This window comes from Shewanella sp. SG44-6, assembly GCF_014164185.1.
Taxonomy (GTDB): Bacteria; Pseudomonadota; Gammaproteobacteria; order Enterobacterales; family Shewanellaceae; genus Shewanella; species Shewanella vesiculosa.
This window is the reverse complement of sequence record NZ_JACJER010000008.1, coordinates 1-57,671: the sequence shown is the minus strand read 5'-3', so window position 1 is coordinate 57,671 and position 57,671 is coordinate 1. Positions and strand designations below refer to the sequence as shown.

Genomic DNA, 57,671 nt, shown 5'->3' with positions numbered 1-57,671 from the left:
TTCCTTTGGAAAAAAACAGCAAGTCGAAGACATTTATATAGATAAATTATTTTCAAAGAATTTCATTTCAGAGTCCCAAAAGGCACCTGAAACGGCCTGAACTTAAAATTTTGTATGGCATGATCAACTTCTCTTAGATTTTGGAGTATCAGATGTCTGTTGAATCAGTAAGTTTACAGTTGGCTTTAGATACCATTAGCGAATGTTATGAAGAACTTGTGGACCGAGCCCAGTTACTCGTTGATGGTTACTGGTCCGAATGGCGTAAACATAACAAGATGCTTTTTGATTCTGGTTTAAAGCCTGGGCAGAAGGAATACCAAAACACAGGTCGATTAGCACCGCGATTGAAGAGGTCTAAAGTTACACATCGAGTTTATATCGAATGGTTAGATTGGAAAAAAACGACGTACAGGAAATTTCAAAACCCACGTTCTGGTGTGCAAATAAAACCAAATAAACGGGAGGGCTATACGTGGAAATCGATATCAAAAAAAGCGAATGCTTGGGAAAAGAAATTCTTTGATAAGTACGAGCCATTATTTAAAACGTTGAGAAAAGCGTTAGCTGTAATGGCAGATCAAATAACGATGTTGAAATCAACAATTAAACTTTTAAGTTAAGAGGAATTAATTATGGCAACTCAAAAAAATGCAAGCAATAAGAATAGCAATGACCAAACTGTTCGTCGTAAAACTGCGGTTACAAAAATTGAATTAAAATCAGAAGCAGTGTATTTACATATGCGCGGACAATCTGGAGAAGCTATACACAAAGCACTTTATCGTATGGGTGAGCTTTTTAAAATGACTCATCGGTCCTCGGATAAAAAAGTATACAACACAATTAAAGATTGGTTTCAAAAAGAAATCATTGATGTTGCAGAAAAAGACATCGATAAGTTAGTAAATTACTTTGAAGCGCTTCAAAGTGAGTTAGTGCCAGGCTACAGTTTTTTGGATATTAAAAATCCTAAAATGGATTTAGAATTTAGTATAATTCATAAAAGCCATTTGGATATAATAAATTTAATATCAAAGATTGATATTGTTATGGATGATATTGAAGCTATCGCCTTGTCTGGTTCTTTTGATGATGATATTGAAAACAACGCCAGAAATCAGGCTTTATCTATTTTAAATAACATTGCATCAAAAATATTTAAAATTACTAAACCAGGAAAACGTAATGGTGGGCCATTCTCGCCCGGATTTTTCTTGGAGGGTCTGCAAAAAGGTGTATTCACTTTATATCCCGACCCAGACACAAAAGTCGAAAGCAATGTTGTTAACATGGATTCAAAAAATGAATCTGAGTTAATAGCTAAAAAAACTGACACTGAAAATGTTGAGTTAACTGAGGCTGTATAAATGAGTAGTCTTTCAATTCATGCGTTTAAATTTAGAGTGCTATTAAATTCTTTATGGTCACGCATTGATGTTTGGAAATCTGTTAAATCAAAGACCGAACTTGAAGACGAAAGAAAATTAGATGCCGTTTTACATTATCCTTTGAAAACGGCATCGATACCTCTCGTGCAAATCGAAAGTTTATTAAATCGTCATAAAGATAAAATTAGAATTATCGAACGTGATATTGGGTTAATTCATAAAGGGTGTGAATTTAATTTCGTTGATTTGGTTGAAAGTACCATTCGAGCATACATTGGTTACTGCCACCTAATCCCAGCATCAGAAATGGACCATCATCAATATATCGGTGGTCTATTAGAGCATTCATTAGATGTTTCAATCCGATCGTTGCAATTCTCAATGAGTTTTATGCTAGATCAAATGGGTCTTGTAGATGAAGACCAAGCACGCAGGCCTCGTTACGAATTTGCGGCTTGGGTATGCGGGTTATTGCATGATGCTGGGAAAATAATTTCAAATGTACAAGTGATTGGCTCTAACGGTGAAATTTGGCGTCCATTGAATGAGTCAATATTTGATTGGGCTGAAAGAAACCAAATAAAAGAATACACCGTTGTTCATCAAAAAGAGCGGCTACAAAATGACCACGAAACCAATTCCGTTCACTTTTTACCACTTGTGTTAAACGATGTTGCCAAAAATTATCTAATCGGTTCTCACGACGATTTGTATTCAATGATAACGCAAACTTTGGTTCATTATCATTCATACAAAGGATATCTATTCAACGCGGTTAGAAAGGCCGATTCAGAATCGACATACGAAGACTATGCTCGTGTTTGGCTGCATGATTCGTCTAGAAAGAAATCATTAACCATAGGTGTTGTAAATGCCATGCGTTCGCTTTACTCAAATTGGGTGGTGAACAAAATTGGTGGCGATTTATTTGTATTTAATCATCAAGTATTTCTCTCAGCAGATCGCCCTATCAGTGATGTAATAAAAAAATGTATAGATTATGAAATCAAACTACCAACATCGCCAAAGGCGCTAATATCAATTTTACTTGATAAGCGCATTTTATCCAAGGTGAGTGATAAAAGTACCTTTGCCAATTTATACCTAGGTGAATTTACTGAGGAAAATATTCATGAGTTTGCAGAATGCAAAACGGGTCCAATGGCAAGGATATCGCCGATTACCGTAATCCTTGTTGAGTGGGCAAACTTTGTTGTGGGTGATAATCCGTTGCCAAGCGAAGTTCATGGCGCGTTAAGGTACAACACAAGTGCGAATAAGAATGTTCATAAACTCTGCAATAACCAAGGAGTAAGCATCGTTGTTCCTAAAGATAGCGCAGTAGATGAACAACTTGCCGAGCTATCTCCTGAAGAAATGCAGCCTATTCCGACAAATAATGAAAGTGTTAATCCGGAACCCAAGGCTAAACCTAAGCCAAAAGCTAAACCAAAAACGGCAACTAAAAGCCCGTCTAAAAATTCAGCAAACACAGATAAGAGCGATCCTGAAAGTAAAGTGGGGAAAGATCCGATAAGTGCTCCTGCAACGGTATCTAGTACTGAGGCAGTTAGTGAGGGGGGTACTAGTGATAACCAACCTGTCACGGCGAAGAAGCCAATCGTAAGAAACAACACCGAATCGAAACCCAAAAATATTGAACCAAACTCAAGTGCTGTTGAGGAGACTGTTAATAGCGATTATCCATGGATAGTTAAACAGCGTAGACCTAAGCCTGTTGATAAAGCATTAGCGGAATTACTGAAGGCGCCTGATGACAATTTCATTTGGATAGATAACGGGGATGTTTGCGTAAACATGAGCTTTCTGACTGAGAGAACTGATCAATTCTCGGCACAAATTATCAATGCAATGAGTTTTTTAAAGTTATTGAAAAAAAATTGTAAGGGTAAAGAAATCTCAATTTTGGACAAGCCTGATAACAAGGTGATGTATGTATTGCTCAATGACACTCTTAGTAAGTTATTTTTGCCTATTTTATTAGCAAACAAATTGTCTGAACCACCAAAAGATATTGAGTCTTCCGATGTAGAAACCAGCAATCAAGATGGTGAGTCATTACCTGAGCCGCCTAAAGATATTAAGCCTTCCGATGTAGAAACCAGTAATCAAGATGTAAGTGATGATGGAGATGATATTGATGAGCTGACCTCAGAAGCCACATTAATGGAATATAGCCAACTTATTTCGAAGCTAAAAAGTGTATGTCCAACATTAAAGAACAGCGAACTAAGAGATTTCTGTAAAGCTGAGGGTATTGCACCAATCGTTACGGAATCAGGCCAAATTAATATTGAAATAACGTCGGTCCAACTAGATGAATTAAAATGGAAACTGAGGGATAACAATGAATAATCGCAGTAGTTTAACATACAGTGAAACTCTCTTTAGGCCGCTTTATGAATTAAATTCCGCTTACGTATATATCGGGGCGGGTGTCGCTACCGGTTTTATCAGTCAGGTTAGTGAAATTAGTTCTAGTTCACTAAATACGCCAACTATCATCGCTGGTGGGCTCATTGGTGTGGGCTTATACAAAATACTGTGTGCATACCCAAAGATGAGACAACAATTAAAACTTTTCATCAATAAACTGGAATTTATCGATATTGATGTAGTTCGGTATATCAACAAATGGAAATTCAACTCTAAATCAGAAAACTTTAAATACACTGACAAACGAGAAATATATATCGGTAATGGTTTTGAGTGGGGCCCCCAACACGCACAAAGGGCTTATCAAATTATGGATTTATCTGTTGATTTGCGTGAAATGGAAATCCCATTCGCATTAAAGCCGATTGTGCTTAAATACCGGAAGCATACAAAAAACATGGGGGGTAGGACTTGGATACACGCTATAGGCGAGGAAAAACCACAGATAGTCAATGAGGATACCTTTTATGGTCATTCGTTTATTACAGGTGTAGTTGGTAGTGGTAAAACGACCCTATTACGACTACTTGGTACTGGTTTTTTGCATATGGGCAATTCTATAGTAGTCATTGACCCTAAAGATGATAAACACTTAAAAGAAGGGTTGAGAAGTGAGGCTAAGGCATTAGGTATTGGGCATAAATTTTATGAGTTTTGTCCTGCTAGACCAAGTGAGTCTTGTGCAATTGATATTCTGAAAAACTTTGCAATTCCTTCGGAAATTCCCACACGCATAGCTAGTTTATTAAAATCCGGAAGTGGAGCAACAGACAGCTTTATCGAATTTGGTTGGCAAACTATCTCACAAGTAACAGATGGGATGATTTTTTGTTCAGAAAGTCCAAAACTTACTGAGATCTATCGTTATATGCGTTCCGGCAAAACAGAGTTATTAGAAAAAGTACTTAGTAAGTTTTACGAGCTAAGATTTGGCCAACATTGGAAACAATCAAAACTAAGTCAAATGGAAGGGCTTGGTGATTCCACACTTGAAGGTATGCACAACTATTATACGCAAAATATTCCAAGTAAAGAAAAAAATGCGACTGTTGATGATGTAATTCAATTTGTCACGCACAACCATGAACATGCCCAAAAAATGTTAGCTAGCGTATTTCCGTTATTCAAAGTCTTATGCAGTAACCCTCTGGATAAATTACTTTCGCCTACACGTGGACAAGATGACATCGAAATTATCGACATTAAACGGGTCATTATGGACGGTGGGATAATTTACTGTGCACTGAACTCAATGAATGACCCAAGAACTGCCGGCCATTTAGCTAAATTGTTGCTAGCGGATATTTCATCTTGTTTAGGTGACCGATATAACTATGGAACAGGTGAAGAACGTCGAGTATCTATATTGGTTGACGAAGTGCATGCTGCCGTGGCGGGAAATGACAGTCTCATTAACAACCTAGCGCAAGGACGTGCGGCGAAATGTCAATTTGTGTTAAGTACGCAGACAATCCCCGATTTAATTGATATGACAGACCAGGCAACAGCCGATCGATACTTAGGATTATGTAACAATTTTTTTAGCCTTAAAGTCACAGACATTCAAACTCAAGAATATGTAGCTAAACAATTCAGTCAGACTAATATCAGCGATGTTGGTGTTCAGTATTCCATTCAATCAGCCACAGGCCAAGCGTTATCCGAGTTTTCTGGTGGATACAAAGAAAATATCACAAAAACTCGAGAAGATATGTTCCCGACCTCGCTGATAGGCGATCTGCCGAAGCTGCAATATGTTGCGCGACTCTCTAACGGTCAAAAACTCAAATGCAAACTACCAATTATTAGAGGTTAGCCAGAATGGATATTTCTAGAATTACTTCACAGCATGAAGGGGCGTTGGAAATCGTCAATTCATTAGAACGGTTAGTGGGAGGCACCAAATATCTTCTGCTTCACTCAACGCCAATTATCAATATCATTTTGCTCAAGGCTATGCTGGCATGGGAGCGGGAGTCCGAAAAGGGTTTAGAACTCCAGTTTACAAAGTTTGCTGAATCGATTTTGTACGATTTATATAAGGTTACTTATTTTAAAGTCAGCTTAAAAAAAGATGATGAAGAATCAATTCACTGGGATTGTATTTCACAGACTTTTGAAGAGTTTAAGGTTTCGTCTCTAAATGAGAAAAGAAAAAACAAAAAATGTGACTGCTTTGGGGATGATCCAACCAAACCAACTAAATGTCACTGTTTGAAAGTCGAACATATAGATAAACGCTCAACATTATCGAATGAGGCTATCTCGCTATTACTCGCCCGACACGTATTTAATCGCCGAGTGCTTAATTTGCTAGGTCTGCCCTTACCTACTCGACAAAGTGTTTATTCTTTGAGCCATTCACTCACAGAACATTGCTAAGAGGACGCTTATCATGTCAGAGCTAATTAGGGATCATGGAATATCGAAATTGCTTTCATTATTTTTACTGATTTTTACCGTTAGTATTTTAGTGATATTGACCTCAGTTCCCAGCCAGATATTTCAGAGAGAAATGGAAACAGAGGTGAAATCGCTATCGTCATTAATCAATGAGAATCAGTGGTTAGACCTAACGTTACAAGTGAAGAACATTTACACCAATAACTACATCAACAATGGGGTCCAGGAAGCAATAGAAGATGCATTGTTGCCAAAAGGAAACTACAAGGTAAAGGAGATTGTTGAGAAATTTAAAGGAGATTTCATTCTCGAGCGTGTAGTGAATAACATTCATATTTTGTCATACCAAATGGTCTATAGAGTTTCAATGATGAAGTATTGGATATGGGTCATGCTGCCCTTATTCATCGCACTAATTTATGACGGTTATATGATTAGAAAAATCCGGATGTATGAACCTAGGCAGATATCAATCAAAGGGTCACGGATTTGGACTCGCTCGATTGTATACATGCTCGTTTTTACTTTTTGTTATTTATTAATGCCAAACTTTCTTGGACAAAAGGCACCTTGGTATCCAGTAGTGATGTTAATGCTAACGGCTTTGGCATGTAGAAACACCATTTCAAATTATATGAAAGTTGCATAGGAAATTGAATATGCTTAATCCAGCATCAGAACACGAAGCACTCGGTATTTTAAAACAATACTTAACGGTTTATAAGCGCACTAATTATGGGAAGTTATCCCTACTCGGTGGGATTATCTTGTTAGGTTTTTTAGGCAATATTGTCGGCTTCTTTACACCATCGGAATCACATATAGCAGTGATCCAAATCAGTGGTGAAATAGGTGCCGATAGTGACGTAGGGGATGGCCAGAAAATTGCGACTCATCTTTTAGACGCTATGACCAATGATGAATCAAGCTTGATTGTTATCGAAGCGAATTCACCGGGTGGCTCACCAACCGACTCGCAAACTATTAATGAGTTAATAGTTCAGTACAAACAATCAAACGGTCCAATCGACCCTGAAGTAGCTAAAAACATTCTCAGTGTTATTAAAGATCCCACAACTCCATTTAATGAAAATTTTGAGAGTGATATCGACGTGAAAACGCAGCCACGAAAGTTAATCGTAGCGGTTGTCACTAAACAATGCGCTTCCGCCTGTATACAGTCGATCATCAATGCTGATGTCATTATAGGTCAGCGAGCTTCGCTGATTGGAAATATCGGTGTCAGATTAAGCAGTATCAACTGGTCTGAATTAGCAAAGAAAGTCGGAGTGACAAGTACAGTTATTACGTCTGGACCATACAAGGACATGCTTAGCCCTTGGAAAGCCATAGACGAAGAGCAAATTTTAATAGCAAAAGAGACATTAATTGAACCCGTGTTTGAGCAATTTAAGTCCGATGTTATCGCTGCACGAGCAGATAAATTAAAGATAAATTACGACGTGTTGTTCTCAGGTTTGGCGTGGACAGGAGATGACGCTGTAAAGACTGGTCTTATAGATGCAACGAGTAACCCCGTAATAGTAAAATCAGCGCTAGAGAAGATAATTGGAGACGATTATAAAATATATTCTAAGAGTAGTTTTAGCCTTGGTTCCTTTATAAAAAACCCATTTAAATAGATTATTTTTTGAGAAATTCATTTCAGGTGCCGTTTTGGACGCTGAAACGAGGTGGCCTACAAAAAATCAGTAGTACGATAATATCGAAATCACTAAACCTTGAGGAAAAAAAATGGAACATACATTTAACTTACCGACAGTAGCAAGCCAAGACGCATTAAATAAGAAAGGCATTTTAGTCCTCTTAGTTTTATGTGTTCTTTTTATGGTGTTGTCGTTTGATTCAGCAGCGGGTTCTGGCGGTACAGCCTTTACCTCAATTTGGACTGAGTTATCTGGCTGGGCGGACGGTGCTCCTGGTAAGATTATTACCCTGCTCGCATTTTTTGCAGCATTATTTAATGTGTTAAAGCAGAACTACTATATGGCTGTAGGTGCATTTATTGGTGGCATGTTATTAAGCCAATCAGTCGCCATCATCAACATCTTCTTGACCGGTACAATCTAATCCAAATAAATCAAAAAAAGGCGCCATTATTTGCGCCTTTTTTTGATTCAGCGTCCCAAACGGCACCTGAACCGTCGTAAAAACACTGATAACTCATGTAACAATAAACCTAATTCATTATTAATCGGTGAGTGGGGAGAACATGGCAACTTACAGAATTCCTTATCGGGTAAATAAACCACTATTGGTATTGTTTTTTACCTTAGATCAATTTATTCCAATCGCAACAGCCTTTGGGCTTGGCTATACATTTGGTGCAGTATTTGAATCAACCATCTTTGCTGTTATGTATTTCAAAATCACCAGTTACTTTAACGAAAACCATCCCAGAGGCTTTGTTGAGCATGTGCTTTGGTATTGGGGGGTGATGCCTCTCAAACTTGGCTTTACCGTTCCAGATCCACTAAAACGGGAGTTCATTAAATAATGGAAATTCTAAAAAACGCAAATGATGTAAGAAAATCGCTCATAGATGCCATCACCACACGAAACGTGACTCTTTTATCAAATTTATTATTGAGTATTGGGATTTGTATATTTGCATTTAAGTTTGCATTTTTCGAACCGGGCTCAGTCGTATTACCCAATGCGCCTATGACCGAAGTAATAGAAGTACGCGGGGATTGGGCTAACGCATCGTTTAAAAGAGGTCACGCAATCGCCTTTGCAGAATTGATCGGTAATATTAGTAAATCCAATATTAATTTTGTAAAAGAACGCTTTATGTCGGCGGCTACGCCCAATTTAAGAGAACAATTCCAAGATGAGATAGACCGTCAAATTGCCATTATTAGCGCAAGAAAACTCCAGCAACGCTTTACCATTGATGATGTTTATTTTGACGAGCATCAAGATGTGGTTTGGATTTGGGGGTCACGAGAAATCATCTTGCCGGGGCAACCTCCCTTAATTAAAACATGGACATATGAATTTAGAATAGGCGTCGCCAGTGGTATGCCCAAGATTTCCTATTTTAAACAATATCCCGGAAAGCCAAATACGCGACAACGTGTTGTTCCAGCAGCCGATACTATTCCAGAGTTAACAGAAGACATGCGCGCAGGTCTAGAAGAATCAGGTTCAGAAGTTAAGGACGTTAAATAATGAAAAAATACATAAGACTGTCGATTATATTCAGTGCAATGATAAGCCAGTCCGTCTTAAGTGCACCAGAAGGCGCTTCCACTAAAGTGTCATCAGATCCAGTAAATGAATTTTCGCTACCTGTACAAACGTCTAATCAGCGACTGAGTTCTGACTATATCGATCAAAATAGTGCCGATAGTCCTGTTTCATACATTTTTAATTCTCTGAAGTCAGCTGTACCTGATAATGAGCCAGTCAAAGCACCGCAGCAAGTAGACCATTATGGTCGAATTTTGGCCGATGGTGACAAATCAAGCTTTGGACGCGCATTGCAAGCAAGCTATAAACCTGTACAAAATTATTCACTCAAGCCCGGTGAAAATATTGCCGTGGCCATTGCTGCAGGATTAATGAATCGGATTAAAACAAACTTCTCAATGGTGGCGATCCGTACATCAGACGAAGACTCGATAATTGAAGCCTCTAACGGTTACATTTATATCACCACCAATTCTATGACCCCTGTTGGCATTATGGTTTATGAAGAAGGTTTGCCTGAAACGGCAATCTCATTGGTGCTTCAACCAGATAATAACCCACCGGCAATGGTAAATGTGGACGTAAAGTTAACAGGTGAACAGCGATACTTAATGAGCCAACGTAAAAGAGAACGTGAGAGATTAAAAAAAATCGATGATTTGGCCAATATTCATAATGAACAACTCAATACGGCTTCACACGTGTCACGCCTTAAATCGATGTTATTACCGATTGCTCAAAATGGCATCCCAAAGGGTTTTACTGAGTCGGTTGAGATCCCCAACACGTTAAGACAGCCTTGTTCCGTTGCAGTTAGACAAAAAACAGCGCAACGCTATGCTGGTTCACGTGAATATATCGATGTCGTGGTGATGTACAACCAAACGTCATATGCCTATCAAATTAAAGAAGAACAATGCTTAAGTCGTGATGCCTTGGCAGTTGCTTTTATTGACCAATCGATATTGCAGCCAGGTGAGTCAACTGAAGTCTATATCGTGAGAGATAAACTTTATATTGAGAAGATGGAAAAAAGTAACCGTCGTAGACAGATTAGCGCACAAGAGCTGGGCTTGACGCGGGAGGTTAACTAATGTCAAAGATAGCAATTAGAGAGTTTTGGGGAGACCCCAAGAAGCGGCAAATTATTATTTGGGGCGTATCACTAATAAGTTTGTATTTCTTAGTCCCTGTTTTCTTTGCTTCATCGAATGCGCCGGCAAATGTCACCACTACGAATAATGGAACTGAATTATTTTCCGTTGAAGAAGTCTCGCAGATGGAGGAAAAGAAGACCAAGGAGCTATTTGACCAGTTGTCAGCCGATGCTCAAAACCGAGAGGTTGCTGCGTATGCTCAGGAAAATAGACTGAAAGATCGCGAAAAGAAAATTGAAATGGAAATGACTAAGTTCAGAAATGAAATTAATCAGCAAAAATTAGTCATAAGCCAATTAAAAAGTGAAATTTTAAACCGTAAGGACATTCAAGGTGCTGGTAACGGCAATAACCAAGGTGATGGCACCATTATTCGTCATGATCAAAATGGGAATGTTGCACAAATTGTAGAACGTCCACAAACGCAGATAATTACTCGTCAGCCATTGATAAAAGGGAATGTTTTACGCACTGTCACGCAAGGTAAGGTGCGCTCTGTTAAAGAAACGGGTCATATTGAAGAGCAAGACGTTAGCATGGTAACGGTCTCAGAAAATTCTCAAACCGTTAAAAATGATTCTAAGACGGCTAATAGCGCTAAGAATGACAAAGTTGATGATAAAAAAGAAAAATCGACTTGGTTGTCGGCAGGCTCAATATTGACGGGCACATTGATGAATGGTGTTGATGCTCCAACATCAGGTGGCCAACAAAGCAAAATGCCTATGCCAATTCTAATTAGACTTAAGCTAGAAGCGTTAATGCCTAACAATTACACGTTAGATATTCGCGAGTGTATTGTAATTGCTACCAGCATTGGTGACTTAGCTACATCCCGCGCGTTCATTCGAGCTGAGACATTATCTTGCATTACTGAAGATAATGAAGCGATTGAAGTACCGTTGACGGCCTATGCTGTTGGCCGTGACGGTAAGAACGGCATCGATGGCACATTGGTCACTAAATCTGGTGGTTTAATGGGTAACGCGATGGCTGCTGGTTTCTTGTCAGGTTTATCAAAAGCCGCATCACCACAAGCGGTAAACGTGGTCAACACCAGTCCCGGTGAAGAATCATTATTTCAAAGTACAAACTGGGCCAGTATGGGGCAATCTGCTGCGTTAAATGGCGCGAGTACCTCGTTCGATATGATTGCGAAATATTACTTAGAAATGGTTGATGCCAGTTGGCCGGTAGTCGAGGTCCTAGGTGGTCGTGAAGTTGATTTTATTGTTCAAAAAGGTCTTGCCTTAAAAATAGGGAAATAGCCCATGTCTGCTAAAAATATGGAAAACCGCCCATTGTGGCAAACCATAGCGACTATCATGTTATGTATTCTGACGGTGGTAGTCATTGTGAACAGTGTTATCGATTACAAGATGCAACCATTGCTGAATACCATCTCGCAGTTGCAACAAGCCAACGCAAACAAACCTGAAGTCAGGACCATTAATACAAAAGTGATGGCAGAACACTTTGCCTTGGCGGGTTACGATACGCCGACGCAACTTGAATACATTGATATTCTGAAAATCCTACTCGATAAAAGCAATATTATCGCTATCAATGATGAGGCATTACAGTTTAAAGACTCTAAATACGCATTGAAATTGAATAGTATAGAAACATTGCGACAGAGCTTAAATGAGTTGGGTATAGAAAATCCTAGGGTAAAAAATCAAGCGCAGTATGAGGAACGAGAGCGGTTACAGAGATCAATATTGGAACAATTAACGAAGAGTATAACCACTCAATAGAGAATGCCCAGTAAAGAGATTTACTGGGTTTTTTTTAAAGGGAATGGTTGTTGCCTAGTGTTTCAGCCATATTACACAACACCAGACAATCGGCTTGTAATGCTGCTGGTGGTCGTTTCAATGCATACACAAGATTGTACTTGGACAAATGCCCTTTAAGTTTTACTTTTAGTTCTTTTTTAGATTCTACGTCTGCAATAAAACGTCTAAACGAAGACAAATTAATAAAGTAACGCTGCATCACTTTAAGATAGGGGTCTGTTAATACATTTTCCGCTGTTATCAAAACAGGTTCAGTTAACAACTCCACTACTTCACTCATACATACCTCTCAAACCATCCATTTCTACGAAAATGACCACTATTTTAAATGTTTTTCGTTTCAGGTGCCCTTTGGGACACTGAAACGAAAAAGGCAAAAAAAAAAGTAAGACATAATTATCCCGAATTCAATCATTAGGGTTTAGATATGAGACTAGCAAACACAAAAATACTGGCAACTGTTCTATCGGTCGTTATGTCAGCCCCCACAATTGCGGCTGATTTAACGACCACAGAGGCCAAAGCCAAGTTTGAGTTGTTACTACCTTTCAAAATCAATCAGGTTAGCGATTCACCACTGGCAGGTTTTTATCAATTAGAGTCAGAAAAAGGCATTTTTTATGCGTCTCGAGACGGTGAGTATATTTTCTCCGGTTCGCTTCATAGCTTTTCAGATGGGTTACTTAATTTAACCGCGGTAAGGCAACGTGAACTCGCCAATGGGCAAATGGAAGCCATTCAAGATGAACTCATTGTGTTCCCTGCCAAAAATGAAAAATATCGCGTCACAGTGTTCACAGATCCAACATGTGGTTACTGCAGAAAACTACACTCTGAAATCGAACAATACAACGATTTAGGCATAACCATCGCATATGCAGCGTTCCCTCGTGGCGGTATTAACTCCGAAATGGACAAACTGTTAAAGGATGTATGGTGTTCAAAAGACCAAAACAAAGCCCTCTCTGACGCTAAGAATGATATCCCAATAGCTAAAGGCTCTTGCAAAACCCCAGTCGACCAAATGTATCAGATTGGAGAATCGTTAGGCATTAATGGCACTCCCGCCATCATCTTACCAAATGGCGAAATGGTGCCAGGCTATCGACCTGCTCAGCAATTATTACAAACACTGGAGAATGCGGGATGAAGCTAATAACAGGATTGACGCTAGCAATGCTGCTTTGTAGTCCGTCAATAATGGCATTTGATCTTGAAGAAGCGGCCAAATTAAAAGAAGCCCAATCAGATATAAAATCGAGTTTTTCAGAAGATGTGAAAAAAATGATGAGTGAACTGGGTGATGTAGAAAATGTGCGAATGTTGCCGATTAGAAATGTCATGCTGATTCAGCTTAAAGGTAAGCCTCCAATATTCGTTTCATCCAATGGCCGCTTCCTAATAGAAGGTGACATTAAAGATTTATGGTCAATGACGCCTGTGCAAACGGTTGAGCAAGCCGAAGATTCTTGGTTATTACATCTTGATACCTTTGCTAACGGCACGCTAATGGACCAAATGGCGGTTATCCCCTTTGGCAATCCATCATTAAAAAAACAAGCTCGTGTATTTGTTAGCCCAACAGCTAAACAGTCTCAAGAGTTTTTAATGAACATTGACCCGAGCAAAGTAAATTTAGATTTGATTATTATGCCGCATGACAAAGGGTCAATTACGCCATCTATGAAAGCATGGTGTGGGTATTCGACAGTAGATTCACTGCAAGTCTTAATGACGGGCGATGCAGATGATATCGCGCAACGCGAGTGTGATGAAACAGATTTAAAGAAAGTGATGACACCTATGTTGATGGCGACATATTTAGACATCAGCAAGATCCCTTATTTTGTTCGCATTGATGGCAAACGCTTTGCTGGCTTACCAGATAAACCGATTGAATGGTTACAAAACCTGCCCAAAGCCCCGGTGGATGAAACTACTGAAACATCAGCTAAAACAGTGAAAAAAATCCCTGTTGTTAAAAACCCCTCAAATGAAGTGATTGAATCCCCAAGCGAACAAGTTATGGCCGACGCGATGGCCGATGTCACGGAGCAACAATAAATGAATAAATTAGCCCTATTGATCCCTTTCACGTTAAGCATTCTTTCTTCTGGCTGTGCTTTACAGGTAGGTGAGAGTGAATTCGCCTGTCCAAATGATGCAAAGGGTGCGACATGTTCATCAGCGCGTCAAATACACGACCTAACAAACAATCGAAGTAGTCTAGAAGGACTTAATGTGTCGATGGGGAAAATTCAAAGCACTACAGGCGATGATGCTGAAGCTAAACCAGCATCAGGCACGGATTATACTTTTGACTCTGATTCATTAAATCCGATACGAGTAGAAAGTGTACAAGTCGTAAATCAACCTGCTTCATCGTCAAATATAGGAAAAAACAATAAAAATAACGAAGTATATGAGCCTCTTACGCACATAAGGCACGACACATTACCAGAAGCCCAATTAATCGAAGAACCGACAAACAGGACGTTTGGGGCGGTTGAGGGTGTGCAAAATGAACATGGTCAATTAATGGTTCATAGAGAATCACCAATGGCGTTAGCACCTGAACCATTAGCCGTGCTGCAGCAACCCAAAACGATGCGTATTCTTGTGGCGTCTTGGACGGACAGTGATGGAGATTTGCACATGCCAGGATTTGTATATGTCGAAGTTGCACCTAAGAAATGGTTAGTGGGAGAGCAAGCGAATGACCGTCCTGGCCGAATAGTTCCATTACAGATCCAGCAAGTTACCCAAGAAGAGGAACGCCGACAATCTCATTCTAAGCAAGGTTATAACAGCTTGGGTGTAACAGAAAGACAAGGAAAGTAATATGGGTGTTTTTTCGAGTTATTTTAATAAAATTCGCAATCTAGCAGACTATGACAAAGTTGATGAAATGTTTGGTTTCGTTGGTTATGAATCGGATTACTACATCATGGAAGGTGGCGGCATGGCCGTCATGTTCTGTTGTCAGCCAACTCCTGGTTGCAATGAAGAATTAAAAAACTCATTGGATGCCATTTTTAAAAAGGATTATCCAGCTGATACGACTATCCAAGCTCAATTAGTTGCTATACCAGATATAAGTTACTTCATTAATCAATATGAAACGACTCGTGGTAATCGGTTGATGGGTAATGATAATGAACTCACTACATCGATGGCCGAATCGTTAGCTCAAGACCTTGAAAGTAAGGTGCATAAAGACATGCATAATGGTGCACGTCTACGTAATTTTGAGTTTTGGTTTACTGTAAGAGTACCTACGGCAGAACTACTTGCCAATGATCGTGAAGAAAAACGTTTTCGCACGCTCATTTTAGATATTGAAGAAAGTTTAAAAGGGGTTGGGTTCGCACCGAATAAATTAGCACCTAATAATTTGTTATGGCGTCTTCAGATGCTAATGAATACATCAAAAGATGCTATTTGGCGTAATAGCAATGTTAAACCGAATGCTTGTAAGACCTTTTCAGAACAAATTATTGAAGATGGAAATACAGTTCATTTTACCCCCAACGGTATTATCACTGGCAAACCTAAAGAAGTTGAATCCGATGGGCAAGTAAAATTTGAAACAGACAATCAAACACACATAAAAATCATGTCGTTATCGTCTTTACCTGATGAAATTTATTATGGGCAAATGTTTGATTTAGTGGGTGACTGGATGTCAGGTGGGGTTGCTCATGGTGATCCATTCATGATTTCGACGCTAATTCATTATCCTGAGCAAGGGAAAGCAAAAAGCGACATAGCCAATGGTAGGAAATGGTTAATAGGCCAAGCAAAAGGTAAAATTTTAGAGTGGTTCCAAGGGTTAGCGGACCAAAAGCGAGATTATGACCAGCTTTGGACAGAGATAGATCAGCGCGGGGCAAAAATCGCCCACTCTGGTACCCATGTAATTATCTTTTCAGGCTCAGCGGAAAGAAGTGAACGCTCATTAGCAAAAATGAAGCGTTATTTTGAAACGAAACGAATTACATTTACTCCAGAGTCAGTATTAACGGGTCCTCTATTCTTACAAAACATCCCTTGCATGATGGATAAAGGGTATTCAAATTATCGTCGCCACTCGACCTACTCCTCAGAAGCACTAGTTTTTTTGACTCCCCATATGAGTAATTGGAAGGGCAATACAAACTTGCCTATAGTCCCGCTATCTACGCGTAACGGCCAAATCTTCTTTTGGGACTTATTTAAGACTGATGGCGGATATAACTTTTTACTCAGTGCGGCAACCGGCTCAGGTAAGTCGGTATTGGTGAACTACATTGTGAACTGTTATTTAAACTCAGGAGTTAAGCCTGGGGGATCACTGTTACGAAAACCACATCAAAAGCTATATGAATTGCCAGAATTTGATGATGGGGCCCAAGTGTTTATTTTAGACAGTGGCCGCTCATATCAAAATTTAGCAGAAATGTTCACTGACAGTCAGTTTATTTCGTTCGATAACAATTTCAAATATTCGCTCAATCCCTTTCCATCTATTCATCAATGGACAGGCGATATTGGTCAAGGGCCAATGATATTGACCATGTTTAAAGCGATGGCGGCACCAAAACATGGCGTGACAGAAGTCCAACGAGCAGAAATGATGACAATGCTCACGGACATGTGGAATGAATTAGGGCAAAAGTCCACGGTCACTATCTTTGTTGAGCGTTGCTTACAACATCCTGAAGAATACATGCGACAGATCGGCAAACAGTTAATGATATTTGCTGAGGGCGGCGTATATGGGCATTTGTTTTCAGACAAGCGCCCTGCTATTGACTTTGATGGCCGCCTAGTCGTCGTTGAACTAGAAGAACTACAGAATGATTTGCATTTACAGCTGGTGGTCATTCTTGGTGTGATAAATCAAATTCAGCACAAAATATTCCAAGGTGGTACGGCACGCAAAAGTTTATTCTTACTTGAAGAAGCTTGGCAATGGATGGCCGGTGATAAAGATGGCGATAAGGGCGCTCTGATTGAATTCGTCGGTGAGTTTTTGCAAGCCGCTTTCCGTAAGTTTCGTAAGGTACGTGCGTCGGGTGGCGTTATTACACAGAACTTGATGGACGCTACCGGCAATGCCGTGGGTCAAGCTATCTTAGCCAATACTGACTGGAAGTTGTTCCTGGGGCAAGACCCCTCTTCTGTAGATAAGATTAAAAATACTCAATCATTTACAGCTTCTGACGCGCAATTTGAGCAAATGAAAACGGTTCATACTAAAAAGGGCTCATATTCAGAAATCATGATTTTCCACAAGCAAATGAGTGAGATTTGCCGATTGGAGCTTGAGCCTGAAACGTTAATGATTTTCTCAACCGATGCCGATGATCGCGAGTTAATGAAAAAGTACAGGGCAAGAGGTAATGGTGTAAAAGAGGCCGCAAGGTTATCAGTGCTAGAGAAACATAAAATTTAGAATTTAAGATGAGTGAATATTACTGAATACCGGTTAAAGATCACTTTTATGTTGCATTTAGCATGACTATTACTGTTTTTTGGTGCAATTGAACCAATTAATACATTTTTTTGTTGTTGCACACTATTGAGATCTATAACACGGAAATACTTTAAGGTATTTAAATCAGTATCTTAGGTGTTAAATTCAAGAATTCCCGTTACCAATAAAATGATCCTTTGAGTACAAAGGATCACTTTCTTGTTGTTGAAATAAAAAATTTAACTTAAAACACTGTTTTATATGGTTTATTTTCATATCGAGAAATGTAAAGGAATAATATTAAAAATACAAACATGCGGTAAAATATTATTTTTAAATCATATTAATCAGCAGCTTGTGTCATTTTTTTGATTTATTAACAGAACGGTTATCACATCGGTTGAACAGAAATATATAATGAAGATGCCAAGATTATGTAATCTTAACAACAAAAAAATGATCTATTAGTTGCTAGTTTTATGCTTTATGTTTAATTACAACACGTTAACTAAATATATCTTTATGTTTAGTCGCGAGAATAATAATCGGATTTGCGGAAAATGAATGTATATTTATGGGATTTTTATAAGGACTTCATAACTTAAACGCCTTACTAACACATCATATGCGCTATTTTGACAACAAATTCCTGCAATTTTGAATAACAATGTTTAGTAACGAGCGACAACAATATTCAGCGATTAATACAACAGAAAAATGTAACGACATGCAACGTAATCCTGTATTGGTTGACAACAATTTTCTGTCCGTATGAACAACAATAAATTGTTTGCTGATATGACAAATACATGTAATATTGCTAAAGCTTAAATACTTATCAATGGATAGGGTAATAAGGTAAGAAGATGACATCCAACAGTAAAGACAACGCACCAAAACAAAAACATGTAGATTTAGGCTTGCAGGAATCAATGCCAGAAGTATTTAAGAAATCTCATGAATTGATTTTTTCGCGGCAACGTCTCTCTGTCCATGAGCAAAATATTTTTAATCTGATGGTCGCTCACATGAGGGAAGATCATTGGAAATCAAAATCTGGACCATCATATGAATTCCCTGCACAAATCCTTTCGGATTGGTTTGATATTGAATCGAGTCATTTAAGCTCGACATTAAGCCCGGTTGCTGATCGATTAGCGACCCGAACGGTAGGCTTTACTAATAGCGAAACTGACGAATGGGATTACATACCTATTCTTGCTCGTATCAAATATAAAAATGCAAAGCTAATAATCATTCCCAACCCTGAGTTAAAAGAACAATATATCGATTACTCAAAGAAAGGGTATGCGTTAATCAATCGTAAACCTTTGTACAAACTTAAGAAATCATACAGTAAGCGACTTTATGAAATCTTATCTCGATTTAAGCAAGAGGGTTATCAACGACCATTAACAATCGATGAGTTAAAAGGATATTTCGGGCTATTCGACGAAAACGGGAACCTGAGTAAAGGAAACCAAAGCTTAGGCCCTATTGGTGTATTCATAAAACGTTGCATCTCAGATTCATTTCAAGAAATCAACGAAATTTGTAAGCACGAACTAGTTTTATTCAAAAGCGATAAAGGCGAGTTAGGTTATAGCCTAATAAAAAAAGGTAGAGTCACAATCGGCATAAAGTTTCACTATAAATGGATTGATCATAAAGTTTCAATGAGCGAAGACACAGCTAAAGATACTATTAGGGAGCTTGAAACGAAGTTAAATCTTAAGAATGAAAAGCTGACAATACCAGAACTGAATTTGCTAGCTGAAGCATATATGGTGTTTGAAGATACAACTACGGCTAATGAGATTTATGAAGTTATTAACGAGCGTGAGGCGGCGCTAGTTATTGAACCAGAACAAAAAGCTAAAGATGATAAATTGAAGTTTTTAGAGAAGATTAAGCAAATGAAAGCCAAATCTAAAGTGGGTTATTAATCATCTCTTCGCCTTAACAACAAAATATTGATCTTTAGAAGGCCCAAAAAGTGATCTGTATACACCAACTTAAAGATCCGTTTGTTGCCAACTAAATGATCCCAATATTTTTACTACCTAGGCTTAGGACTAAAAAAAAGGCCCAAAAAACATAAAAATGTAAAAGTGGAAACAAATTAATGATCGGATAAGACAACAAAATGTAAATTTAGTGGGTGTTTAGAGTGAATAACAAACTATCTGGCTATTTTTTAATCTTGTGGATAACTAGCAACAAATAAAAGATCTTGAAAGCCGTTATAATGATCTCGAAAACTAAGTAAATGATCGTTAAAAACGGATATTAGATCTTTATCAACACTTAATTGATCGAGTAAAACAAGATTTGTTGATGATTACATAATTATGGTGTTCTAAGCTGTTGTTTTATATGTGTAAAATTAGCTTTTTAGTCTCTCCTATAGATCTATATCTTTTATATTCTTTATATTTCCTATATCTATTATAAGAGAATTCTATTTTGAATTTAAAAACATTAAGGTCTATTACCACTTTGGAAGATTAACCGAGTTACAAAAACAGCCATGAATGTAACTAAGAGGATCACCAAGTGTAAAAGTGCAATTGCAATCCATATTGCACTAAGTGATGAAATAAGGCCCCCTATCGACTCAAGGAACGAAGGCATCAACATACTTAACAATAGAATAATGACGATGATTAAAAGGAGCCCTATTTTACTTTGAGAGAAATCTGCTTTACTCGGAACAGAGTAAACAACAAGGGAATAACTAACAAACACCCATAAGGCAGTTAAATAAACGTTTGTGGAAGAAAATAAGATAATATCTAACATAGATGTCAATTTACTTAAAAACCCGCTTAAATCGCCATTCAGCACGTTTGATAACTCAATATAAGTTGCAAAATAATCAAACACATCTGGTCGTAACCATTTCGTCACACCTATAAAAGCTAAAGTCCCTCCAAAAAGCGGTGCTATACCAATCAACATGTTAGCAATAGGAGAAAATAGTGATGGGTTATAGCTATGTAAAACATAGCCAAGGGAACCATCCCTACTAGGTTTAAATAACTGAAAGTCAACTATTTTATGATTAAATAATAGCGCTGTGGTCAAATGAGAGACCTCATGAATAGGCACACCGACAATGCCCAAAACCTTGTAAGCAATATTATTAGTAATTTCTGCCAACATATTTCGTACGTAAACAATGGTGATGAATGAAAACAAACATGCTGAACAGGCATAAATAAATTGAGTTATGACATTTACATCAAAGTGGATCATGTGGTTGCCTGTAAAATGTGAAGAGTATGCTTAATGACTAACATCAGTATTCGTGGGGCATAGACCGGCTGAATAAACTTTTTTCCAAGCGTCATTAAGTAATTGATGATCTAGAGTTACGATAACATCTCGATTTAGCAGCTCATTGACAGCAACCTTACTAACCTCGTCAACTTGCAATTTATGATTAAAACCATTGATGAGATATAATTTATCGAACCTGGCTAGTGTTTGTTTGCTAAAAATATCATTCATTATCTTATAGATAATCCGAGAAAGTAATACAGTTTTTAATTCTTGTTTAGAAAATCGATCAATAGCATTTACTGTTGCCGGTTCTAGGTAAAACGAGCTTAAATAATTCACGAGAAGTTCCTTAACTGCAAAGTGGTTTAACGTTTGCAGTTAGTACAACATGCATCGAAAAACCGGCTACTGAAGTCCAGCGTAATTCGAATTGTCATTATGAATTCAGGTGTAATTAGTGTTAGAGTAACTGTAAATAAACAAGGGCTATCCACTTAGCACAACCAACCACTATATATTGTGGTTATCGATTTTTAATTGATTGGTACGTTATCGGCTTAGAACGCACTGCTTGTTCAAGCAACCTGTAGAATAATAATCCCCGAGAATCTGACTTTCTTCTATTGAAGCGAAATGTAAACTCATCTAAATAATAATCAAGTTGCTTAGCCTTTACCGCGCCTTGATATGTACCTAAAAGCCATCTTTTACATAATGATGAGACTCGATGCACCCCAGCCATTGTTTCATGTGCAGGTACAGATGAACCTAAATGCACTATTCGGTTATGCTTATATCCTTTCTTGTCTATTTGTTTGTATGCTTGAGAGCCATCACTACAAATTGTACTACCAGGTTCAATTACATCTTGAATGAATTGATGGATATGTTCTTTGGTTGCACTTTCCACTTGCCTTAAACGTATCCGGCCAAATCCAGAGCGTGATAGCAGCTCAACTGCTACCAAAACTACAGCCTTACGCTTACCCTGTTGATTTTTAATAGATGATTGGGGAACGACGCCACCTATTAGTGTTTCGTCAACCTCTACGATGCCGGACAGTTTATCCCTTTCAGGATCAACCATGGCATACCTTAACTTGTGCATTAATGACCAAGCGGTTTGATAACTCCCAAGACCTAATAACCTTTGAACTCCAAGAGCGCTGACACCATTTTTTTGATTTGTAATAAACCAGACGGCAGCAAACCAACTTTTCATGGGGGTTCTTGTTTTGTCAAAAAGTGTACTTGATGTTACTGAACACTGAGAACGACAAGCATGACATTTTAACTTGCCATTACTTAACTGATAAGGTGATTGATGGCTTGAACAGCTTGGGCATATGAATCCGTTTGGCCAACGAAGTTTGTAAAGGTAGCTAATGCAGGATTGTTCATCATGAAACCAATCAACAAATTCGCCCCAACTTGTAGGGTAATCTACACCAGCTTTTAATAAATACGATGAAGTTTTCATCACTACATATTGACACTGGTGGCGCTAAATGGATAGCCCTTAAATAAACACAGTGGTTTTGATTATGAAATTATCTCCAATGCCCATTTCATGTGGGATCGGTGGCTTTGAGAGTGCTGCAAAAGAATATGCGCAGAAAGATTTGAGTTTGGATGAATTTTTAGTAATTCATCCAAGTACAACATTTCTGACATTAATTGATGGCAACGATATGGTTAATATTGGAATACATAACCACGATATAGCGATAGTTGATAGAGACATCACTGCCCGGCATAGAGATGTGGTTATTATCAATCTAAATGGAGACATATCTTGCAAAATTTTAGATGCAGAACGAAGACTTTTACTTTCAGGCAGTAATGACAACAAACCCATTCCGATAAATGAATCAGATGAATTTGTAATTATAGGGGTAGTAACGAGCAGTATTCGTTGTTTTAAGCCTTTGACATTACCCTCAAAGGTCGATATTGGCCCAGTGGATACATCAAATCATGCCTAATGACGCTAATTGATATACAGAATATTGGCGAATTCGAGGGCTTAACTTTTTACGACATTCCTCTTCATGAAACTCATAGAGTAGATGATCACTATATCCATAATTCAAACTATCGATGTAATCTATAAGGTTATCGTTTTTACAGGCTTTTTTCAGCCGCCCTGCAGTGGTAGATAATTTATTGGCAAGTCGCTTTAATTGACTTAAAGAAGATTGCTCTACGTACTCAGTTAGGTTTCCCAAAAACTCAGTATAATCAAATTCTATGCCGGGTTCGTCTAAATGCGGAATAGATGAACCAGACCACACTTCATCAATTGATTCATCTAATATGGATTGGTGCATCGTGGTTAAGAGTTTCCCTTTACCGACCCACTTTCGAATACGTGTAGCATCATTACTGAACTGGGTATTAGGACTTACGTGTTTAGCTTGATGAACCAATTGGCTTTCACTCGCGCCCAGAAAATGCACTCTTGTCGGTGTGTCTGTTTTGAGAAATGAGAGAACTTCATCAACACTCAACGCGGCGGCATTTGATGGTAACCCAATGATTAATTGCTGATGATATCTAGCAGGTATAGTAGTGAGTGCGTCGTGATAGCATTGAGAGATAGATTTTGGCCCCTTTTGCAACGGGATAAGCATATTGGCGCACATATGAAGTAAATCCGTTATATCTGCAAAATACTCGCTTATTAGTGCCATAGAGTTTGTTTGCTGGCCCACAATATCTGGACATGCAAAATGGATGTTAGAACAGAGGTGACTTATCTTAATAATTTCTCTATAACGATTAAGCACCAACTCGAAATCTAGCTGCTGCGCTTCACCCGTTTTCATATTATGTTGAAATAATCGAAAAGCACCAGAATCTAATAAGATTTGTTGTTGCTTACTGTCCTATTAATGCCCTCACCGTTCCCGATGTATCAAGAACATTTACGCAAATGGGTACATTCGCCCTCATTAACCCTTTTAAATCATTTTTGGCAGACGCACCAGATCTAAACAATTGCGATTGAGGCATGTTGTCGAAGAATGACAATTGATCTGCGCTAAAAGCCACATTGCGTAAAACCTCTTTCCACTCGTCGTTACTCGGTAACGTAAACGCTTCTGAGGCTTTCGTCCCGTAGGCAAACATTGAATATTGCATAATGAGTCATGCTTCTAAAGATAACTGAGGTCTTTACGTTATAACGAAGTCTTAAAACAGCAACTCACCAGGGGGAGGATAGTAAACAGAGATATTATTCAAAGTTATAGAAAATTACTGGTGATCGGGTATCGTTTTAGTTGGTGTAGAAAAACCCTCAATTTAAAAAAATTTGAAGGTTTTTTGCGGCCACTCTTTTCAAATCAGCTACTATAAAGTTGAGCAACGAAATAATTTGTTGCTTTATGCACGAATAACTTATGCACTAAACTTTTAAAAAATGACAGGGATGTTCATTATGTACTTATTTTGCGTAATACTAGTTATCTTCGTTTCAACAGTTTTAGCAGAAATCTATATCGCTATTAACTTGAAACGCGATGAATATGAGTTATCTAAAGAGATTGATGACTCTAAGATCGGAGAAGTATACAGAGATGATGGAATTAATAGAGATCAACAAACAGTAAATGCTATACGTGCTTCTTATCTAACATTGATCATCATTACATGCTTACTTCTCTTGCTCTTAGCTAGTAATGTAAAGTAAAGTAAAGCACATAGTCAATCTTTTAGTACACGCTCAGAAATTTATCATTTGAAACGATTCTGAGCGTTGTTCTAAAACGTTGAAGTTACCTTGTATATTACTATTGCCCGCTTCCCTCTCACTTTGGATTAACCGTCAATTCAGATTCTTTCTGACTAACTGAATTTTATTGTATGACTTCGGGGATCGGCCTGAACCATATCAAACAGTTTTATATCGCTTAGTGTTGTAGAAAAATCCCCATCAAGTAACGTGGCTTTACTGAGTTCGCAGGGTTCATCAGTAGCAACAACCAGTGAAAAACGGTCTTTATAAACACCGACAACAATACATCGAGTCAACTCTGGCCTAGTAAATGACAATTTATTAGCAACACTGGGAAGCGGGATGTTGAGTTGTTTGATGATCTCAACGGTTATAAATGGGTCTGACGTAACAGTTTGAACCATAGAAATAGCAGCAAGTAGAGATTTACTTCCGTTAAGCAATATTTTTGAGCTTGTGCCATTATGCTGAGTGACAAAATATTTATCCTCACGGCTTAATAAATCAAGCTGTGTACTTCGTAAAAAGTCAGTGACTACCGCCGTAAAATGGGATGTATACATGGTCTTACCCTCTCATTAAGCCGCAATATTATTGATAATGTCGTCAGTTTGGTTTGCTGTTTCAGTGTCACTCTCATTTTCAAACTCACTGATCTGAGTTTTAAGCTCAATCATTCGTTGTTTACAGGCGATTAACTGGTCTAGCTCTGTAAAGCTGGCATTAATGGCCGTTTCTGCCACTTCAATTAACGCTTGTTCGTGATTAATCTTGTGATTGTATCGAGTGATATGTTTGTCATAGTTACGAATAAAATTATTAATGGTATTCAACACTTGCCACCCAAAACCTGATTGCTTGGTGAGATCTAATCTAAAGGTATAAGTTGTTGAGCCCTTAACTAATAGATTGATTTTGGTTCCCATTGTTTTAATCGATAATGCGTAACCTGCAAAGTCACCTAATAACGCTTTTGTGTCTTGGTAAAACCCAAGTGCGATAGATGAAGCCATTGGATTGAAAATGTTATCAATATCATGAGACGCTTCTTTAACGGTGTTAAACGTTGTTCCATGAGCATTGATATAGCTAAAAGCATCACCCGTTTGCGGGATGTGTAAGCCGCTGGCTTTATCCGTGTTGATTGCCGCTAAATAACGTTGATTGTTAGCAAGTGTTGAGTTGAGGCGTTCAATGTCGAATTTAGCCTCGCGTTGATTGCGGATAAATGCATGACGTTGGGCTTCAAGACGTTGTATCGATTTAGTTAAAGTCACCATTTCTAGGACTAACGGTGATCCGCTGGTTTCCGCTTTTAATTCTGCGAACGTAAGTTCTGCTGTAGATAAATCCGTTGATGAATGTGAAATATCGTTAGCTGAGTTAAAATCCGATATAAATTTCTGTTTATTCTCAAGTACTTGAAACAAAAAAGAATCAAGGCTATTTTTGGTCGCGATGTAAGTTATGTCTAAAGTGAACGAATGCGGCGCTTGTTGATAGAGTAAATTCCCTTGGCGAATGCCTCTGCCGAGGCGTTGAGTTAGGTCTGCTGGACGATAAGGCGCGTCTAATACCGTTATTCCCACTAAACGTTCGTTAACATTGGCGCCACAACCAAGCGTGTTGGTTGATGCTATACACACGCGATACTCCCCAGCGTTCAATTTAGAATACATTTCGGCGCGGGCTTTGGGTGTTTTAAAACTTTGCGCAAATACGATATGTTCTGAATTGACCCCTTGGTCAATAAGACCTTGTTTAATGTCACTATAGACTGAGTGACGGCCGTCAGAGTTAGGGACACCCAAATCTAAAAATATTATTTGGGTTCCTCTGTCTTCACTGGTTGCGTGGTATTTATCAGCGGTGAGTTTTACACATGTTGGCACTTTAAAACCCGCTTCGTCTCGTTCAATGCTTGGGTTTAACAAACGCATGTCAATACTCGCTTTCTTCGCTTGTGACATGACTAATAGCATATTGTCATTTTCGACTGGGCTTGCCTTAAAATTTTTTGCTCTAGAGACTAAATATTTTGAAAACGCGATTTGTGTAGGTGTCGCGTCAACAATAATTTGTCTTGCTTTGCCGCCTTTAATTGGCGGAATTGCGGGATAATTTTTACCATCAATACCCTGAATTTCTGGTAAAAATTTAGCAAGCTCTTGTTCGTTGACACTATCTGCTATAGATGACCATAGAGACTGTAACACGGTCATGTTACGGAATGCGCGCAAGCGGGTGACGGTTTTGAATGATCCGCTACCTGCTGCCGATACTTCAAAGTCACTGCTAACGGTAGCAAACGATGAAACAAAATCATCAATTGAGCCGATGCCTTGGGCCATGAGCATATCTTCATCTAAATATCTTAAAAATGTGTAGGCTTCTAATAATGTGTTACTAATTGGCGTTCCTGTACTGAAATACACGCCCAAGCCATTACCTTGTTCAAGATTATTCCTTTTTAAACATTGGATTTTTAAAAACCAATCGAATGCGCGTTTTGAGCCTATCGGGTTTCCGCAACCACGTACATTGTTTAAGCGTGTGGATTCATAACTCAGGTTTTTGATAAAATGCGCTTCATCCAACACTAAGCAATCAATGCCTAGTTCGGTGATGGTAAATCCTTTTTTACGATCATCTTGTGCAAGTTCTTGTAACCGATTCTTTAATTTAGCTTTTTTATTTTCAATATTTTTGACAGAAAAACGTGCACCGTTGTTTTTGTCCATTGTGCATAGTGCGAAATCAAGCTTCGCGAGTTCATTTTCGATAACAGATTGCTCAATGTCTTCATCTGGCGAAATGGCAACGAATGAAGACTCAGGGCAGATGACTATCGAACTACCTGTTTTTAAACGTAACAATGTCGCTTGGCGTGATGCAGGGCTCAGGTCATCGGGGTTTAATACCGTGATTTGATCTTGTGGGAAAAGTTCTAAATATCCCGCTGCAAATTGAGTCGTCAAATGATTAGGAACGACGCACAAAATACGTTTTTTAAGCCCTAGTCTAATGAGGGTGTTCATTATGCCGCTTAATGTGTACGTTTTCCCTGCCCCCACCTCATGAGCAAGTAATAATCGTCCCTCTGTAACGGCACGATAAACCGCATTGACTTGATGCTTTCTGAGCTTAATTGATTGGTTTGAATGAGGTAATGAAATAGTATGACCATCTGCATTTAACTTAACAAATCGATTAAATTGCTCGTTAAAAATGGTGGTTAATTTGTCTTGTACATCAGTTCTTTCAAGCAAAAAAGTATCCCATTCACCTATAATTTGTTCTGCATTTATTTCGTTTTCTAGTGTCGCTTGTTTATTGATGATTCTATGCCCGTTTTCGTCTTTATATGTCACAGTAGTAGGACGGCCATTCATCAAAAAGTCTAATAACTTACTAAAACGATAGGCCGAGTTGGAGCCTAAGCGCGTTTCTAACTGGTAAGGTAAATTTAACAGATTTATTTGCCATTGATTCGCGGCATATAAAAAATCGATTTTGGTATAAGAATTCTCTCTACCGTCACACAATAAGGTCACAAACTCTTGATAGATATTCGCGGGAACCCATGAAGCGCCTAGGTTTACTTTAATATTTTCAAAAGGTATATCGAGTGGCAAAACTGCGTTTAGTGCATCGATATAATGTTGTTTTGTGTCGTCGTCATAAGCTAGCTGGTGGACGGTATTTATTTTTGTTTTTACATCACCAGACAAAAATACGTTTCGAGTAACCCATTTGCCCGATTCATCGAAAATTAGATGACCATTAGTTCGGTTGATAAATTCGGCTTCTGTCGTATCCATAAGGCTTGCACAGTAAGCGATATCCACACCACCATGCACGTTAACGCTGGCGATTAAAGCATCTTCTATTGAGTCGGCATGAGTTGGGATAACCCATGGCGATAATATGCGTTTATTGAATATTTCCGCTTTTTTAGCCGATGGACTAACGGCTTTAATACCTAATTTTTTGGCGGCTGTTTTGGTTAATCCTGCGGTGTAATTCACTTCAAGCGATAATAGGTTGTAATTAGTGGGGTCTAATTTTGCTACCCGCTGGTTTGAGGCATCATGAACATAGCCGAATTTTTTTACAAATGCATCGTAACGCTGATTTAACGTTAATCGAAGTTCATCAAGTGTTGCGTCTGCTTCATCGTCTTGTTCTGCGCTTAATAACGTCATTAGTGAGTGACGAACGGCGCATAATGCTTGTAATCGCGCTTTAGTGATTCCGTTAAAATCAGTCGCTTGCCAAGACTCATTGATTAATTGGTATATTTCATCATCAGTCCCTACGGCATAAGAGCCCTCACGAGTTCCCGCCGTTTCTATTATCTGACGTTCAACATGAGCGACATTGTGTTGAGCTTGATTAAATGAGGTTTCCCCGTTAAAGGTTTGACCTGCAAACATCATATTAATGGCTTTGATAGCGACATTTTCAAAATCATTGTTACCCTCGCAATGTACGCTATTACCCTGGAACACTTCACCTACTAGCATTTCGCCGTGGATCATTTCGGGGTGAGTAATGAAATATTGATTTAAAAAATAATCCTTATTGCTGGCATCCTTTACGCTTTCAGCATTAAACCATGCGGTATTGGTCTCTGCGCCCTCTTGAAATAGAAGCACGTCAACGGTGGCATTGGCCCCCGTTGACACCTCAAAAACTTGTTTAGGCAGCCTTACAGCAGCTTTAAGCGAAGCGAATTGACCTACTAACGCTCTACTTTTACTGTTAGCAGAATCCATGAACGAGCGAGACACAATCGCTATCATCCACCCATTTTTAGCTAACAAGGTGGCTGATTTGGCGAGAAAGTAATTGTGTAGCGATAATCCGCTTAAGGTTTTATTTGCGCTATCAAAAATTGGCGCTTGTCCGAATGGGGGATTATGAAACACGACAGAAATAGGGTTTTTAAATTTTGCATTTTCAAAGCCCATATTTTGAATGTTGGCCGATGGATAAAGCTTTTCTAATATCTGTGCTGAAATGGCATCTTGTTCAACTAAATTAATGTCCATTGCGTTATAAAGGGATTCTGGCATGGTACGCACTAAACCGCCCACCCCTGCCGATGTGTCTAAAAATGTACCTGAGCAAACCCCCGCTTTTACGAGTTCGTTATAAATGGTTTTAGACAAGAAGTCAGGAGTGTAAAAAGCCGATAAGGTGGATAATTTAGCAGAGTTCCATTGATCACAAGTCAGTAGGCTTTTTAAAGTGTTGTGGCGTTTGGACCATTTAGCATCATTAGGGTTAAACACATTGGCGCAGCCGCCCCACCCTACGTATTTTGCCAATGTTTTTTGTTCTGCAAGAGTTGCCTCAGCTTGTGCGGCATTTAACGCTGATAAGGTCTTAATGGCGGCTACATTCACGTTATAGCGAGTCACCATACCCAATTTTGATAGAGGAAAATCATAAAGAAAGTCATTTGCTTTCACTTGAACACGGCATTTTAGCTTTTTACTGCCTTGTGTGTGTGAGATATAGGTTGATAGTTCATCCTCAGAGCCAAAAAAGAACCCCATTTGCCCGCCCACATACTCAATGTTACTTACTGTGTCCATAAATAGTCCTGCTGTTTAACGTCTCGATATTCCTATATAAGAACATGGCGAACAAAACGCGCAACTATTGATGTATTAAGCGAACAAAACTCAAAATTGTTCTGTGAAATTATTTTATAAATCTCTAATAAATATTAATTTAATAAAGTATTTAGGCGAACAAACGAACATGTTCGCCTGAACAAAAAAGTTTGACCGATACAAACGGCTAGCGTATTATTTGCACAATTGATATTTGAGACAGGTATATAGCAATGAACAGCGACACTCTACCAACGGGCTTATCTGTGAGAGAACGAGTATTTAGGATCTGCAATCAGCTTTACGCAGAAAATACGAAGGTAAAAATTCGAACCGTTTTAGAATTACTGCCTGACATCAAAAGCACATCGACTGTTCACAAATATCATAAAGAATGGCGAACACAGTTAGACAACTCTAAAAAGACGTTGTTTGATTCCTTTGGCTTCAGTGATAACTTTCAAAACGCTTTTGTGTCAGAAATTGCCCGGTTTCATACGGATGCGAAAAATGAATACAGTGAAAAATTGGTGGAACTCACCGAAGAAAGAGATGCGGCAATTTTAGGGCTAGAAAATGCCGATAATGCCATTATTACCCATCAAACTAGAGCCGACACATTAGATGACCAGGTTCGAGAGTTACAGAATGAAATTCATTTACTCACCAGAGAAGCTAAACAACATTCAGAACAGCTAGAAAAAGAAAAAGCCTTTGCCATTGGTAAGCTTGAGCAGCAAATGGGTGATTTAGAAAAACGCTTAAACAATGAAAAGCGTCTGATAGTCGAGCAGCTTCAACATCAAATAGACTCACTCACCACGAAAAATAATGAATTACGTGAAGTGAATGAAAACCAACGTACAGAACTAGCGAAATATCAACTTAAACTTGAAAGTAACACCAGCTTAGTTGAAGAAGTCAAAGCTCGCGCTACTGCATCACAAGAAGAAGCAAAGGCCCGAATAGCGAAGTTAGAAGAATCATTTACGACGGTAAGCGAAAAACACATTGCTTGTTCACAAGCGCTGGCCGTAGCAAATGAGAAATTAACTGCTAAAGATGAACTGTTAGTAAATAGCCTCAACCAATATGAGCTAGCCATTAATAATGAAACGTCGTTAAGACTATTGCTAAGTGATAGAGAAGATGAGCAAAAAGAGCTAAGAGCCAGACTTGCTCGTGTAGAAAGAGATGATGCTAACGCTCAGGCTGAAGTTCGAAGATTGACCGAGCGACAAGGAGAGATGAAAAACAAGGCTGTTACAGCAGATAAGATGATAAGTGAATTGAACAAAAGTATTCAAAATTGGGATGCTAAATATACTAAATTACAAACCGAATTTAATCGGCTCAAACCAAGAAACTAGCGTACAAATAGGATGCCTGAATGGTAATGTCCAACAGGCATCAAATAGACAAGAGTTAAAACAATGATTGTTGGGTTGCTTGGTTAGTTTGACGCGATGAAATTTCAGCATTCATCACTTTCTCAGAGACAGACAATGCCATTATTGCCTCTGCGGTAGGAATGCCGGTGGTGGCTCTTAGCGAATTTAACGCTTGTGCATGTCTTGCGTCGTCGTGAACGCGCCCAATGGTTCCTTTTGCCAGTGTCACTACACCAGATTCTAATAACTGCTTGAGCATGACTGTAGGGCATTTGTTATCTAAATGGCCGTCTTCCAGCAATTCCAGATAAAAATCCTCAACGAACGTCATTGCAAACGCATTCTTAGTAACAACATTGAACGATGATGACTCGGTATATCTAATGACGCGATGTTTTTCACCATTTCGATTAAACATTCGTTCAATTTCTTTAAATTTGCCGCCGGCTTGTATGCCTTCATCGTCTAGACCAACAGGCTGATTGCTTTCTACGAACTTCATTAACGGGAAATACGTATAGGTTGGCGTAAAAGATTTTTCAACAAGAGTCGTTTTTGGTATTGGGTAACGTTGACCATTGTTGACGATATCATGCCAAATTTGGAGTGCCATGCCTGGAGCTTCCTCGCCGCCCTCTCTTGACCATGCAAATTGAATGGCCAACAGTTCACGGTAGTCTATCAAATCAATGGTGTGGTTGCCGCCGCTTTCATAGGTATCTTGCTAATAGTCAAATATATCGCAATAAATCCATGCGGTATTCTAGGCTGTATTGGTTCAAACCCACTTTAATATAACCGTCTTTCGTCAGTTTTCGCCCCAAAGTAGAACGCTTACTAAAATCGTATAGCGTGTTTACCATATAGTTGCGTAAATCATTTAGAGGTCGCATAAATCCATACTGTTCAGGGTCGATACTTATCTGATTTAACAGTGAGTTATCCTCCTTTACCTGAGCGCATGCACGCAGCCAAATCTTGATCCGCAGCTCTTATTGGCCGCTAACTTTCCTGCAAATAAATCACATGCGCCTCCGTTACTGGCTGAATAGTGTTTTTTCATAAATCGTAAGTTATCGCTAAAAGATTCAATGTCATCGTTATCTATCAATTCAAATAGGTGCCATACATCGCTGAGGCTCCACTCTTTTATTAGGGCTAATGTCCAACCAAGATCTGTCATAACTGGCGTATGGGCTGTTTCGCCTCTTTTTTTGAGGTTTCCTTTTCTCACGTTGCTTTCGTCATCTCTTGATCCTGAAATCGAGCAAATCTTATCGGTTTGATACTTTTTAGAAAGCGATTTCAAAAAGGTTTTCATGGGTTTAATCTTCCAATCTAATGCACAATCACGCCCATTTGAAGATGTTTCAGGGGTTCTTAACAATTTGCCGCGCCCCACAAACTCGATAACCGGTAATGACGATAACGCAGGCTTTAATTCATGGCATTCGATGGGGAGATCGTGTTGTCTGCCGTATTCAATGAGATCATCATGTAGCGTTAGCATATAATCATGCAAAACCATGTTATCGAGTGTCGTATTTGTTGTCACAACATGAAGTGGACCAACATCGCCTCTAATCGCTTTAGCTCTTCGTAAACCCTCAACTATACACACACAAGCAGCGCTTGAATCTTTACCTGAAAAACCGATTGAGACACGCCATCCATCTAAAAATAACTGTTGCGCACGTGCTACGGCAAATTCATATTGGTCATGGTCGTGAGAGTCAATATATTGATAATCGATTGCGGTATTCATTGGTGTGTGCCTTGTATTTGTTGAATACCCCTATGATCTCTTGAAATGAAAAACCCGCAACTGAGGCACAAACAGTCAGGGTCATGCGGGCCTAAACTCTTAGATATTCATAACCACCATGAGGCGCGCGTTTTCGTTTGAAATTTGGGTTAATACTACCCAATTGCATTTCAAAGGCACTTCGTAAGGCTTTTTCTGCTTTCTCGATCGGATCGGTGTTACCGTATCCCCTTGTTTCCCTGACACAGCGAGGGTGGATCACTTGTCCTGGCTCCAATGTTGCCGATAATTGCTTAACAAATGCTGAATAGTTAAAGCTACCATTGCGATTAATTAAATTAGTCATATTTGCATATTTCCCTATGATTAATTCTGATTTATTACTGATTTCTCATCATCCATCAATGCGTAATCCACTCGCGAACCTACAACTATTTCATGTTCGCCTTGCACCACCATTGTTGTACGTGATTTTGCTAATCCCGATTGCACTAACCCGTCAAGCACTCTAATAACGTCTGCGTAACAGTCAGCTTTTACCTCTGACGGAATTCGGTTAAGAGCGATAATAGCGCTTTGGCCAAAGCCCGTAACTGATTGGTATTCAGCGGTTAGAAAGCCCAACATCGTGTCGTAAAATGGTTTTGAATTCGGAGTTGATATCAATGCTAATATTTCATCAGCATTGGTTGCCGGTTTTGAATAGGTCATTTTTTTTTGCATCGTGTGGTTCCATTAGCGGTGGATAAAACAGTTAATGAATGCCACAAAGAGTATTAATCATTGTGGTTAATTGATTTCATTTCATCATGGTTCCAATAACCCGCAACTGAGATTCGTACTGACTTAGTTGAGTAATTGTAAATATATCCTGAAAGTTTCGGACAGTGTTTTTTGTGATGTAAGTCATTGTTGAAATTAATAATTAAGTTATTTATTCCTGAGGAATAAGACAGGCGTATCTATATTGGCCAGTGTGTTTCAATGAAGTGATCTATCGGGTCATAAAACCAAAATTTCCACTTCCATATCAACGTGGCGGATACAAACCCAGCTAAAAAGGTATTAATAGAAGCTAGATAGACAATGAAACAAAAAATACAGATTATAAAAATAAGTGCGATGAATACCAATAAATCATCCTTGTTAGACATCTTGGAACAATCAATTTTCATTAGACTTTCTCATTAATAAGATATTATTTAAAACATCGATTTTTGAGGGTCGATGTCAAGCCAATGTTGATATGTCCCCTGCCCCAATTCTCTATCAATAATGCTTTCTGCTGAACTTCCGAGGCGTCTAATCACTTCTCGCGTCACTTCTGTAGCATCGTTCATTTCAAAGGCGGTATCAAAATCCCGTTCTCCTATACCGTGAGAGTCGTAATACTCATATCGAATGACTGCTGTTGTAAGCTGATGCGTCAAGCACAAAACGACAAACTTTACCCTACTGTTAAAGCTTGTGCCTAATGTGGGTTTTAGTGTTTTAAGTTGCAGCAAAACCATGATTTACACCTCTTGTTGACAACCTAATAGGGCTTCATCAAAGGCGGCTCTCGCAGCCTCTTTAGCTTGTTCATCGACACTCTCATTCAATTCGGCATAGCTTGAGAAACCAAAGCCTTTTGCTGCTTCCTCTGCGGCATTATGAGCTTTTTCAATTGAATTATGTTTCATATATTTAAACCTCATAACCGTATACAGCCCATAATTGCGGGTCTATTTTCAAAGGTTGAACAGTGGCATTAGCAATATCGACAAACGCCCCATGATGCGAAATTTTGGCATAGCGAATTAATTGCCAAATCAATTGTGTCGCTTGTGCTGAAACCGCCCGATTGGAGCCAAAATCTTGTTTGGTTAAGGCTGCTTCGGTACTGCATGAGGGAATATCCTCAATGGCATCATCGATTTGCTTGAGCATTTCTGAATACAAGTCATAGACATTCGGTAATCGTATCCCCGTACTCGATATGTTTCTGTATGCGTGACCTAAGATTATTTGGCCGTCACTTTTCCCATTGCCTACATCAAGCCACAATAAGTCGCTTGCATGTTGAGTGTTGTTAAACACCTCGCCTAATTTAATTCTGAACTCCGCTTTATCGACTGCTGTGATAATCAAATCATAGCCATTGAACGTCATTTTATCGGGGTCGCAGTATTCGTTCATAGCTTTCCAATGCGTCCCACCAAAGTTATTAAATCTATTCACTAACACCTCTGCTTTGAAAGAATTAACATCTCCTGAGTAGAACGCCTGACGGCCTACGTTAAAAATTGAGACGGTATCTCCGTCAACCAGTGTGAGGTTGATATACACAGATTGGTCTGAAATTTGTCTAAGAAGTGAATCCATTTGGAATAGTTCAGTGGCTATCTGACTACCGCTTCCACCTGCCCCAATCAGTAAAATATTAATGGGTTTATTGATTAGTTTTTGAGGTATAAAAAAATCCATAAAGGTTGCCTTGTGAGTTAAGTTAAAATTAGATTAACTCACGTTAGACAACCCGCAACTGCTATATTAAATAATACAATTAGAGATATTAAGCCCTGAATAATCGAGATTTAATCAACTATTTTTCTGTAACAGTTAGTCTTAATATAGGCCAATTTAACTTTGATTTTTCCCAATATTCTTTACTTTTTTTTATATCTTTTAAAGTGAATGTCAGCCAATACCCTAGCCTCTCATGGATTCGAGGTACATAATATCCTGCCTCAATAATAGTAATTCTTTTTGTGGTATTAGTGACTGTATTTGCCCAAGAGACATAATTTTCTAGTTTTGTCCTAAATTTTACAATTGTTAATAATGGGGATGTGAGTTTTATTACGCTTAATCTTGGGTTGGTTAACGAATGACTCAGTAATCTTTTGAATGAGCGGTATGCAGGATAAATATTTTTTTTATTTCCCGAAAAATGCATTTCTATTTCTCCTGTCTCTTGTTCGTATTTAAATGACAGCTTAGAACCCGAATCAAATTGAGTTAATGACCAACCTGTTTTATACGCAAAGCAGCTGTAGATAATATTACCAATGTAAGGAATACTCAAAAGACTGCATTCTATAGGGAAATCAGCATAGCGGGCGGTTATGTGACTCCATTTAGCAATGATAATGGCGTTCCAAACAACAAATAATGACAACACCCATACGAGGTAAAATACCTTATCTTTAGATTGTGGCATGTCTGAACACTGTAAGATGTATGTTTTCGTTATATAAACATTGGATACGAAAAGTATGATAAAAATGGCGATAACATCATTCTTAATAGCGCTATAAATTAAGAGTGCTATAAAGATGATTTTGACAAACAGCATTAATTTTTTTTTCATGTAAACATTGTCCTTTGGCGCCCTCTTATGGACGCCACATATATTTAGACTAGGCAGCTATGAGGTTATTGTATTCTGCTTCGGTGATAATAATAACGCCTTTCGCTTTGGCAGCATTCAGCTTGGTTGCACCAACGTTAGATCCAATAACAAGGTAAGTTGTGTTTCTTCCAACAGACGATTGAACAACGGCTCCGAAGCGTTCAGCTTCAGAACACATATCGCTTCGGTTTTGTTCCATTTTCCCTGTAAAAGTGATGTACAGACCGCTTAACGGTAAATTATCTTCTTCATTAAGCACTGACATGGGTTTCATGCTGTTTACCAGATTCAGTGTGTTACATAAAAAGGAAATCTGTTCGGCTTTAGCCTCGATTGCTGTTGTGATGTTTTTTGCCGTCAATTCACCAAAACCATCAATCGCTTGAAGCTGGTCAGCGGTCATGGTGGTGATTGTTGATAGTGATACGTGTTTAAGCATTTTTTTGCTTGAACCACGTCCAAGGGAATGAATACCTAATGACGCTAAAATCAGATAGTCGTTAATGGGTGTTGTTTTGGCTTTTTGAATTTCTGTAAATAAATTTTCAGACTGTCCAACACCGAAGCCACAACCTAAAAGATCAACAGTAGAAAGCGGGTAAATAGATTCGACTGAGCTATATCCATTTTCGACTAACTTACGAACGGTTTGTCGGCCAAACAAATCGACACCAATAACCGAAAAATGGTATTCAATAGCACTTACTTGTCGTTCACTACAGTCGTTATTGACGCAGGTAATGGCATCATTGACCCAATGAACAGGCAGAGAGCAACAAGGGCAATGTGTTGGTATTGAGGGTTTAACCGCTTCAATAGAGCCTAAAATTTTAGGTATGATTTCGCCAGACCGTGTTATAGAGATTAATGCGCCCTCACCTAAGCCCAGATTATTCACATTACCTGCATGATGCGCCGTGACTCGTTGTATCATTGCGCCAGATAGCCTCGTGGGTTCTATCAGTAGAACGGGGGTGATTTTATTTCTGCCTACGTTCCACTCAATCCCTTTTATTCGCACATCAGCCACTTCGCCAACCGATTTTTTCGCGATCTGCCAATGGTGATGATGTTCGTTATTGCCCATATGCTTTTTAACTGTTCCGTTAACCACTTCAATCACGGTTCCATCGGTCAAATACGGTGAATGTTGTTTGGCTTGCTCGCAGTACGACTCCAAGTTAGTTAACAATTTTGCTGCGCTTATGTGAGGACAATTAATTGCGTTAAAAAATACTAAATGAATGGCGTTATCTGCTAACGCTTGTTTTCCCGCATCATTAAGATTATCCGAATTGGCCAATCCTGCGACAAAATTTCGTGGGTGAGCAAAACTACCTTTCAACTTTTCTTCAAAATAACTTTGAAGCACTGTAATTTCACCGATATTATTGCTGTTACTATCGCCAACGAGCTTTAATCCATTGTGATAAAGATGCGTAATGTCATTGCCATATTTACCATCCCCTCTTGTATAAATTTTTTCATCTGCTGCGATATATGAAGCCGCAAGGCCGTCGAGTTTGGGTGATACGCGATAGAGTAATTCTTCTGTAATACCCAATTCATTAGCCGCTTGCTGACAACGATCGACAAAAGACTGTATTTCATCATGCTCATACGCTTTCAACGTTGAAAGCATTGGTGTTTTATGTTGATAGCGGTCATTGATGACGTTTACAGCCTCTGGTTGCACTTTGGTGATTAACGGGTGATGGGGTAAGCGACTTTTTAGGACAGGCATATAAATCAGGTCAAAAGTGACATCAGAGACAACAGGAGAACCAGAACGATATTGCTCATTAAAATAGGTCATGAGCTGCGATAATTGTTCATCAGTTAATAAATGGGTTGGGGTTTTCATTAAATTTTGCATGGCGTCTACTCTTGTTGTTTGAGATGCATCTACTTTCTCATACGGTTCCGAACCCGCAACTCAAGCCAAATGAAAGAATTTAAAATTAATTTACTATGTAATTCAGTTATTAGTCATAAAACTAAGGTTCCCTTAGCTTACAGAAAACAAAATATTGGTTATGTTGAAGCGTCTAAGATAAGGAACATAAATTATGCATATAGAACCGTCTGAAGAACGCTTCCGTTCATGGTTTGTCAGTATTCAAGGTGATATCGCAAAGACGCTTAGTGATATGAAAGAAAATCGAGTTGCCTGTCATCACAAATTTGTGAGGCTGTTGATAGATTTTGACACTAAGCAATACACCGTCTACAGCTTAAACGATGTTGATGTGGCTTATCACAGTACGGATCATGGCGAATTGATAACTAAAGACAGTTGTACACATTTGAGCTATATTCGCGATTTTAGTGCTATTGAGTTCAGTCCTGGATGGGAACGACGTGCGGCCAAGAGTTTTGAAGATTGGATGCAAACGAATTAGTTGCGTTGCTCATTAATACCAAATTTCTTTAATAGTGGTGAAGCGGGAAATTGAGCGCAATGAGGTCGTAAATCCTCAATATTGAGTGTTTTGTTAAAACGCGCAATTTTCCAATGTAGGTATGGCAAGTTATGAGCATTATAGGCTTGGCTTCGACCACCAAGCCATTGATAGAGTTGTTCAAGATTATTAAACGTTGCTGAACTTGAAAAACCTAAATCGGGGTGTAATGTGACGCCTTTACATTCATAGCGTAACCGTGGCGGTATCGAGCTAATGAGTTGTCTAAGTGGAGTATTAGGTGTCGTTTTCAATTGAGGCACGATACCGATTTGCCAATTAGCAAAGGCTTGTGGGTTTCGCGTTAGGTGATCAACAAGTTTACTCATGCTTTGACCTTTTTCATGCAAGTTTTTAATTGATTTAGCCAACAGAGCGTATGTGTGTGCGAGGGTGTTCTTGTCCATTCCACGATAGATATATTAGCGTAAACAGGGTGGACTCTTTCTTTACGTGCTAATAATGCTAAGTGGAAAAGAGCTTCTATGAGTTGGTAATTCAAAGACTCATTTGTCCATTGTTCTGCAACCAGTCGGTATGCGTTGGCTAATTGTAAATACCGAAAGGCCAGATTTGCGACACTAAACTCGGAAATGTGTTCACCAATATCAAGTATATCTTTTTCAATGTTGTCCATAGCCTTAATCATCCTAAAACATCGTTTAATTTAATGCCTACTGGCATGAGTTCAGAAGTCATAATTCGTTTCCCGTTTTTTTCTTTTATTTTATAAAATGCTTCAATATCTACGGGTTTTCTAGTTAACGCTTTATGGTTCGGGTGAGTAAATCGAGAATTAAAAAACTCTTTCTCAACCAACTCAATGGTGTCCTGATTAATGATTTTTGGAAGCGTCATATTGCCAAGGCAAAGCTTTCCGTTTGAATAAAGGTTCATCAATGGGGCGTGGTATAACTTTGTTTTGCGATTGGGACGCTTGTTTGCTGCTAAAGCAAATACGCTCAGTTCAGTCGTTGAATGGCCGTTGGATACACGAAAAATATATAACAGTGGTGGCAGCGTGACTTTCACTTGTCCTTTTGAAAGGTATAAAACACGGCTTTGTCTTGGAGTATGCCACACGAGCATTTTGGCGCTTCTGATAATAATGTGTTCATCGGTAAATGAATTAAACCAATCAGATTGTCCTTTTTCACTTCGGTTTTGAATATCATTGAATGTTTCCGTTACATCATCTATTGAGATAATTTCACCAACGCCTAATCTATCGTTGTTAATGGTATGTCGAGTGATGCACGATAAAGAGCCTGAATGATTTGAGTGAACGACAAGGGCGAGTTTACTATCAATGATTTTTTCATCTGCCACAGTCGATTGAATAAATGCCTCAGTTATCTGTTTGGCTGATCCGATTTCGATTTGCATTGGTTTAATATCCCTGTGATGTACTTTGATACCGTTACAATAAGTCAGTTCACTAATCGCGCAACTCGATAACCGCTAATAGCAAACTTATCATGCAGGTAGAAATTGAGAAATTTGCAAAAAAATCCAATACATTGTCATCACTCAATCTGAGATTTAATGATGCAAATTCATTACCGTTATAAAATCTTTCTGACGCATCTTGAATACAACTTTCTTCTGCTGGTTGGCAAAATGAATAAATTAATTGCTCTGACACATCAACGTCTGATCCAACATCAAAGGGGAATGCGCGAGAGTTTATATTTTTCTCAAAATAGTCGAACAGTGCTTGAACTGGTAATAGCAGTGGGTGAACAGTTGCTAATGTTGCTAATGATTTTTGAACGTCAGCGGTAGGGGTTTTACTTATTTCCGTTATGCTATCTTCTAACTGAGACATACACCAATAGTCGTAAGCACATTCAACCCCATAATCCTCGATAGTTGAAATCATTTCGTCATTCATGTTTAAGTCAATATAAAGTTGTTCCAACTCATATTCACCTTGCTTCTGAGTAATGTATTCCCCAATCAACTCTATATCATTTTCACAGAATAATTCTTCGGTCAGCCAATTGTTGTATCCACTATTTATGTCAATAGTGCTGCACTCAAATTGATGCGCCATAACGGTTTGAATCAATTTATAGAACGTATTTTGCAATCGATTATCAAATGCAAACTTGTTCATATTAAATTCGGTGAGATAGGCTTCTGAGAACGTGATCCGAGAGGCAAAAATATTATTGCCATCATCACCAAAGCCAGCATCTTCCTTGGGCAATGACATTGAGAAAGTCATCATTTGTTCTCTATTATTAAGTATGCTGTCATAGTTCGCTAGGAGGGTGCTTTGCGTTTCAGGATCATGTTTAAGAGAGTCTGCTATTAACGCCCTAATAGTGGATTTGTGGGCATCCATCATCGTTGAAACTGTTGTTGTAAACGGTATCCAAAATTGCTCGGCCACTAATTTTGAAACTAAACTGATTTGTAATAACATATCAGGTTCGCTAATAGCCTCAATCACCTGCTCTTGTTTCATCCAGCCACATTTAACCGCATACGCTAACATAGGAGATAACTGACTCACGTTATCGTCAAACAGCTTATAACGAGAGGTAAGGGCGCTTAAATTTGAACCATCAAGCTTAGGCACATAAGCATTGTTCATGCGGGTATACCAAAGGTTCGATAAACGAGGTGGGTTGATACTCATGGCGATTAATCTCTTGCTACGTGATGACATTACATTAACGCACTCGGCAAAACGCGCCACTCAAAAAAAACGCCCTTATATTTGTATATAGAGGGCGTGCATATTTCGTTTAACCTGATTATCCAATCGGAGGCATATCCTTGGACTGAACATGCTGAGGTGATGTATTAATATTGGAAAGACGGTTAATCAAAATCAGTGAGTATTCATCGGGAGCCGCTTTATAAGCCACTTCCCAACTAGTTAACTGTTTCAGCAAATCGTTCATTGTTACCCCTTAGTTTTGACAGGAATTAATGGGAAATCGTAAACAATTTCGGTTGCTGACTCGTTTAATACGCCATCTTCGATATAGAGTCGGGTATGGCGCAACATGGGGAACTGTTGTGTCAAAATACGTTGAACTTCATCAATGTCGGCTTGTGGGGCTGGATCGTTAATAATTGCAGCACCAATTTTAAATTTTCTAGTTATCGTGTTCATGTTTAACATTGTCATACCCCTTAAAGTGAATCTTCATCATCTAATTCATCAATTAAATCTGCTGCGTCACTTTCAGTCATGTTTGCATCATCAGTTGGTGTGGGTTGTGCTGCAACATTTGAAGTTGAGTGGGTGACGTTTTCAGACAATGAAAACAATTCGTTGGTCAGCATGATTTCAATGTCAGAAAGACTCCCTGTTAACACGATAGGGGGTCGCAATAAGTCGGCTAACTCACCTTTGGCATTCGCGTCAACTTGTGTGGTTAATACCACTCTTACCTTATTAGCGGCTAAAAATTGAATTGATAAGTTGATGCGTTCTGCACCACCGATAGTATTGAGTTGATTAAGTTGAGTTAACATTTAAGCCTCGATAATTTAATTGGTTTTGATAACGATATTGTGCGACAAGTTGGCAAACGGGCAACTGACTACCCGCTTGCCTGTGACGTTATTTAATAAGAGCCAGATATTCATCAGGTGCGAAGTGAGTCCAATCGAATGGAGTCGCTAAGATAGTGTCAATAAACTTGCCTTTACCGCTGTTAGCGGCTTTGGCAAAGCTACCCGCCTTTTTGTTCTCCATTGCTTGATCAAAACCAGCTTTGATACATAACGCTGATAATGAGCCAATGGTGTACTCCGATAAAATGGCCTTGGTTGGAGTCCATTTTTCAATGGCAACCGATCGGGCATTTTCTACAAATCCGATATTGGAAATCATAATGTCGGTCATGCTGACAGTTTGGTCACATTGTTTAGTGGCAAGGTGTTGAGTGACGTTAAGTATTTCAGTTTTTAAATCGTCAAGACTCACACGTAAAGCGGCTTGTATGGTGGCTTCAAAATGAGTCGGTACACCAAGCGTTTCATTTAGCGCCTTATAGCTAGTGCATAGACGTTTTAGGGCGGCATAACTCATGGCTAATTGAAAATGCTCTTGTGGCATTAATAATGATGCGGATGTTTCTCGCATAATCGCTTTGTTAGTATCAATAACTTTCTTAGGCACAATGCAACTTACAGGCTTATCGGTTTTGGCTGCTGGTTTTGTCGTATCCTTAACTCCGTCCGAGTTAGCATTATCAACATCAATTGGGGTAGCTAATTCAATGGCTGCTTCCTCAACGTCCACAGAGTCAGTCGATAGGGCGTTAACACATTTGTTAAAGCAAATAGCGTCTACACATTGGTTAGGATAAGTTGAGCCTAGAGCGCGGCCTAGTCGGTCATCAATCAATACAACTCGTTTTTGACAAGCAAGGCAACCTGTTGAGAATTGTTCTTCACCAACGGTAACTGCATCGACTGTATTGCGGTCAGAATCCGCGATCTGTTGGACTAACAGGACAGTTCCGTATTGGTCAGCTAATTCAGCTTTTCTTGACTCAAGCCATTCGCCCGTTTTTTCTTTAAAGCAATTAAGGTTTGAACAAGCTGCTTTTTGTTCCTCTATTCCGAACAAGCCTGATTGTGCTGCGCTGTTATGAGGGCAGGTATTACAATTAGTCGTATCAAATTTCGCAAGGCTTAAATATTGTTGTCCTTTCGCTGCACGTTCACGTAAATAAGATACAGTCCATTTTTCAGCAATAATTTTCTTTAACGTGCCTTGTTGGAGTTTGGTTGAAAATGGCGCGAGTAATAAAGCGTGACCAACAGTGATTGAACCGTCTATAACGCAATCTAAAACTTCATCACAACATTTTAGAATTTCAATTCGTTCATTAACTTTTTTAATCGTCCATGCAAGTCGGTCAGCAATGGCTTGACGATCACCATTGTAGAACGCACTGAGTTGTTGAACGGCTTTGCATTCATCAATGAGAGATAGACCTTCTCTATTCAGATTTTCTTCCATTTGATGCTCTAAAGCCTCAGCATCAGAGAGTGGCTTAATCAAAACAGGAATATCATTTAATCCCAATTCTCGGGAGATAATAAGTCGGCCATAACCAGCAACAACTTCAAAACGATCAGCGGCGGGGCGAACCAAGATAGGCTGAATAACACCACGCAAGCGAATACTCTGTTTTAACTCCGAATATTTTGCCTCGTTGCGTGATCGTCTTGTATTACCAAAGGGGAGGGCATCAATCATATTGACAGGTAACGTAGTGTTGTGGGTTGATAAATGTTGATTCTGTTCCATGTTAATCACCTTGATAATAGTGGTTAGTTCGTTTTGATAGAATGACTTTCTCATAGGTTTTAAAAGGCGCAACCGCTCAATACTGGTGGATTCATTACACCAATATTGAGTGGTTTAACTGAGCGGGGCTGGTTTCAAGTGGAGGTAATAAGTTCAGAAATATTGAGAGTTACAGATAAACGCTCAACAACCGCTTGATATAAAGAATATGAAATATCTTTATAATTTCTGAACAAGACCCATTGGGCGTTTCTATCGGGAACTGCAACGGTTTTCGCGCAAGCAGGCACTATTACTTTGCATAAACTTCGTGATGAAGGTTATGGATTATTGGCCAAATTATCCATTCATATTAGCAATCAAAAATTCCAACTTACGTTAAGCACGTTTTTTATTGTTTATATTTTGAAATAAATTCGTTTTAGGTCAAATACAATGTAATAAATCTCATGTATATCTTTATTTCTTGATGTTTTTCATGAAATGAGGGTGTTTACTTTTGATCCATACAATAATTTTCCTTTTCACGAAAAAGTATCAATGGCACTCTCAATGTCGATAAATGCTATGAAAATTGATACTAGATAGTCATAATTCATAAGTTATGTCTCATTAAGTTAAAATAGTTGACCAAAAATCGTCTAAATCCAAAAATCAATAATCATAAAATATTTGTCTTATTCTTCAGGAATAATTTCAACAATAATGTTTATTAACATTGGTTTATGTGTTTTTTGTGGTTGTCCAAAATCTTGTTCAATATTAATAGAAAACAGGCGTTAAGCATTGTTTTTAGGATAAATGCAAAAAACATTGCTGGTAGCTTCGATATTTGTTGATTGTTTTGTTTTGTTGTTTTAACCTTGCATCATTAAAATATGCTTTAAACTGATTACGGTGGGGATTTATGGATATTTCTAATTTCGTACAAACAGGTGCTTACGCAAGAGAGGCACTACAACGCCTTTCTGATAATGAGGCTAAGCATAAAAAAGAGTTTGGTTATGACGAATTTCATGTCCGATTTAACAAATCAGCTATTACCCGCCTGTCTGGATTATCTAGAGCCATCGTTGATAAAGCGATGTTTGAAATGGAAGCAGAAGGTTACGTCTTTAGTAAAAAATTAACGGGAACAGTAGAAAGTTATGATCTCACTATTGAGCAGGTAATTGATATATATGCTCACAGAGGCGAACCAAAGTTAAGAGATATTCAAAACGAAGCTGTTGTTCTGTTTCCCGCGAACCTTAAAGGTGGTGTCTCAAAATCACTCATAGCAAGCACAGTCGCACAATCATTACGCACTCATCCCCAACTACTTAAATATGATCAGCGTATTCTGGTTATTGACCTTGACCCGCAAGCATCATCAACAATGATGTTAAATCATCAGTATTCTATTGGCGATGTTGAGTACACAAGTGCTCAAGCTATGCTGCAAAATCTGACTCGTGAAGAGCTATTAAGTGATTTTGTTGTAGAGTCAAAGGTAAAAAATGTTTTCGTTATGCCATCGTCAATAGCAGATGGTTTTATTTCGTCGAACTGGGAAGCATTATGCGCAGAATATCTTCCTGGCCAAAACGTTAACATGGTGCTAAAAGAGAATGTGATAGATAAGTTAAAAGGTGATTTTGATTGGATAATTACTGACACAGGTCCGCATCTTGATGCATTTTTGAAAAACGCTATTGTTGCAGCAGATGTCTTGGCCACTCCTTTACCACCATCACAAGTCGATTTACATTCGACCTTGCAATACATAGGTCGTTTGCCATCCATTATGGAATCGTTAATAAAAAGTGGCGTAACTAAATTACCTGAACACCATTTTTCTTTTATGACTAAGTTTAGTAAAAGTGTTCAAGATAAAGATGCATTGGCGATTGCTAAAGCTGTATTTAGAGAGCAAATGTTAGATTGTAATGTACCAAATTTAATAGCTTATCAGCGTTGCGGCGAGACATTCGATACCGTTATATCTGTAAATCCGAAGGAATATGCCGGAGATTCAAAATCTTTAAAAACAGCGAAAGATGCAATTGATGATTTCGCTTTATCAGTATTCCAGCATGTCCAATTATATTTGAGAGCGAATTAATTATGGAAGTCAAACCCCCCCGAAAAGCTCCGATTGGTAGAAGTATCGGAGAGTTATCACCATTTTCTAGCAATTCACAGCAGGCTGTTTCTTACGAATATACCTTACACAATGGGCGTAAGGTTATGTTTCAGAAAGTCATCGTTCCTGCAGATCAAGTTGAAACGTTAACGTTTGCTCACGACATGAATAAGCGCATTGCAGCTGATTTAACGCGCGCTTCATTGTCGTTGTTAATCAATTCGATTGCGCGTCAACAATACCAGCCTGTTATTGCTCAGAGGATCAAAGGGAAATATGCGGCCTTAGACGGAACTCGTAGACGTCAGGCGGCTATTTTTGCAGGAGTTGGCCTTGAAATTTTATTCTGTGATGAAGAGTTAACGCCGGCAGAGGTCAAAGCGTTATCTAAAGAGCTACAGACAGCTAAAGAGCACTCAATTAGAGACAATGGTAGAGTTTTTGCTACTTTGCTCAGTGATGATCCAATGAAAACTCAAGCAGAGATTGCGGAACTAGAGGGCTTCACGCAAGGCTATGTATCAAAAGCATTGCAGGCGTGGGAAATTCCCCAAGAAATCATTAATCTATTTGAATTCCCAAGTGATCTGACGTTCAGTCAATTTGCGGAAATTTCAAAAATTATAAAAGTCATCATTGGTAAAAAAATTCCCTTGGAAGAAATCATTCTATTAACAGAAGTGAAGCCTGGAACATCAAATGATGAGGTTATTGATTTTATTCGGGAAGCAGCGGAAATAAACAAGGTTGTGAAAGTTACTGCTAAACCTAAAAAGTTTCTTGAGTTAAATGCTAAGAAATGGGCAAACAGTAAGCGGGTAAAAGATAAAACGACGATAACGCTAAACCGAGCTACCTCGGAAGAGTATGCATTGATTGAAGCGTACATAGTGAAAGTAATGAAAGGTACAAAAGAGTCATAATAAAATAGAACGACGAACATGCTCAACCGCCAAGTAGCTCATGTTCGTCGCCAACTAACAGGATTAATTTACGGAGAATAATCATGTCAATTGCGACAATGCTATCAGTTGCTGAATCGATTGCAAAGGGGCAGAAAGTGAAAATGCCGGCTATGCGGTTCTCAGATTGGGCTCTATTTTGTAGATGTTTGCACGAGGCGAAGCTTGCCAATCAGTAGATAACCCAAAAAGCAGTTAAAAGAACTGCTTTTTTATTCATTAAAAATCTATTTAAAAATGCAATTTTGAATACAGGATATCGTTTGATGGTGTAACCATCCCTTATATCGATCATATTTTAAGAGAGTTTTCCTTATTTAACCGCTCATACAATTTGGGTGGTAAATCATTCAGTGATTCATGTGGCCGATCATAATTATATTCTTCAAGCACAGATGCTATTGCTTATGCTGAAAGTGTTGACTATGACAATGAACAAGCGTTATCAGTTTGCTTTGATACCCAACAAGGCAATTACTGGGAAAGCGCACAAGTGACATTCAACGAATTAGAGTGGTTCGTTGACGACTTAGGAATGGGAGGTCAATCAGCTAAAGGAGACCTGTGCGTTTATATTAAAGTTTGATAATTCTTAATAGTGTTTGATCATTTATGCCCCTTTATGTGCTAGTGTCAAATATCGTTCACATCCTGTTAATGAGTGTTTGTCTTACCAAAAGTTATCCGAATGTAGTGCATATCTATATTTCGTTTGATAGCGAAATCTAGCCTCTTATTCCTTAAAAATATAAAACTAGGGCCACTCGAGCTAGGCAATATTAGTGGTCACACTTCGGATGCAGACGTTCGTTAGTAATTCCTATCTATCAGTGCAGATAACGCTCAGACAACCTGTCACCAAACAACATAATGACGAGCCCGACCAACATGATTAGCATTCCGCCAAGCTTCATCACTGAAACCGGCCGCTTGATTGCGCCTAGCAGACCAAAATGGTCAATCATCTGGGATGAAAGCAGCTGCCCAACAATTGCCAGCCCGAGCAAGACTGAGAAACCGATTTTGGGTGCTAGTATGACATAGCTGAAGAGGGCGCATGCACCAATCAGTCCTCCCGCAAGACTCCACAACGGTTGAGATGGAATGGCTGCAAGCGAGGCTAATAATCCCCCGCGTAGCATTGAGTATGTCCCAAGGCTGAATGCCCCGACCGTGAAGGAAAACAGTGCGGCGGTGACCGAGTCGCCCCCGAGTCCTTTTGCCAGCTGACTATTCAGAGTCGTTTGCAGCGTGATACCCAGACCAGCGACAAAAGCAATAACGTAATAAATCATGCTCATGTGTAATTCTCTGTTAATGCGCATGTTCCAGTGGCAAAAAAGCGTCAGCAAATACATCAGGTTGATACCCTGAAGCAGCAAACAGATACTCACGGGATTCATCAATGGCCTCGCGAAGACGAGCGCTGTCCACACCCAGGACTTTACTGTTCTGCTTGACGATGCGTCCACCAATAATAACGGTATCGATGTTGCTGCGTTCGGTCGCGTGTACCACTGTGCCAAAGGCATTACCGGACGGATAAAGGTTGATGTCGCCAGCGTTAATCAAGATCAAATCAGCTTGTTTACCCGGCGTTAGGCTACCAATTTTATCTTGAAGCCCTGCACAAGCTGCACCATCGACGGTCGCAGCTTTAAGAAGCTGTGCGGCTGGCAGTGTTTTTAGCGAATGTGCGGAATCACAGCAATGCTGTTGATGCATCCCCATCACTCGTTGCAGGTAAAATGCCACACGCATTTCCATAAACATATCAGTGCTGTAGGACGTTTCATTGTCGACACTTAGCCCGGGATTAATGCCGTGACGCCGCGCAGCCTCAATGGCAAACATACCGTCTTCAATGCCATAGTGTGCATCAGAACGTGGGCAGACGTTCACCCGGACACCAGCTTCATGCAGGATCTTCCACCCTTCATCGGGCAGCGACGTGCAGTGATTGAAAATATTATCCGGACCAAGAAGACCGCGCTGATACAACGATTCAAGTTCAGATGCCATGAAAGAACCAAAAAATTCAGTGACGATTGGCAGTCCCAATCTGCGGGCTTCCGCCCACAACTCTGGCTCCAGCTGGGCCATGACTGCAAGAGAAATAAGGCTTTCAGGGTTGTTCTTGAAATACTTTTCCTGCAGGCGTTGCCAATTGCCTGGCCAGTGTGCTTTATCCCATTCGCCAGAGACTGGTGCTCCTGAGGCATGTATGGCGCGGATACCCGAATCAAGCAGGGCCTCAATGGCGGCATCAGAATGCTCAGCCGTGCGGCTGTTATGGGAGTTATCTATGAGGGTGGTGATACCGGCGTCAATAGCTCCAAGAGCAGTCAGCAGGTTACCAACATAAATATCGGAAGGACGATAGTATTTGGCGAACGAGAAATGGGTCGCATTGCTGTAGTCTTCCAGACATGTAGCATTGGGGTTGATGCGACGTAATTGTCCTTCCCATGAGTGACGATGAGAATCCACCATACCCGGCATAGCGATCATATTAGTCGCATCTATTATATGCGCACCTTTTGCATCCAAGTTCTGACCTACGGCAGTAATGGTTGAGCCAGTGATTAGAATATCGCCGCGTTCAATATTGCCGACGCTTTCATCCATGCTCAGTATCGTTGCTCCACGAATCAACGTTACCTGGGGCATTTCAACCTGGTTGTTAACAATATTTCTGATGTAATCGGTCATTTCAATAGCCTCTCTTAATCAATAACGCACAATGTACGCGACGCTATTGATATTAAAAAGAGGCTTAAAGTGTTTTTATAATTCATAATATACGAATAATAGAATTTACTAGCGGCAGATTGTTCTTTCTGGGAGAAAGCATATGGATCGTATTCATGCTATGCAGATTTTTATCCGAGTTGCAGAAGCTGGAAGCTTCGTACGTGCTGCAAAAACACTTTCTCTGCCCTCATCGACTGTCACCACGACAATCAAAAAACTAGAGAAATACCTAAAGGTGCGTCTGTTTAATAGGACAACGAGGCGAGTAAGCCTTACACCTGAAGGCTTGGAGTATCTTACGCAATGCAGAGAAATTCTCTCCCTAATCGAACATGCTGAATCCAGCCTGACGGATTCAGTCAGTCGACCTCAAGGACGCTTGAGGGTTAACATGCCTGCCGGGATCGCTCATTCCATCGTTGTGCCAAACCTAAAAGACTTTTATAGACGTTATCCCGATATATACCTAATGATAGGAGTCAGCGATAGGCATGTGGATCTGATTCAGGAAGGTGTGGACTGCGTGATCAGAACGGGAGATCTGAATAGCTCCACTCTCGTTGCCCGTCCACTGGGTCGGTTTCGCTGGATTACCTGTGCTTCACCCGACTACATCAGGGAATATGGTGTTCCGCAATCACCTGATGAATTAACTCAGCACAAGGCGATACATTATTTTTCCAGTCAAGTAAGGTGGACTAATGAACTACGCTTTGTTTACAACAGTGAGATGTTCTCTATTCCTGTGAGCGGGGCTGTAGCCGTAAATGAAACAGCACTCTACATTAAAATGTGTCTAGAGGGTTACGGGCTAGCGCAGCTTGCAGAGAATGTTGTATCCGAACACCTGAAAAAAGGTAGACTTGTCGAGGTACTGACGGACTGGCAACCGCCGTCAGTACCAGTCAATTTACTTTACCCTCATCAGCGCTTTCTATCTCCAACTGTACGAGTTTTTGCTGATTGGATTGGAGAGTTTATCTGAAGCTAATTTTTCATAGCGAATGTCCAATTACAGCCCGTATTGTCTGCGTTATTGAAGAAGGTTTTGTATACCTGAGCTAATCCTTCACTTGCTAAATTTATAAGAAATGTAACTCGGAAATGTCCAGTTTCAAGTTAGCGTGGCCAACACATTTCTGCCCCAAAGCTTGCTAGCGATCGGCTGGTGAATCGAAAACTCATAAACGAGTTGCCCTACAAATTTTTATCAATTAACCGAGGCTTTAACACTTCATCATTAGTAAGCGAAACTGATGGATATACAGTTATATTCAAACTTAATTTATTTTGAGTGTTTTTAGCCAATTCACATGCGCACTAATAAAACGTTAAACTAAGCCGCTGCGCGTCGCCAAATGAGGATCCAATTGAGTACATAATCCTCATTGAAACCGTTAGGCTTAAAGATGTAAGATAGAAAATTATGATGAAAAGGAATTTCAATGAAAAACTTACCCACTACTCAATATCAATAGACCAAAACTGCTCTGTATTCCATAGGCAGCATCAAAAAAATCAAATTTCTATAGCATGAAGTATGCCAATTAATATGGACTAGGCATAGGCCAAGTCCAGCAAGAGTTTTATGCGCTTTAAATAGCGCATAAATACTAAAACGTTATCCAAATACATATTTAGAGTCGTATTATATTAATGAAAACCATATTTTTCCCTTCACATTTCGGACGTGACACACTTAATTCATTTTTTAAACAACTTGAAGAAAACCTTAATGCGCCTGAAATTTTAGTAGATTGTACAACTTTAAATTATTCATACCCTAGCGGGATGTTAGTTGCAGGTTCTAAAATGCGTAAATGGATAAAACACAGAAGAGAAAACGGGCTAATCACCAAAAAGAAAGGCTATGACAGTGATAAAAAAGTCCATGGTTATCTTCGTCATTTAGGTTTTTTTGATTTTATAGGTATGGGCGAAGGAAATGTAGTTGGTGAAGCTTCAGGTTCAATGACTTATTTGCCGATAACTAAAATAGAAAAACCTATTATCGATTTACAAGTACAAGATGTTAAAGAATGGTATGACGAAATTATTTCTCAAACTAGGCGTTTTGCAACTCTACTATCTGGAACAAATGAATATACGGAAGAGAATAAGCTTTATCATTACGCATTAAGAGAAATTGTGCGAAATGTCTTTGAGCATTCTTTGGCGGATGAATGCTACTTATGTGGTCAACGTTGGGCTGATGGTAGGGTTGAAGTAGCCGTCATTGACGAAGGCGTGGGAATATCTGCTTCTTTAAAGCGTTCATTTGAAATTGAATCTGAAATTGATGCACTACGGAAGGCGATTAAACCAGGAGTTTCAAGTACAACAAAAATAGCAGAAGCCGATAATATTTATGATAATTCGGGATTTGGACTTTATGTTTTAGAGCAATTAGTTTCTTCATTTGGTTGGTTTATGCTTGGTAGTGGCAGTGCAAAAATTGTGTCGCAAGGTAAAGCAATGAGAGAACAAGAGCTTAATTTTGACGGGACTTACATAGGGCTTAGACTAAATAGCGCGCCGAGGCAATTCTCAGGGATACTTGATGATATTATTAGTCAAGGTGAACATGAAGCTGAAGTATCAGGTATAAAAACCACTGCTTCGGGTATGTCTAAATTTTCGTAGCTTTAATTAACCACTCCAAGCCGTTATTGCCCCAAAGCTTCTTAGAGTAATGCTCATGCATAAGCCCGTTACTCACCTTTTGACTTACTTTTCTTATTCAAAAAAGTCTTAATTTGGTGGTCAAATTGTCAATGTTACATATCTCTTAGATATTAAGTTTTGACCATAATAATCAAATATCCGTAATATGTCTTAAAGTGCGAATAACTTGAGTACACTTCACGAAATTTATAATAAAAATCTTTAAATAAATTAATGGCCTGTAGACCGTAACGCATGAGGTAAAATAGCAATGAAAGTAAAAGAATTGATTGTGGCTCTTGAACAGTTAAACCCTGAAATGGAAGTGATTGGGTTTACCGCTAATGGTGACAAGTTCAATGATGCTAATCGAGTGTATGAACTCAAAGAACTCAAGCTGGCTAAGGCACATAGAGAGCGTGCAAGAACTAAGTCAGTTGATGCAACGTTGAATTTTGCTCCTGGTGGGGAAGATCAAGCTGTTCTCTACTTAACAAGTGATTTTTAACTTACTCTTAGGTGTCTAGCTTAATGAAATCAACTCGATTCCTAACCTAGGGTAGCCATCATGATGGCTCCAAAAGCTTCCAAGAGAAAAAAGAGCATCAAACTCAGTAGGATGTCGCTGAGTTAAAGTCATAAATATGGTAACTTAGTGGGTAATTTCAGTTAGAAGAGAAGTTTCCCCTGATGGACACTCCAACATGCAGCGCAGGTCAAGAAATGATAGAAATGGAAAATACAGAGTTTGAAGCTGAAGATCTCGGGGAAACAGAAGACCAAGAAGAGACTATTGAACCTTTTGATCCGAAAAAGGTAGATGTAAGTATTTCAACTCCAAATTTAGGCACTTTGATAGCTAGGTTGAAGCATGATGAAATTGACCTGATGCCAGATTTTCAACGTTCTGGTGATTTATGGAGCAAGCAACTACAAAGTAGATTAATTGAATCGATTCTTATTCGGCTTCCTATTCCAGCATTTTATTTTGATGCTTTACTGGACGATAAGTGGCAGGTCGTTGATGGACTTCAACGTTTATCTGCTATAAATAATTTTGTTATCCAAAAAACTTTACATTTAACAAAATTAGAATTTCTAACAGATTACGATGGTTGTACTTATGATGAATTACCGAGAGCGCTTCAGAGAAGAATTGAAGAATTCCAAACTTCAGTATATTTAATAAAACCTGGCACTCCATTATTGATGAAATACTCCTTATTCAACCGTATTAATACTGGTGGCTTAAAGTTAAACCCACAAGAAATCAGACATGCAATGAGTCAATCAGTCAATAGCGGTGCTGCATCAAAATTCTTAAGAGATGTTGTTTGTTCTGACGAGTTCAAGTGTGTGGTTGTCAATAAAAATTATCGTATGGCACATGAAGAGTTAGCTCTAAGACATTTCTCCTTTGTTATTTTTGGAACTGAATCATATAAGTCTTCTCTTCCAAAATTTCTAAACTTGGGGATGATCGAACTAGGAAATGCTGAGAGAAGATATTTATTACGATTAAAGAATAAATTTTTGGCTTCGTTAAAAGCTGCTAATGATATTTTTGGTAAGGACTCCTTCAAGAAAAGTTTAGCCATGCCTGATCATAAAAAAGTAGTTAACAAACCTCTTTTCGAGTCTGTTTCTGTCAGTTTATCTTTGATTAATGAGCAGGAGCGTTCAGAATTAGTGAATAGAAAAGAAGAGGTTATTAAGGCGTTTACTGTTTTATTGAATGATAATGAATTTGACATGTCAATTAGTAAGTCAACGGCTAATACTGACAATGTTCAAACTAGATTTAATATGATTAATGATACAGTTAAAAATTTACTGATAGGTTGTTAATATGTTGAATTTATTAAGCTTAAAAAATTTCAAGTCAATTAAAGATGATGATTTTGAATTAAGGAATTTAACTCTCTTCTCTGGGGTTAATGGTATGGGGAAATCATCGGTTCTTCAGTCATTACTTTTATTAAGACAGTCATATGATAAACATTTGTTACCTAGTGTTGGATTGTCCCTTTCTGGTGAGTACGTAAAAATAGGTATTGGCCAAGATCTTCTATACAGAACTGCTGAAGAAGAAAGTGTAAAAATAGAAGCTTGTTGGGATGAGAATCATTTGGAACTTCATTTTGACTATGATAAAAACTCTGATATGCAACCTATTAGTTTTAAATCCATTATTGAGCTTAGTGCATTTAAAGAATCTCTTTTCGATTCAAATTTCCAGTATTTATCGGCGGAAAGAATTAGCCCTAAAAGTGTTTACGAAGTGTCTGATTATGCAGTAAATCAACGACGGTCATTAGGTTCTAAAGGAGAGTATACTGCACATTTTTTGTCGCAACATGGAGATAAAGTTATAACTATAGACGGGCTTAAACATCCGAAGGCTACTACTATGTCTCTTATTGATAACTTAAATGCTTGGATGTCAGAGATTACACCAGGAACAAAAGTAATTACAAAGTTAATTCCTGAAATAAATCAAGCTAGTCTGCATTATCAATTTTCTTCCGCGACTGAACTAACCGACAAATTTAGACCTGAAAATACAGGGTTTGGACTTACATATGTTTTACCTGTTGTGACAGCTTTGTTGTGTGCGAGGCCTGATGACTTATTAATTATTGAAAATCCAGAGTCACATTTACATCCGTCAGGGCAGTCAGTTATTGCTAAAATGCTCGCAATAGCTTCTGAAAACAATATTCAAATATTAATTGAAACACATAGCGACCATATTTTAAATGGAGTTAGAGGTGCGGTTAAACATAACAATATTTCATCAGAAAATGTTTTAATATATTTTCTATCAAGAGATTTGTCATCACCTGAACATGCTGCGAATGTTGAAAAAATTGAAATTAACGATGATGGTCGTATTGATAATTGGCCAGATGGTTTTTTTGACGAATGGGATAAAAGTCTAAATATCTTGCTCAAGGACGAATAATACGTGTTTGATACTATGGTTCTAAATGAGGCATCACTTCCTTTTAGGTCAAAAGACGAATGTGAGAATAAAATCGATAGTTTTTTTGAACTCCTACATGAGGCAAAACTTCATAATATTAAGTTTTCTAGGGCTGACGATATTGAAGGAGATTGGAATCAACTAAATTATGCTGATGATTTTATATTTGGGCAGTGGTTGAATAATATCGCTGACAAAGAGAGACAGCGTCAAGTAAAAAGTGTACTTAGTAACATGAAGTGCCCCTTAGTAGATGTAAATAATAATCAGCAAGGTGTTAATGCAGAACATATACTTTTCACTCTACATGGCTTACAAGATGTGGAGGTTTTAGGTTTGGGTTTCGCCTCTCTAAATAATTCACACGGGCTAAGTTTTGCCTCGGCGGTTCATTGGGAGCAAGATTCAATTTCAATTGAAAAACTCTGGATGCATGAAGGCGTAGAACAAAGTGAAACTGTTAATGTTCCTAATGTTTCATCAATTGTTCAACTAAGGCCAATACTTGCTAATTTTGAAGCACGTCGTATGGAAAACAAGGCATATTTTGATGCCTTGAACGTTTCAGACAATGATGACTTTGAAAATCTGCTTTTTACTGAGTCAGTACTCAAATCTTTAAGATCAACTTCCCTGCATCCTTTAGATTTTAGAAGAGTAATTGAAGTCCTAAAGAAACTTAATGAAGGCATAATTGACGCAAAAAACTTACTGGAATTATCTACGAATTCTGGTTTAGATATTTCAGGTGAAAGCGAAAGGACAATGCAGAACCGATCATTAGTAAGGCTGCGAACTTTCGAACACCCGTCATTGAAACGTCAAATATTTGATGTGCATGTTAAAAATTTCAATAATTTCAAAAGGATGCATATATTGGTCGATTATAAATTAAAGACTGTTTGCATAGGATATTTTGGAAAGCATTTGAAAACCGCTACAGAATAAAAGAGTTATTTTTTCAACTTTATGTACAGAACTCATGAAAATTTTTTAATTGACTGGAGAATACCAATCTCATAAATTTAACCAGGAATGCACTTCAACGTATGAGAATGATTATAATATTGGTAACATGATATTTTTATTTTTTCGGTTTAATGATTTAAAATTAGAAAATAAATTTTCTGCGGGGTACTATGATTTTATATCGGCATTGTTTCATATCCCATAGCAATACTTTCTCTAATGCCAATAGCCATTTCCAGAGCTTTAGCACTAACACATTTCTGCCCCAAAGCAATTCAGCGTAGTTTCTTCTTGATTGTAAGTTACGCAGATTTAGCATTACTTTTTCTTATACTTCAACTACACAGATTAAGAGTGATTATCGAGTGGTTCAATAGTTATCTATT

General features: G+C 38.7%; 55 protein-coding genes. 29 read left to right on the top strand and 26 right to left on the bottom strand.

From position 1 onward, the window contains the following. Positions 1–152 precede the first annotated feature (152 nt). The 13 genes from mobI (at position 153) to H5185_RS02760 (ending at position 12,381) form a co-directional block, all read left to right on the top strand. Positions 153–623, top strand: coding sequence for a conjugative transfer protein MobI(A/C) (mobI, locus tag H5185_RS02820; RefSeq protein ID WP_182741310.1), 471 nt, complete (start codon positions 153–155; stop codon positions 621–623). 12 nt (positions 624–635) lie between these two features. Continuing rightward, complete coding sequence (locus H5185_RS02815) at positions 636–1,370, top strand: hypothetical protein (protein ID WP_182741309.1); 735 nt, start codon at positions 636–638, stop codon at positions 1,368–1,370. Continuing rightward, complete coding sequence (gene mobH / locus H5185_RS02810; protein WP_182741308.1) at positions 1,371–3,767, top strand: MobH family relaxase; 2,397 nt, start codon at positions 1,371–1,373, stop codon at positions 3,765–3,767. It abuts the gene before it with no gap. Continuing rightward, the gene (gene traD / locus H5185_RS02805; protein ID WP_182741307.1) at positions 3,760–5,664 is read left to right on the top strand and encodes a conjugative transfer system coupling protein TraD; all 1,905 of its coding nucleotides are present in this window, start codon (positions 3,760–3,762) and stop codon (positions 5,662–5,664) included. Before mobH ends, traD begins: the two co-directional genes overlap by 8 nt. Before the next feature lie 5 nt (positions 5,665–5,669). Then, complete coding sequence (locus H5185_RS02800; RefSeq protein WP_182741306.1) at positions 5,670–6,230, top strand: hypothetical protein; 561 nt, start codon at positions 5,670–5,672, stop codon at positions 6,228–6,230. Between the two features lie 13 nt (positions 6,231–6,243). After that, positions 6,244–6,900, top strand: a complete 657-nt coding sequence (locus H5185_RS02795; protein WP_182741305.1) for a DUF4400 domain-containing protein — start codon at positions 6,244–6,246, stop codon at positions 6,898–6,900. 10 nt (positions 6,901–6,910) lie between these two features. Then, the gene (locus H5185_RS02790) at positions 6,911–7,894 is read left to right on the top strand and encodes a S49 family peptidase (protein ID WP_182741304.1); all 984 of its coding nucleotides are present in this window, start codon (positions 6,911–6,913) and stop codon (positions 7,892–7,894) included. A gap of 112 nt (positions 7,895–8,006) precedes the next feature. Continuing rightward, the gene (locus H5185_RS02785; protein ID WP_182741303.1) at positions 8,007–8,342 is read left to right on the top strand and encodes a hypothetical protein; all 336 of its coding nucleotides are present in this window, start codon (positions 8,007–8,009) and stop codon (positions 8,340–8,342) included. A gap of 142 nt (positions 8,343–8,484) precedes the next feature. After that, on the top strand, positions 8,485–8,769 hold the full coding sequence (gene traL, locus H5185_RS02780) for a type IV conjugative transfer system protein TraL (protein WP_182741302.1): 285 nt from the start codon (positions 8,485–8,487) through the stop codon (positions 8,767–8,769). Beyond that, entirely contained in the window at positions 8,769–9,446 is a 678-nt protein-coding gene (locus H5185_RS02775) for a TraE/TraK family type IV conjugative transfer system protein (RefSeq protein ID WP_182741301.1), read from the top strand. Before traL ends, H5185_RS02775 begins: the two co-directional genes overlap by 1 nt. After that, on the top strand, positions 9,446–10,561 hold the full coding sequence (locus H5185_RS02770) for a type-F conjugative transfer system secretin TraK (protein ID WP_182741300.1): 1,116 nt from the start codon (positions 9,446–9,448) through the stop codon (positions 10,559–10,561). Before H5185_RS02775 ends, H5185_RS02770 begins: the two co-directional genes overlap by 1 nt. Continuing rightward, complete coding sequence (locus H5185_RS02765) at positions 10,561–11,892, top strand: TraB/VirB10 family protein (protein WP_182741299.1); 1,332 nt, start codon at positions 10,561–10,563, stop codon at positions 11,890–11,892. The genes H5185_RS02770 and H5185_RS02765 overlap by 1 nt, the downstream gene beginning before the upstream one ends. A 3-nt stretch (positions 11,893–11,895) precedes the next feature. Continuing rightward, positions 11,896–12,381 carry a hypothetical protein gene (locus tag H5185_RS02760; RefSeq protein WP_182741298.1) on the top strand — a complete coding sequence of 162 codons (486 nt, stop codon included), beginning with the start codon at positions 11,896–11,898 and terminating at the stop codon, positions 12,379–12,381. 34 nt (positions 12,382–12,415) lie between these two features. On the opposite strand, the gene H5185_RS02755 is transcribed toward H5185_RS02760, so the two are convergent. Beyond that, a complete protein-coding gene (locus tag H5185_RS02755; RefSeq protein ID WP_182741297.1) occupies positions 12,416–12,703 on the bottom strand; it encodes a hypothetical protein in 288 nt (95 codons plus the stop codon). 147 nt (positions 12,704–12,850) lie between these two features. Between H5185_RS02755 and H5185_RS02750 the strand changes: the two genes are divergently transcribed. The 5 genes from H5185_RS02750 to H5185_RS02730 all read left to right on the top strand — a co-directional run bounded on the left by H5185_RS02750 (position 12,851) and on the right by H5185_RS02730 (position 19,827). After that, on the top strand, positions 12,851–13,573 hold the full coding sequence (locus tag H5185_RS02750; protein ID WP_182741296.1) for a thioredoxin fold domain-containing protein: 723 nt from the start codon (positions 12,851–12,853) through the stop codon (positions 13,571–13,573). Further along, entirely contained in the window at positions 13,570–14,487 is a 918-nt protein-coding gene (locus H5185_RS02745) for a hypothetical protein (protein WP_182741295.1), read from the top strand. The genes H5185_RS02750 and H5185_RS02745 overlap by 4 nt, the downstream gene beginning before the upstream one ends. Next, entirely contained in the window at positions 14,488–15,264 is a 777-nt protein-coding gene (locus H5185_RS02740) for a TraV family lipoprotein (protein ID WP_182741294.1), read from the top strand. It begins immediately after the preceding gene. A 1-nt stretch (position 15,265) separates the two neighbouring features. Then, positions 15,266–17,860: a TraC family protein gene (locus tag H5185_RS02735; protein ID WP_182741293.1), complete on the top strand. Its 2,595-nt coding sequence runs from the start codon at positions 15,266–15,268 to the stop codon at positions 17,858–17,860. Positions 17,861–18,747: 887 nt separating this feature from the next. Next, on the top strand, positions 18,748–19,827 hold the full coding sequence (locus H5185_RS02730) for a replication initiation protein (RefSeq protein ID WP_182741292.1): 1,080 nt from the start codon (positions 18,748–18,750) through the stop codon (positions 19,825–19,827). A gap of 535 nt (positions 19,828–20,362) precedes the next feature. Here the strand turns inward: H5185_RS02730 and H5185_RS02725 are convergent. The 3 genes from H5185_RS02725 to H5185_RS02715 form a co-directional block, all read right to left on the bottom strand. Then, positions 20,363–21,139 (bottom strand): hypothetical protein, encoded by a 777-nt coding sequence (locus H5185_RS02725; RefSeq protein WP_182741291.1) that lies wholly within the window; start codon positions 21,137–21,139, stop codon positions 20,363–20,365. A gap of 30 nt (positions 21,140–21,169) precedes the next feature. Next, complete coding sequence (locus tag H5185_RS02720) at positions 21,170–21,505, bottom strand: hypothetical protein (RefSeq protein ID WP_182741290.1); 336 nt, start codon at positions 21,503–21,505, stop codon at positions 21,170–21,172. Between the two features lie 184 nt (positions 21,506–21,689). Further along, complete coding sequence (locus H5185_RS02715; protein WP_109320312.1) at positions 21,690–22,646, bottom strand: IS1595 family transposase; 957 nt, start codon at positions 22,644–22,646, stop codon at positions 21,690–21,692. Positions 22,647–22,710: 64 nt separating this feature from the next. Here H5185_RS02715 and H5185_RS02710 point away from each other — a divergent pair, with 64 nt between their 5' ends. Beyond that, positions 22,711–23,151, top strand: coding sequence for a LexA family transcriptional regulator (locus H5185_RS02710; protein WP_182741289.1), 441 nt, complete (start codon positions 22,711–22,713; stop codon positions 23,149–23,151). Here H5185_RS02710 and H5185_RS02705 read toward each other — a convergent pair. The 3 genes from H5185_RS02705 to H5185_RS02695 form a co-directional block, all read right to left on the bottom strand. After that, positions 23,137–23,859 carry a hypothetical protein gene (locus tag H5185_RS02705; protein WP_220494396.1) on the bottom strand — a complete coding sequence of 241 codons (723 nt, stop codon included), beginning with the start codon at positions 23,857–23,859 and terminating at the stop codon, positions 23,137–23,139. The genes H5185_RS02710 and H5185_RS02705 overlap by 15 nt on opposite strands. Positions 23,860–25,015: 1,156 nt before the next feature. Next, positions 25,016–25,468 (bottom strand): hypothetical protein, encoded by a 453-nt coding sequence (locus H5185_RS02700; protein ID WP_182741287.1) that lies wholly within the window; start codon positions 25,466–25,468, stop codon positions 25,016–25,018. Between the two features lie 15 nt (positions 25,469–25,483). Next, positions 25,484–30,508, bottom strand: coding sequence for a DEAD/DEAH box helicase family protein (locus H5185_RS02695; RefSeq protein ID WP_182741286.1), 5,025 nt, complete (start codon positions 30,506–30,508; stop codon positions 25,484–25,486). A gap of 254 nt (positions 30,509–30,762) precedes the next feature. Between H5185_RS02695 and H5185_RS02690 the strand changes: the two genes are divergently transcribed. Beyond that, entirely contained in the window at positions 30,763–31,899 is a 1,137-nt protein-coding gene (locus H5185_RS02690; protein WP_182741285.1) for a DNA-binding protein, read from the top strand. Positions 31,900–31,954: 55 nt separating this feature from the next. Here H5185_RS02690 and H5185_RS02685 read toward each other — a convergent pair whose 3' ends face one another. The 9 genes from H5185_RS02685 to H5185_RS02645 form a co-directional block, all read right to left on the bottom strand. Further along, complete coding sequence (locus tag H5185_RS02685; RefSeq protein ID WP_182741284.1) at positions 31,955–32,533, bottom strand: hypothetical protein; 579 nt, start codon at positions 32,531–32,533, stop codon at positions 31,955–31,957. Positions 32,534–32,869: 336 nt separating this feature from the next. Continuing rightward, the gene (locus tag H5185_RS02680) at positions 32,870–33,685 is read right to left on the bottom strand and encodes a hypothetical protein (RefSeq protein WP_182741283.1); all 816 of its coding nucleotides are present in this window, start codon (positions 33,683–33,685) and stop codon (positions 32,870–32,872) included. Positions 33,686–33,776: 91 nt separating this feature from the next. Beyond that, positions 33,777–34,031 carry a hypothetical protein gene (locus H5185_RS02675; RefSeq protein ID WP_182741282.1) on the bottom strand — a complete coding sequence of 85 codons (255 nt, stop codon included), beginning with the start codon at positions 34,029–34,031 and terminating at the stop codon, positions 33,777–33,779. 20 nt (positions 34,032–34,051) lie between these two features. Continuing rightward, positions 34,052–34,408: a hypothetical protein gene (locus tag H5185_RS02670; protein ID WP_182741281.1), complete on the bottom strand. Its 357-nt coding sequence runs from the start codon at positions 34,406–34,408 to the stop codon at positions 34,052–34,054. 479 nt (positions 34,409–34,887) lie between these two features. After that, the gene (locus tag H5185_RS02665) at positions 34,888–35,196 is read right to left on the bottom strand and encodes a hypothetical protein (protein WP_182741280.1); all 309 of its coding nucleotides are present in this window, start codon (positions 35,194–35,196) and stop codon (positions 34,888–34,890) included. A gap of 3 nt (positions 35,197–35,199) precedes the next feature. Continuing rightward, positions 35,200–35,367 carry a hypothetical protein gene (locus tag H5185_RS02660; protein ID WP_182741279.1) on the bottom strand — a complete coding sequence of 56 codons (168 nt, stop codon included), beginning with the start codon at positions 35,365–35,367 and terminating at the stop codon, positions 35,200–35,202. Between the two features lie 4 nt (positions 35,368–35,371). Then, positions 35,372–36,151 (bottom strand): PRTRC system ThiF family protein, encoded by a 780-nt coding sequence (locus H5185_RS02655; protein WP_182741278.1) that lies wholly within the window; start codon positions 36,149–36,151, stop codon positions 35,372–35,374. 118 nt (positions 36,152–36,269) lie between these two features. Continuing rightward, positions 36,270–37,037 carry a hypothetical protein gene (locus H5185_RS02650; RefSeq protein WP_182741277.1) on the bottom strand — a complete coding sequence of 256 codons (768 nt, stop codon included), beginning with the start codon at positions 37,035–37,037 and terminating at the stop codon, positions 36,270–36,272. Positions 37,038–37,086: 49 nt separating this feature from the next. Beyond that, the gene (locus H5185_RS02645; protein WP_182741276.1) at positions 37,087–38,955 is read right to left on the bottom strand and encodes a BRCT domain-containing protein; all 1,869 of its coding nucleotides are present in this window, start codon (positions 38,953–38,955) and stop codon (positions 37,087–37,089) included. Positions 38,956–39,148: 193 nt separating this feature from the next. Between H5185_RS02645 and H5185_RS02640 the strand changes: the two genes are divergently transcribed. Further along, positions 39,149–39,481 carry a hypothetical protein gene (locus tag H5185_RS02640; RefSeq protein ID WP_182741275.1) on the top strand — a complete coding sequence of 111 codons (333 nt, stop codon included), beginning with the start codon at positions 39,149–39,151 and terminating at the stop codon, positions 39,479–39,481. On the opposite strand, the gene H5185_RS02635 is transcribed toward H5185_RS02640, so the two are convergent. The 8 genes from H5185_RS02635 to H5185_RS02600 form a co-directional block, all read right to left on the bottom strand. Further along, positions 39,478–39,870, bottom strand: coding sequence for a hypothetical protein (locus tag H5185_RS02635; protein WP_182741274.1), 393 nt, complete (start codon positions 39,868–39,870; stop codon positions 39,478–39,480). The two genes, H5185_RS02640 and H5185_RS02635, sit on opposite strands and share 4 nt — an antisense overlap. Then, a complete protein-coding gene (locus tag H5185_RS02630) occupies positions 39,867–40,178 on the bottom strand; it encodes a hypothetical protein (protein ID WP_182741273.1) in 312 nt (103 codons plus the stop codon). The genes H5185_RS02635 and H5185_RS02630 overlap by 4 nt, the downstream gene beginning before the upstream one ends. An 8-nt stretch (positions 40,179–40,186) precedes the next feature. Continuing rightward, positions 40,187–40,927 carry a hypothetical protein gene (locus tag H5185_RS02625; RefSeq protein WP_182741272.1) on the bottom strand — a complete coding sequence of 247 codons (741 nt, stop codon included), beginning with the start codon at positions 40,925–40,927 and terminating at the stop codon, positions 40,187–40,189. Between the two features lie 52 nt (positions 40,928–40,979). Then, positions 40,980–42,128: a hypothetical protein gene (locus tag H5185_RS02620; protein WP_182741271.1), complete on the bottom strand. Its 1,149-nt coding sequence runs from the start codon at positions 42,126–42,128 to the stop codon at positions 40,980–40,982. 178 nt (positions 42,129–42,306) lie between these two features. Next, positions 42,307–42,456: a hypothetical protein gene (locus H5185_RS02615; protein ID WP_182741270.1), complete on the bottom strand. Its 150-nt coding sequence runs from the start codon at positions 42,454–42,456 to the stop codon at positions 42,307–42,309. Positions 42,457–42,458: 2 nt separating this feature from the next. Then, a complete protein-coding gene (locus tag H5185_RS02610) occupies positions 42,459–42,680 on the bottom strand; it encodes a hypothetical protein (RefSeq protein ID WP_182741269.1) in 222 nt (73 codons plus the stop codon). Positions 42,681–42,691: 11 nt separating this feature from the next. After that, positions 42,692–43,036 carry a hypothetical protein gene (locus H5185_RS02605; RefSeq protein WP_182741268.1) on the bottom strand — a complete coding sequence of 115 codons (345 nt, stop codon included), beginning with the start codon at positions 43,034–43,036 and terminating at the stop codon, positions 42,692–42,694. Between the two features lie 88 nt (positions 43,037–43,124). Next, positions 43,125–44,825: a PRTRC system ParB family protein gene (locus H5185_RS02600; RefSeq protein ID WP_182741267.1), complete on the bottom strand. Its 1,701-nt coding sequence runs from the start codon at positions 44,823–44,825 to the stop codon at positions 43,125–43,127. A gap of 907 nt (positions 44,826–45,732) precedes the next feature. On the opposite strand from H5185_RS02600, the gene H5185_RS02595 reads away from it, so the two are divergent. Then, a complete protein-coding gene (locus H5185_RS02595; RefSeq protein ID WP_182741266.1) occupies positions 45,733–46,929 on the top strand; it encodes an AAA family ATPase in 1,197 nt (398 codons plus the stop codon). Positions 46,930–46,931: 2 nt separating this feature from the next. After that, positions 46,932–47,873 carry a ParB/RepB/Spo0J family partition protein gene (locus tag H5185_RS02590; RefSeq protein WP_182741265.1) on the top strand — a complete coding sequence of 314 codons (942 nt, stop codon included), beginning with the start codon at positions 46,932–46,934 and terminating at the stop codon, positions 47,871–47,873. Between the two features lie 866 nt (positions 47,874–48,739). Here H5185_RS02590 and H5185_RS02585 read toward each other — a convergent pair. Both H5185_RS02585 and H5185_RS02580 read right to left on the bottom strand, forming a co-directional pair. Next, on the bottom strand, positions 48,740–49,213 hold the full coding sequence (locus H5185_RS02585) for a DMT family transporter (RefSeq protein ID WP_182741264.1): 474 nt from the start codon (positions 49,211–49,213) through the stop codon (positions 48,740–48,742). A 13-nt stretch (positions 49,214–49,226) separates the two neighbouring features. After that, positions 49,227–50,624, bottom strand: a complete 1,398-nt coding sequence (locus tag H5185_RS02580) for an amidohydrolase family protein (protein WP_182741263.1) — start codon at positions 50,622–50,624, stop codon at positions 49,227–49,229. A 142-nt stretch (positions 50,625–50,766) separates the two neighbouring features. Here H5185_RS02580 and H5185_RS02575 point away from each other — a divergent pair, with 142 nt between their 5' ends. The 6 genes from H5185_RS02575 (at position 50,767) to H5185_RS02550 (ending at position 57,264) form a co-directional block, all read left to right on the top strand. Then, positions 50,767–51,651 carry a LysR family transcriptional regulator gene (locus H5185_RS02575; protein ID WP_182741262.1) on the top strand — a complete coding sequence of 295 codons (885 nt, stop codon included), beginning with the start codon at positions 50,767–50,769 and terminating at the stop codon, positions 51,649–51,651. A gap of 671 nt (positions 51,652–52,322) precedes the next feature. After that, positions 52,323–53,309: an ATP-binding protein gene (locus H5185_RS02570; protein ID WP_182741261.1), complete on the top strand. Its 987-nt coding sequence runs from the start codon at positions 52,323–52,325 to the stop codon at positions 53,307–53,309. 292 nt (positions 53,310–53,601) lie between these two features. Next, positions 53,602–53,838 carry a hypothetical protein gene (locus H5185_RS02565; protein ID WP_182741260.1) on the top strand — a complete coding sequence of 79 codons (237 nt, stop codon included), beginning with the start codon at positions 53,602–53,604 and terminating at the stop codon, positions 53,836–53,838. A 182-nt stretch (positions 53,839–54,020) separates the two neighbouring features. After that, a complete protein-coding gene (locus H5185_RS02560; RefSeq protein WP_182741259.1) occupies positions 54,021–55,178 on the top strand; it encodes a DUF262 domain-containing protein in 1,158 nt (385 codons plus the stop codon). A gap of 1 nt (position 55,179) precedes the next feature. Next, a complete protein-coding gene (locus H5185_RS02555) occupies positions 55,180–56,295 on the top strand; it encodes a DUF3696 domain-containing protein (protein ID WP_182741258.1) in 1,116 nt (371 codons plus the stop codon). A 3-nt stretch (positions 56,296–56,298) separates the two neighbouring features. After that, entirely contained in the window at positions 56,299–57,264 is a 966-nt protein-coding gene (locus tag H5185_RS02550; protein WP_182741257.1) for a hypothetical protein, read from the top strand. The last annotated feature ends 407 nt before the right edge of the window (positions 57,265–57,671 follow it).

Bases quoted from the DNA above. Each gene is read 5' to 3' on its own strand.
- H5185_RS02590 (WP_182741265.1), top strand. From the start codon at position 46,932: ATGGAAGTCAAACCCCCCCGAAAAGCTCCGATTGGTAGAAGTATCGGA.
- H5185_RS02555 (WP_182741258.1), top strand. From the start codon at position 55,180: ATGTTGAATTTATTAAGCTTAAAAAATTTCAAGTCAATTAAAGATGAT.
- H5185_RS02630 (WP_182741273.1), bottom strand. From the start codon at position 40,178: ATGGACAACATTGAAAAAGATATACTTGATATTGGTGAACACATTTCC.
- H5185_RS02670 (WP_182741281.1), bottom strand. From the start codon at position 34,408: ATGCAAAAAAAAATGACCTATTCAAAACCGGCAACCAATGCTGATGAA.
- H5185_RS02750 (WP_182741296.1), top strand. From the start codon at position 12,851: ATGAGACTAGCAAACACAAAAATACTGGCAACTGTTCTATCGGTCGTT.
- H5185_RS02755 (WP_182741297.1), bottom strand. From the start codon at position 12,703: ATGAGTGAAGTAGTGGAGTTGTTAACTGAACCTGTTTTGATAACAGCG.
- H5185_RS02695 (WP_182741286.1), bottom strand. From the start codon at position 30,508: ATGGACACAGTAAGTAACATTGAGTATGTGGGCGGGCAAATGGGGTTC.
- H5185_RS02640 (WP_182741275.1), top strand. From the start codon at position 39,149: ATGCATATAGAACCGTCTGAAGAACGCTTCCGTTCATGGTTTGTCAGT.
- H5185_RS02725 (WP_182741291.1), bottom strand. From the start codon at position 21,139: ATGATCCACTTTGATGTAAATGTCATAACTCAATTTATTTATGCCTGT.
- traD (WP_182741307.1), top strand. From the start codon at position 3,760: ATGAATAATCGCAGTAGTTTAACATACAGTGAAACTCTCTTTAGGCCG.
- H5185_RS02785 (WP_182741303.1), top strand. From the start codon at position 8,007: ATGGAACATACATTTAACTTACCGACAGTAGCAAGCCAAGACGCATTA.
- H5185_RS02730 (WP_182741292.1), top strand. From the start codon at position 18,748: ATGACATCCAACAGTAAAGACAACGCACCAAAACAAAAACATGTAGAT.
- H5185_RS02575 (WP_182741262.1), top strand. From the start codon at position 50,767: ATGGATCGTATTCATGCTATGCAGATTTTTATCCGAGTTGCAGAAGCT.
- H5185_RS02570 (WP_182741261.1), top strand. From the start codon at position 52,323: ATGAAAACCATATTTTTCCCTTCACATTTCGGACGTGACACACTTAAT.
- H5185_RS02815 (WP_182741309.1), top strand. From the start codon at position 636: ATGGCAACTCAAAAAAATGCAAGCAATAAGAATAGCAATGACCAAACT.
- H5185_RS02690 (WP_182741285.1), top strand. From the start codon at position 30,763: ATGAACAGCGACACTCTACCAACGGGCTTATCTGTGAGAGAACGAGTA.
- H5185_RS02605 (WP_182741268.1), bottom strand. From the start codon at position 43,036: ATGTTAACTCAACTTAATCAACTCAATACTATCGGTGGTGCAGAACGC.
- H5185_RS02685 (WP_182741284.1), bottom strand. From the start codon at position 32,533: ATGGCACTCCAAATTTGGCATGATATCGTCAACAATGGTCAACGTTAC.
- H5185_RS02765 (WP_182741299.1), top strand. From the start codon at position 10,561: ATGTCAAAGATAGCAATTAGAGAGTTTTGGGGAGACCCCAAGAAGCGG.
- H5185_RS02705 (WP_220494396.1), bottom strand. From the start codon at position 23,859: ATGGCACTAATAAGCGAGTATTTTGCAGATATAACGGATTTACTTCAT.
- H5185_RS02610 (WP_182741269.1), bottom strand. From the start codon at position 42,680: ATGTTAAACATGAACACGATAACTAGAAAATTTAAAATTGGTGCTGCA.
- H5185_RS02660 (WP_182741279.1), bottom strand. From the start codon at position 35,367: ATGAAACATAATTCAATTGAAAAAGCTCATAATGCCGCAGAGGAAGCA.
- H5185_RS02565 (WP_182741260.1), top strand. From the start codon at position 53,602: ATGAAAGTAAAAGAATTGATTGTGGCTCTTGAACAGTTAAACCCTGAA.
- mobH (WP_182741308.1), top strand. From the start codon at position 1,371: ATGAGTAGTCTTTCAATTCATGCGTTTAAATTTAGAGTGCTATTAAAT.
- H5185_RS02745 (WP_182741295.1), top strand. From the start codon at position 13,570: ATGAAGCTAATAACAGGATTGACGCTAGCAATGCTGCTTTGTAGTCCG.
- H5185_RS02675 (WP_182741282.1), bottom strand. From the start codon at position 34,031: ATGACTAATTTAATTAATCGCAATGGTAGCTTTAACTATTCAGCATTT.
- H5185_RS02775 (WP_182741301.1), top strand. From the start codon at position 8,769: ATGGAAATTCTAAAAAACGCAAATGATGTAAGAAAATCGCTCATAGAT.
- H5185_RS02735 (WP_182741293.1), top strand. From the start codon at position 15,266: ATGGGTGTTTTTTCGAGTTATTTTAATAAAATTCGCAATCTAGCAGAC.
- H5185_RS02795 (WP_182741305.1), top strand. From the start codon at position 6,244: ATGTCAGAGCTAATTAGGGATCATGGAATATCGAAATTGCTTTCATTA.
- H5185_RS02635 (WP_182741274.1), bottom strand. From the start codon at position 39,870: ATGAGTAAACTTGTTGATCACCTAACGCGAAACCCACAAGCCTTTGCT.
- H5185_RS02560 (WP_182741259.1), top strand. From the start codon at position 54,021: ATGGACACTCCAACATGCAGCGCAGGTCAAGAAATGATAGAAATGGAA.
- H5185_RS02580 (WP_182741263.1), bottom strand. From the start codon at position 50,624: ATGACCGATTACATCAGAAATATTGTTAACAACCAGGTTGAAATGCCC.
- H5185_RS02585 (WP_182741264.1), bottom strand. From the start codon at position 49,213: ATGAGCATGATTTATTACGTTATTGCTTTTGTCGCTGGTCTGGGTATC.
- H5185_RS02600 (WP_182741267.1), bottom strand. From the start codon at position 44,825: ATGGAACAGAATCAACATTTATCAACCCACAACACTACGTTACCTGTC.
- H5185_RS02665 (WP_182741280.1), bottom strand. From the start codon at position 35,196: ATGGTTTTGCTGCAACTTAAAACACTAAAACCCACATTAGGCACAAGC.
- H5185_RS02760 (WP_182741298.1), top strand. From the start codon at position 11,896: ATGTCTGCTAAAAATATGGAAAACCGCCCATTGTGGCAAACCATAGCG.
- H5185_RS02710 (WP_182741289.1), top strand. From the start codon at position 22,711: ATGAAATTATCTCCAATGCCCATTTCATGTGGGATCGGTGGCTTTGAG.
- H5185_RS02680 (WP_182741283.1), bottom strand. From the start codon at position 33,685: ATGAATACCGCAATCGATTATCAATATATTGACTCTCACGACCATGAC.
- H5185_RS02790 (WP_182741304.1), top strand. From the start codon at position 6,911: ATGCTTAATCCAGCATCAGAACACGAAGCACTCGGTATTTTAAAACAA.
- H5185_RS02770 (WP_182741300.1), top strand. From the start codon at position 9,446: ATGAAAAAATACATAAGACTGTCGATTATATTCAGTGCAATGATAAGC.
- H5185_RS02615 (WP_182741270.1), bottom strand. From the start codon at position 42,456: ATGAACGATTTGCTGAAACAGTTAACTAGTTGGGAAGTGGCTTATAAA.
- H5185_RS02700 (WP_182741287.1), bottom strand. From the start codon at position 25,468: ATGTATACATCCCATTTTACGGCGGTAGTCACTGACTTTTTACGAAGT.
- H5185_RS02595 (WP_182741266.1), top strand. From the start codon at position 45,733: ATGGATATTTCTAATTTCGTACAAACAGGTGCTTACGCAAGAGAGGCA.
- H5185_RS02800 (WP_182741306.1), top strand. From the start codon at position 5,670: ATGGATATTTCTAGAATTACTTCACAGCATGAAGGGGCGTTGGAAATC.
- H5185_RS02645 (WP_182741276.1), bottom strand. From the start codon at position 38,955: ATGCAAAATTTAATGAAAACCCCAACCCATTTATTAACTGATGAACAA.
- traL (WP_182741302.1), top strand. From the start codon at position 8,485: ATGGCAACTTACAGAATTCCTTATCGGGTAAATAAACCACTATTGGTA.
- H5185_RS02625 (WP_182741272.1), bottom strand. From the start codon at position 40,927: ATGCAAATCGAAATCGGATCAGCCAAACAGATAACTGAGGCATTTATT.
- H5185_RS02650 (WP_182741277.1), bottom strand. From the start codon at position 37,037: ATGAAAAAAAAATTAATGCTGTTTGTCAAAATCATCTTTATAGCACTC.
- H5185_RS02715 (WP_109320312.1), bottom strand. From the start codon at position 22,646: ATGAAAACTTCATCGTATTTATTAAAAGCTGGTGTAGATTACCCTACA.
- H5185_RS02655 (WP_182741278.1), bottom strand. From the start codon at position 36,151: ATGGATTTTTTTATACCTCAAAAACTAATCAATAAACCCATTAATATT.
- H5185_RS02740 (WP_182741294.1), top strand. From the start codon at position 14,488: ATGAATAAATTAGCCCTATTGATCCCTTTCACGTTAAGCATTCTTTCT.
- mobI (WP_182741310.1), top strand. From the start codon at position 153: ATGTCTGTTGAATCAGTAAGTTTACAGTTGGCTTTAGATACCATTAGC.